This window comes from Streptomyces sp. NPDC052225 (assembly GCF_040679615.1).
In the GTDB taxonomy this organism is placed as follows: Bacteria; Actinomycetota; Actinomycetes; order Streptomycetales; family Streptomycetaceae; genus Streptomyces.
On record NZ_JBFAVD010000003.1, the window covers coordinates 1 to 55,005 of the forward strand.

General features: G+C 70.7%; 58 protein-coding genes and 1 rRNA gene (1 of these 59 only partly in view). 24 read left to right on the forward strand and 35 right to left on the reverse strand.

The window, feature by feature from the left end; genetic code table 11:
- The first annotated feature begins 165 nt into the window (after positions 1 to 165).
- Positions 166 to 282: ribosomal RNA gene (gene rrf / locus AB0L37_RS05550) — 5S ribosomal RNA — on the forward strand.
- Between the two features lie 51 nt (positions 283 to 333).
- Here rrf and AB0L37_RS05555 read toward each other — a convergent pair.
- Genes AB0L37_RS05555 through AB0L37_RS05570 form a run of 4 tightly spaced genes read right to left on the reverse strand, consistent with a single transcriptional unit; the run spans position 334 to position 4,001 of the window.
- On the reverse strand, positions 334 to 1,035 hold the full coding sequence (locus AB0L37_RS05555) for a response regulator transcription factor (protein WP_365500628.1): 702 nt from the start codon (positions 1,033 to 1,035) through the stop codon (positions 334 to 336).
- A 2-nt stretch (positions 1,036 to 1,037) separates the two neighbouring features.
- Positions 1,038 to 2,267, reverse strand: coding sequence for a histidine kinase (locus AB0L37_RS05560; RefSeq protein WP_365500631.1), 1,230 nt, complete (start codon positions 2,265 to 2,267; stop codon positions 1,038 to 1,040).
- A 13-nt stretch (positions 2,268 to 2,280) separates the two neighbouring features.
- Positions 2,281 to 3,066, reverse strand: a complete 786-nt coding sequence (locus AB0L37_RS05565) for an ABC transporter permease (protein WP_365500634.1) — start codon at positions 3,064 to 3,066, stop codon at positions 2,281 to 2,283.
- On the reverse strand, positions 3,063 to 4,001 hold the full coding sequence (locus AB0L37_RS05570) for an ATP-binding cassette domain-containing protein (protein WP_365500637.1): 939 nt from the start codon (positions 3,999 to 4,001) through the stop codon (positions 3,063 to 3,065). Before AB0L37_RS05570 ends, AB0L37_RS05565 begins: the two co-directional genes overlap by 4 nt.
- A 106-nt stretch (positions 4,002 to 4,107) precedes the next feature.
- Here AB0L37_RS05570 and AB0L37_RS05575 point away from each other — a divergent pair, with 106 nt between their 5' ends.
- Positions 4,108 to 4,653, forward strand: a complete 546-nt coding sequence (locus AB0L37_RS05575; protein ID WP_365500640.1) for a GNAT family N-acetyltransferase — start codon at positions 4,108 to 4,110, stop codon at positions 4,651 to 4,653.
- Here the strand turns inward: AB0L37_RS05575 and AB0L37_RS05580 are convergent.
- Together AB0L37_RS05580 and AB0L37_RS05585 are read right to left on the reverse strand one after the other, a co-directional pair.
- Positions 4,650 to 5,234 carry an NAD(P)H-dependent oxidoreductase gene (locus AB0L37_RS05580; RefSeq protein WP_365500643.1) on the reverse strand — a complete coding sequence of 195 codons (585 nt, stop codon included), beginning with the start codon at positions 5,232 to 5,234 and terminating at the stop codon, positions 4,650 to 4,652. The two genes, AB0L37_RS05575 and AB0L37_RS05580, sit on opposite strands and share 4 nt — an antisense overlap.
- A 42-nt stretch (positions 5,235 to 5,276) precedes the next feature.
- The gene (locus AB0L37_RS05585) at positions 5,277 to 6,824 is read right to left on the reverse strand and encodes an MFS transporter (protein ID WP_365500646.1); all 1,548 of its coding nucleotides are present in this window, start codon (positions 6,822 to 6,824) and stop codon (positions 5,277 to 5,279) included.
- Positions 6,825 to 6,917: 93 nt separating this feature from the next.
- On the opposite strand from AB0L37_RS05585, the gene AB0L37_RS05590 reads away from it, so the two are divergent.
- Positions 6,918 to 7,556, forward strand: a complete 639-nt coding sequence (locus AB0L37_RS05590; protein WP_365500648.1) for a TetR/AcrR family transcriptional regulator — start codon at positions 6,918 to 6,920, stop codon at positions 7,554 to 7,556.
- 85 nt (positions 7,557 to 7,641) lie between these two features.
- Here the strand turns inward: AB0L37_RS05590 and AB0L37_RS05595 are convergent, their stop codons facing one another.
- The 7 genes from AB0L37_RS05595 to AB0L37_RS05625 form a co-directional block, all read right to left on the reverse strand.
- On the reverse strand, positions 7,642 to 9,141 hold the full coding sequence (locus tag AB0L37_RS05595; protein WP_365501415.1) for a type VI secretion protein: 1,500 nt from the start codon (positions 9,139 to 9,141) through the stop codon (positions 7,642 to 7,644).
- Between the two features lie 11 nt (positions 9,142 to 9,152).
- Positions 9,153 to 10,568 carry an ATP-binding protein gene (locus tag AB0L37_RS05600; protein WP_365500651.1) on the reverse strand — a complete coding sequence of 472 codons (1,416 nt, stop codon included), beginning with the start codon at positions 10,566 to 10,568 and terminating at the stop codon, positions 9,153 to 9,155.
- 13 nt (positions 10,569 to 10,581) lie between these two features.
- A complete protein-coding gene (locus AB0L37_RS05605; RefSeq protein WP_365500654.1) occupies positions 10,582 to 12,141 on the reverse strand; it encodes an SCO6880 family protein in 1,560 nt (519 codons plus the stop codon).
- Positions 12,138 to 13,487 (reverse strand): hypothetical protein, encoded by a 1,350-nt coding sequence (locus AB0L37_RS05610; RefSeq protein WP_365500657.1) that lies wholly within the window; start codon positions 13,485 to 13,487, stop codon positions 12,138 to 12,140. The genes AB0L37_RS05605 and AB0L37_RS05610 overlap by 4 nt, the downstream gene beginning before the upstream one ends.
- Positions 13,477 to 14,289 carry a hypothetical protein gene (locus tag AB0L37_RS05615; protein WP_365500660.1) on the reverse strand — a complete coding sequence of 271 codons (813 nt, stop codon included), beginning with the start codon at positions 14,287 to 14,289 and terminating at the stop codon, positions 13,477 to 13,479. Before AB0L37_RS05615 ends, AB0L37_RS05610 begins: the two co-directional genes overlap by 11 nt.
- A gap of 198 nt (positions 14,290 to 14,487) precedes the next feature.
- Positions 14,488 to 14,796 (reverse strand): hypothetical protein, encoded by a 309-nt coding sequence (locus AB0L37_RS05620; RefSeq protein WP_188337772.1) that lies wholly within the window; start codon positions 14,794 to 14,796, stop codon positions 14,488 to 14,490.
- A gap of 297 nt (positions 14,797 to 15,093) precedes the next feature.
- Positions 15,094 to 15,789 (reverse strand): DUF4232 domain-containing protein, encoded by a 696-nt coding sequence (locus AB0L37_RS05625; RefSeq protein ID WP_365500664.1) that lies wholly within the window; start codon positions 15,787 to 15,789, stop codon positions 15,094 to 15,096.
- Positions 15,790 to 16,006: 217 nt separating this feature from the next.
- Between AB0L37_RS05625 and AB0L37_RS05630 the strand changes: the two genes are divergently transcribed.
- Together AB0L37_RS05630 and AB0L37_RS05635 are read left to right on the forward strand one after the other, a co-directional pair.
- The gene (locus AB0L37_RS05630; protein WP_365500667.1) at positions 16,007 to 16,996 is read left to right on the forward strand and encodes a bifunctional lytic transglycosylase/C40 family peptidase; all 990 of its coding nucleotides are present in this window, start codon (positions 16,007 to 16,009) and stop codon (positions 16,994 to 16,996) included.
- A 177-nt stretch (positions 16,997 to 17,173) separates the two neighbouring features.
- Complete coding sequence (locus AB0L37_RS05635) at positions 17,174 to 17,908, forward strand: phosphatase PAP2 family protein (protein ID WP_365500670.1); 735 nt, start codon at positions 17,174 to 17,176, stop codon at positions 17,906 to 17,908.
- Between the two features lie 356 nt (positions 17,909 to 18,264).
- Here AB0L37_RS05635 and AB0L37_RS05640 read toward each other — a convergent pair whose 3' ends face one another.
- Entirely contained in the window at positions 18,265 to 19,827 is a 1,563-nt protein-coding gene (locus tag AB0L37_RS05640; RefSeq protein WP_365500673.1) for an FAD-binding oxidoreductase, read from the reverse strand.
- A gap of 60 nt (positions 19,828 to 19,887) precedes the next feature.
- Positions 19,888 to 20,037, reverse strand: coding sequence for a hypothetical protein (locus AB0L37_RS05645; protein ID WP_365500676.1), 150 nt, complete (start codon positions 20,035 to 20,037; stop codon positions 19,888 to 19,890).
- 118 nt (positions 20,038 to 20,155) lie between these two features.
- Here AB0L37_RS05645 and AB0L37_RS05650 point away from each other — a divergent pair, with 118 nt between their 5' ends.
- On the forward strand, positions 20,156 to 21,004 hold the full coding sequence (locus tag AB0L37_RS05650; protein ID WP_365500679.1) for a hypothetical protein: 849 nt from the start codon (positions 20,156 to 20,158) through the stop codon (positions 21,002 to 21,004).
- Positions 21,005 to 21,108: 104 nt separating this feature from the next.
- Positions 21,109 to 21,288, forward strand: coding sequence for a hypothetical protein (locus AB0L37_RS05655; protein WP_365500682.1), 180 nt, complete (start codon positions 21,109 to 21,111; stop codon positions 21,286 to 21,288).
- A gap of 20 nt (positions 21,289 to 21,308) precedes the next feature.
- On the opposite strand, the gene AB0L37_RS05660 is transcribed toward AB0L37_RS05655, so the two are convergent.
- Positions 21,309 to 21,653: a metal-sensitive transcriptional regulator gene (locus AB0L37_RS05660; protein WP_365500685.1), complete on the reverse strand. Its 345-nt coding sequence runs from the start codon at positions 21,651 to 21,653 to the stop codon at positions 21,309 to 21,311.
- A gap of 225 nt (positions 21,654 to 21,878) precedes the next feature.
- On the opposite strand from AB0L37_RS05660, the gene AB0L37_RS05665 reads away from it, so the two are divergent.
- Both AB0L37_RS05665 and AB0L37_RS05670 read left to right on the forward strand, forming a co-directional pair.
- Positions 21,879 to 22,499, forward strand: a complete 621-nt coding sequence (locus AB0L37_RS05665) for a DUF47 family protein (RefSeq protein ID WP_116512248.1) — start codon at positions 21,879 to 21,881, stop codon at positions 22,497 to 22,499.
- Between the two features lie 9 nt (positions 22,500 to 22,508).
- A complete protein-coding gene (locus AB0L37_RS05670) occupies positions 22,509 to 23,507 on the forward strand; it encodes an inorganic phosphate transporter (RefSeq protein WP_365500688.1) in 999 nt (332 codons plus the stop codon).
- Positions 23,508 to 23,728: 221 nt separating this feature from the next.
- Here AB0L37_RS05670 and pstB read toward each other — a convergent pair whose 3' ends face one another.
- The 13 genes from pstB to mshD all read right to left on the reverse strand — a co-directional run bounded on the left by pstB (position 23,729) and on the right by mshD (position 37,264).
- On the reverse strand, positions 23,729 to 24,505 hold the full coding sequence (pstB, locus tag AB0L37_RS05675) for a phosphate ABC transporter ATP-binding protein PstB (RefSeq protein ID WP_365500691.1): 777 nt from the start codon (positions 24,503 to 24,505) through the stop codon (positions 23,729 to 23,731).
- A 49-nt stretch (positions 24,506 to 24,554) separates the two neighbouring features.
- Entirely contained in the window at positions 24,555 to 25,619 is a 1,065-nt protein-coding gene (pstA, locus tag AB0L37_RS05680; protein ID WP_365500692.1) for a phosphate ABC transporter permease PstA, read from the reverse strand.
- Positions 25,616 to 26,623: a phosphate ABC transporter permease subunit PstC gene (gene pstC / locus AB0L37_RS05685; RefSeq protein ID WP_365500694.1), complete on the reverse strand. Its 1,008-nt coding sequence runs from the start codon at positions 26,621 to 26,623 to the stop codon at positions 25,616 to 25,618. Before pstC ends, pstA begins: the two co-directional genes overlap by 4 nt.
- Before the next feature lie 113 nt (positions 26,624 to 26,736).
- Entirely contained in the window at positions 26,737 to 27,867 is a 1,131-nt protein-coding gene (gene pstS / locus AB0L37_RS05690) for a phosphate ABC transporter substrate-binding protein PstS (RefSeq protein WP_365500696.1), read from the reverse strand.
- A gap of 255 nt (positions 27,868 to 28,122) precedes the next feature.
- Complete coding sequence (locus AB0L37_RS05695; protein ID WP_365500698.1) at positions 28,123 to 28,551, reverse strand: NUDIX hydrolase; 429 nt, start codon at positions 28,549 to 28,551, stop codon at positions 28,123 to 28,125.
- Positions 28,548 to 29,504, reverse strand: coding sequence for a CHAD domain-containing protein (locus AB0L37_RS05700; RefSeq protein WP_365500700.1), 957 nt, complete (start codon positions 29,502 to 29,504; stop codon positions 28,548 to 28,550). The genes AB0L37_RS05695 and AB0L37_RS05700 overlap by 4 nt, the downstream gene beginning before the upstream one ends.
- Entirely contained in the window at positions 29,485 to 31,761 is a 2,277-nt protein-coding gene (locus AB0L37_RS05705) for an RNA degradosome polyphosphate kinase (protein ID WP_365501417.1), read from the reverse strand. The genes AB0L37_RS05700 and AB0L37_RS05705 overlap by 20 nt, the downstream gene beginning before the upstream one ends.
- Before the next feature lie 230 nt (positions 31,762 to 31,991).
- Entirely contained in the window at positions 31,992 to 32,957 is a 966-nt protein-coding gene (locus AB0L37_RS05710; RefSeq protein ID WP_365500702.1) for a hypothetical protein, read from the reverse strand.
- Positions 32,954 to 33,898, reverse strand: coding sequence for a hypothetical protein (locus AB0L37_RS05715; protein ID WP_365500704.1), 945 nt, complete (start codon positions 33,896 to 33,898; stop codon positions 32,954 to 32,956). Before AB0L37_RS05715 ends, AB0L37_RS05710 begins: the two co-directional genes overlap by 4 nt.
- On the reverse strand, positions 33,895 to 34,893 hold the full coding sequence (locus AB0L37_RS05720; protein WP_365500706.1) for a hypothetical protein: 999 nt from the start codon (positions 34,891 to 34,893) through the stop codon (positions 33,895 to 33,897). Before AB0L37_RS05720 ends, AB0L37_RS05715 begins: the two co-directional genes overlap by 4 nt.
- The gene (locus AB0L37_RS05725; RefSeq protein WP_365500708.1) at positions 34,890 to 35,786 is read right to left on the reverse strand and encodes an ABC transporter ATP-binding protein; all 897 of its coding nucleotides are present in this window, start codon (positions 35,784 to 35,786) and stop codon (positions 34,890 to 34,892) included. Before AB0L37_RS05725 ends, AB0L37_RS05720 begins: the two co-directional genes overlap by 4 nt.
- On the reverse strand, positions 35,783 to 36,199 hold the full coding sequence (locus AB0L37_RS05730) for a GntR family transcriptional regulator (protein WP_365500710.1): 417 nt from the start codon (positions 36,197 to 36,199) through the stop codon (positions 35,783 to 35,785). The genes AB0L37_RS05725 and AB0L37_RS05730 overlap by 4 nt, the downstream gene beginning before the upstream one ends.
- A 108-nt stretch (positions 36,200 to 36,307) precedes the next feature.
- Entirely contained in the window at positions 36,308 to 37,264 is a 957-nt protein-coding gene (mshD, locus tag AB0L37_RS05735) for a mycothiol synthase (protein WP_365500712.1), read from the reverse strand.
- Between the two features lie 139 nt (positions 37,265 to 37,403).
- On the opposite strand from mshD, the gene AB0L37_RS05740 reads away from it, so the two are divergent.
- Both AB0L37_RS05740 and AB0L37_RS05745 read left to right on the forward strand, forming a co-directional pair.
- Positions 37,404 to 39,212, forward strand: coding sequence for a bifunctional metallophosphatase/5'-nucleotidase (locus AB0L37_RS05740; RefSeq protein ID WP_365500714.1), 1,809 nt, complete (start codon positions 37,404 to 37,406; stop codon positions 39,210 to 39,212).
- 149 nt (positions 39,213 to 39,361) lie between these two features.
- Entirely contained in the window at positions 39,362 to 40,546 is a 1,185-nt protein-coding gene (locus AB0L37_RS05745) for a DUF2993 domain-containing protein (protein ID WP_365500716.1), read from the forward strand.
- Positions 40,547 to 40,549: 3 nt separating this feature from the next.
- Here AB0L37_RS05745 and AB0L37_RS05750 read toward each other — a convergent pair whose 3' ends face one another.
- The 6 genes from AB0L37_RS05750 to AB0L37_RS05775 form a co-directional block, all read right to left on the reverse strand.
- The gene (locus tag AB0L37_RS05750; RefSeq protein WP_365500718.1) at positions 40,550 to 41,974 is read right to left on the reverse strand and encodes a HAMP domain-containing sensor histidine kinase; all 1,425 of its coding nucleotides are present in this window, start codon (positions 41,972 to 41,974) and stop codon (positions 40,550 to 40,552) included.
- The gene (locus AB0L37_RS05755) at positions 41,971 to 42,711 is read right to left on the reverse strand and encodes a response regulator transcription factor (RefSeq protein ID WP_365500720.1); all 741 of its coding nucleotides are present in this window, start codon (positions 42,709 to 42,711) and stop codon (positions 41,971 to 41,973) included. Before AB0L37_RS05755 ends, AB0L37_RS05750 begins: the two co-directional genes overlap by 4 nt.
- A gap of 53 nt (positions 42,712 to 42,764) precedes the next feature.
- Positions 42,765 to 42,932: a hypothetical protein gene (locus AB0L37_RS05760; protein ID WP_365500722.1), complete on the reverse strand. Its 168-nt coding sequence runs from the start codon at positions 42,930 to 42,932 to the stop codon at positions 42,765 to 42,767.
- A 37-nt stretch (positions 42,933 to 42,969) separates the two neighbouring features.
- Positions 42,970 to 44,046, reverse strand: coding sequence for a trypsin-like peptidase domain-containing protein (locus AB0L37_RS05765; RefSeq protein WP_365500724.1), 1,077 nt, complete (start codon positions 44,044 to 44,046; stop codon positions 42,970 to 42,972).
- Positions 44,047 to 44,156: 110 nt separating this feature from the next.
- Positions 44,157 to 45,179 carry a LacI family DNA-binding transcriptional regulator gene (locus AB0L37_RS05770; protein WP_365500726.1) on the reverse strand — a complete coding sequence of 341 codons (1,023 nt, stop codon included), beginning with the start codon at positions 45,177 to 45,179 and terminating at the stop codon, positions 44,157 to 44,159.
- A gap of 52 nt (positions 45,180 to 45,231) precedes the next feature.
- A complete protein-coding gene (locus AB0L37_RS05775) occupies positions 45,232 to 46,035 on the reverse strand; it encodes a response regulator transcription factor (RefSeq protein WP_365500728.1) in 804 nt (267 codons plus the stop codon).
- Between the two features lie 323 nt (positions 46,036 to 46,358).
- On the opposite strand from AB0L37_RS05775, the gene AB0L37_RS05780 reads away from it, so the two are divergent.
- The 13 genes from AB0L37_RS05780 to AB0L37_RS05840 all read left to right on the forward strand — a co-directional run.
- Positions 46,359 to 47,111 carry an alpha/beta fold hydrolase gene (locus AB0L37_RS05780; protein ID WP_365501419.1) on the forward strand — a complete coding sequence of 251 codons (753 nt, stop codon included), beginning with the start codon at positions 46,359 to 46,361 and terminating at the stop codon, positions 47,109 to 47,111.
- 56 nt (positions 47,112 to 47,167) lie between these two features.
- Complete coding sequence (locus tag AB0L37_RS05785; protein WP_365500730.1) at positions 47,168 to 47,422, forward strand: MoaD/ThiS family protein; 255 nt, start codon at positions 47,168 to 47,170, stop codon at positions 47,420 to 47,422.
- A gap of 5 nt (positions 47,423 to 47,427) precedes the next feature.
- Entirely contained in the window at positions 47,428 to 48,531 is a 1,104-nt protein-coding gene (locus tag AB0L37_RS05790) for a hypothetical protein (RefSeq protein WP_365500732.1), read from the forward strand.
- A 142-nt stretch (positions 48,532 to 48,673) separates the two neighbouring features.
- Complete coding sequence (locus tag AB0L37_RS05795) at positions 48,674 to 49,402, forward strand: DUF2993 domain-containing protein (protein WP_365500734.1); 729 nt, start codon at positions 48,674 to 48,676, stop codon at positions 49,400 to 49,402.
- 202 nt (positions 49,403 to 49,604) lie between these two features.
- Positions 49,605 to 49,685 carry a putative leader peptide gene (locus tag AB0L37_RS05800; RefSeq protein ID WP_350203226.1) on the forward strand — a complete coding sequence of 27 codons (81 nt, stop codon included), beginning with the start codon at positions 49,605 to 49,607 and terminating at the stop codon, positions 49,683 to 49,685.
- Positions 49,686 to 49,799: 114 nt separating this feature from the next.
- Positions 49,800 to 50,645 carry a sulfurtransferase gene (locus AB0L37_RS05805; protein ID WP_365500736.1) on the forward strand — a complete coding sequence of 282 codons (846 nt, stop codon included), beginning with the start codon at positions 49,800 to 49,802 and terminating at the stop codon, positions 50,643 to 50,645.
- A gap of 27 nt (positions 50,646 to 50,672) precedes the next feature.
- Positions 50,673 to 50,960, forward strand: coding sequence for a DUF1416 domain-containing protein (locus tag AB0L37_RS05810; protein WP_127832476.1), 288 nt, complete (start codon positions 50,673 to 50,675; stop codon positions 50,958 to 50,960).
- Positions 50,961 to 51,060: 100 nt separating this feature from the next.
- The gene (locus AB0L37_RS05815) at positions 51,061 to 51,321 is read left to right on the forward strand and encodes a DUF3099 domain-containing protein (RefSeq protein ID WP_365500739.1); all 261 of its coding nucleotides are present in this window, start codon (positions 51,061 to 51,063) and stop codon (positions 51,319 to 51,321) included.
- Positions 51,322 to 51,439: 118 nt separating this feature from the next.
- On the forward strand, positions 51,440 to 52,186 hold the full coding sequence (locus AB0L37_RS05820) for a hypothetical protein (protein ID WP_365500741.1): 747 nt from the start codon (positions 51,440 to 51,442) through the stop codon (positions 52,184 to 52,186).
- Entirely contained in the window at positions 52,183 to 52,953 is a 771-nt protein-coding gene (locus tag AB0L37_RS05825; protein WP_365500743.1) for a hypothetical protein, read from the forward strand. Before AB0L37_RS05820 ends, AB0L37_RS05825 begins: the two co-directional genes overlap by 4 nt.
- Complete coding sequence (locus AB0L37_RS05830) at positions 52,950 to 53,810, forward strand: hypothetical protein (protein ID WP_365500745.1); 861 nt, start codon at positions 52,950 to 52,952, stop codon at positions 53,808 to 53,810. The genes AB0L37_RS05825 and AB0L37_RS05830 overlap by 4 nt, the downstream gene beginning before the upstream one ends.
- Positions 53,811 to 54,029: 219 nt before the next feature.
- Entirely contained in the window at positions 54,030 to 54,602 is a 573-nt protein-coding gene (locus tag AB0L37_RS05835; RefSeq protein ID WP_365500747.1) for an FABP family protein, read from the forward strand.
- Between the two features lie 26 nt (positions 54,603 to 54,628).
- On the forward strand, positions 54,629 to 55,005 hold the 5' portion of the coding sequence (locus AB0L37_RS05840; RefSeq protein ID WP_365500749.1) for a transcriptional repressor. Its footprint extends 70 nt past the window's final position; only the first 377 of its 447 coding nucleotides appear in the window; its start codon is at positions 54,629 to 54,631; its stop codon lies beyond the right edge, outside the window.

A 55,005-nucleotide genomic window follows, 5' to 3' on the forward strand; every position in this document is an offset into this window, starting at 1 on the left:
GGTTGATAGGCCAGATCTGGAAGCCCGGTAACGGGTGGAGGTGACTGGTACTAATAGGCCGAGGGCTTGTCCTCAGTTGCTCGCGTCCACTGTGTTGGTTCTGAAACCACGAACAACCCCGTATGTCGGGCCACGACTACGGTGCGGTTGACAGTTTCATAGTGTTTCGGTGGTCATAGCGTGAGGGAAACGCCCGGTTACATTCCGAACCCGGAAGCTAAGCCTTACAGCGCCGATGGTACTGCAGGGGGGACCCTGTGGGAGAGTAGGACGCCGCCGAACAAATTTTAGGGAAAAGCCCGGACCGGGATACGGTCCGGGCTTTTCTGCGTTTTACGCAGGCTCCACCAATTTCGCGTCGTACGCCACGATCACCGCCTGCACCCTGTCCCGTGCTCCCGTCTTCGCCAGGATGCGGGAGACGTGAGTCTTCACTGTCGATTCCGCGAGGTGCAGCCGTTCGGCGATCTCCGTGTTCGTCCAGCCCTGGGCGATGACCGTGAGGATCTCGCGTTCGCGGTCCGTGAGGGACGTGACGCGGGGATCGGGGGGTGTCTCCGTGCCGGGCGGGGCGGGGAGGTGCTGGACGTAGGCGTCGAGGAGGCGGCGGGTCAGGCTCGGGGCCACGATCGCGTCTCCGGCCGCCACCGCGCGGATGCCGGCGAGCAGCTCCTCGGGCAGCGCGTCCTTGATGAGGAAGCCGGAGGCGCCCGCGCGCAGGCCCGCGTACGCGTACTCGTCCATGTCGAACGTCGTGAGGATGAGGACGCGGGGGCCGGTGTCCGCGGCGCCCGCGGAGACGATGCGGCGGGTGGCCTCGATGCCGTCCATGCCGGGCATGCGGATGTCCATCAGGACGACGTCCGGGCGGAGCTCGGCGGCCAGGCGGACCGCATCCGTGCCGGTGCCCGCCTCGCCCGCGACCCGTAGGTCGTCCTGGCTCTCCAGGAGCATGCGGAAGCCGAAGCGCTGCATGGGCTGGTCGTCGACGATGAGGACCGAGGTCGTCGGGGGCGTCGGGGGCGCCGTGTTCACCTTCACGCGTCCTTCGGGGTGGGGAGCTGGGCCGCGACCCGCCAGCCGCCGGTGGGCTGTGGGCCTGCGTCAAGTGTGCCGTCGTACAGGGCAGTTCGCTCGCGCATGCCGGTGAGGCCGCGGCCGCCGGGGGCCGGCGGGCCGCCCGTGCCGGTGTCGGTGACCGTCACGGTGACGGCGTCGGGGGCGTAGGTGAGGGAGACCGTCGCCGTGGCGCCGGGGCCGCCGTGCTTGAGGGTGTTCGTGAGGGCTTCCTGGACGATGCGGTAGACGGCGAGCTGGGTGCCCGGGGGGAGGGTGGACGGGTCGCCGTCGTGGGTGATGTCGACGGGGAGGCCTGCCGTGCGGACGCCCTCGATGAGGGAGGACAGGTCGGCGAGGGCGGGCTGGGGTGTCAAGTCGGCGGTGGGCGGGGGGAGTTCCTCGCCCAGGACGTCGAGGAGGCGGCGGAGTTCGGTGAGGGCCTGGCGGCTCGTCGTGGCGATGGCGGTGAGGGCCTGGCCCGCGCGCTCCGGGTTGCGGGCGGCCGCGTAGGAGCCGCCGTCGGCGAGGCCGGTGATGACGGAGAGGTTGTGGCCGATGATGTCGTGCATCTCGCGGGCGATGCGGGCGCGTTCGGCCGCCGCCGCGAGTCTGGCCTGCTGATCGCGTTCGACTTCCAACTGGCGGGCCCGTTCGACGAGGGAGTTCGTGTAGTCCTGGCGGCTGCGGAGGGCGAGGCCCAAGGCGGCGACCAGGGCCAGCGCCCAGAACTGGGGGACCACCTGTGCGTCCCAACTCCCCTTCGGGAAGCGGACGACGGCGACGACGACCGGGACCATCGTCATCGCGCAGGCCAGGACGAGTGTGCGCATCCGGCAGCGCAGTGCCACGTTGAAGACGACGAAGAGCTGGAGCAGCGCCGCCTGGAGGACGGCGCCGGTCGCGCTGTTCACGACGCCCGCGGCCACCATGACCGTGAGCGCCGCCAGGGGATGCGTGCGGCGCCACAGCATCGGGAGGGACAGGGCGAGGCTCAGGACGAGGACGAGCCCGCCGGGGACGTCCGTGTTGTGCGCGATGTTCTTCCAGCCGTCGCCCGCGTAGTCGATGAGCGCGGCGATGACGCAGAAGCCGGTGAGGAGCAGGTCCCATGTCAGCGGGTGGCGCCGGTCGTAGGCGCGCACCCGCTGCGTGGCGCGGTACAGGAACTGGCTTGTGCGGGGCTGGGGTTCCGTGGACGTGGACGTCACGCGGTCATCCTGGTCATACGTCGCGGCGCTTGAGAAGGAGCGCGGCCGCGGTGAGCACGGCGGCCGTCCACAGGAGCAGGGAGATCAGGCCGGTGCCGGGTGCGTTGTGGCCGGCGACGGGGTTGATCGAACCGAGGGACTCGGCGGACTTGCTGGGGAAGTACCTCACGGCGCTCTGCACGACGTCGTAGCTGATCATCTGGAGCACCTCGGGCAGGATCATCACCACCCCGACGAACGCGCCGATCGCGGCCGGGACCGAGCGGCACAGGGCGCCGAGGCCGAGGGCGATGAGGCTGAGGAGGGTGATGCCGGCCGCGTTGCCCGCGAGGGCGCCGAGGACTCCGGAGTCCGTCAGGGACAGGGCCTTGTCGGTGTCGGAGAGCCAGATCTGGGCGAGCAGGAACGTGACGATGTTCGTGAGGAAGGTGACCGTGAAAGCCGTGGCCGTGAAGACGCCGGCCTTCGACCACAGGACCGGCAGGCGGCGCGGGACCGCTGCCATCGTGGCGCGCACCAGGCCCGTCGAGTACTCGCTCGCCGTGAGCAGGATGCCGAGGACCGCGACGCAGATCTGGGAGAGCTGGGTGCCGAAGAGGGTGAAGACGACGGTGTCGATGTTCGCGTCGTCGCCGTCGTAGGTGGAGCCCATGAGGACGCCGACCGCGACGACGAGCGCCGTCGCGAGGCCGAGCGTCCACCAAGTGCTGCGCAGCGTACGGAGCTTGTGCCATTCGGCGTGCAGGACGCGAGGGGTCGTTACCGCGTACGCCGTCGGGGTGCTGGTCGTGGTCGTCATGCTGCTGCTCCTACAGGGGTCGTGGCCTGGTACTCGACGGCGTCGTGGGTGAGGTCCATGAAGGCCTGCTCCAACGAGGCGGTCTGCGGGGTGAGTTCGGAGAGAGGCAGCCCGTGGTCCGCCGCGATCCGGCCGATGGCGGGGGCGTCGGCGCCGCGGACGTGGAGGGTGTCGGGGGCCTCGACGGTGACCTCGGCGCCGGGCAGCAGCGCGCGCAGGCGGGCCGCTTCGGGCGTCACCACCTTCACGTAGGCCGCTCCTGATTCCCGTACGAGATCGGCGACCGTGGTGTCCGCGAGGAGGCGGCCCCTGCCGATGACCACCAGGTGGTCGGCCGTGAGCGCCATCTCGGACATGAGGTGGGACGAGACCAGGACCGTACGGCCTTGCCGGGCGAGGGACTTGAGGAGGGTGCGGATCCACAGGACGCCCTCGGGGTCGAGGCCGTTGACCGGCTCGTCGAGGATGATCGTGGCCGGGTCGCCGACGAGGGCCGCCGCGATGCCGAGGCGCTGGCCCATGCCGAGCGAGAAGCCCTTGACCCGCTTGCCGGCCACCTCGGTCAGGCCCGCCAGGTCGAGGACGGCCTCGACGCGGGAGCGCGGGATGCCGTGGGTGAGGGCGAGGGCCATGAGGTGGTGGAAGGCGGTGCGGCCCGGGTGGACGGCCTTCGCCTCCAGGAGCGCGCCGACCTCGGTGAGCGGCGCCGGGTGTGCGGCGTAGGAGCGGCCGCCGATGGTGGCGCGGCCCGCGGTCGGGGCGTCCAGGCCGAGCAGCATGCGCATGGTCGTGGACTTGCCGGCGCCGTTCGGGCCGAGGAAGCCGGTGACCGTGCCGGGCTCGACGGTGAAGGTCAGGTCGTCGACGGCGGTCCTGCCGGTCTTGCCGGTCTTGCCGCCGTAGCGTTTCGTGAGGCCGTGCGCTCGGATCGTCATGGGCAATACGGTGCCGCGCGGCGGGTGCCGGGGGCGTCCGTCCGCAGCACCGAGCCGCGCAAAATGCCGTAGTACCCCGGTACTACGGCCCGTAGGGTGCGGATGCATGGACTACGAGATCCGGCCGATCAGGGCCGACGAATGGGCCCTCGCGAAGGAGCTGCGGCTCGCCGCGCTCCAGGACGAGGCCGCGCCGATCGCCTTTCTCGAGACGTACGAGGAGGCGCTCGCGCGGCCGGACTCGTTCTGGCAGGACCGGGCCTCGGGGAACTCGCACGGCACGGACGCCCGGATGTTCGTCGCGGTCGGCCCCGACGGGCGGTTCGTCGGCAGTGTCGTGGCGCTCGTGGAGCGGGCCGGCGCCGAGGACTACTTCGGCTCCGTGGTGGAGCGCACCCAGGGCGCGATCGTCGGCGTGTACGTACGGCCCGAGGCGCGCGGCGGCGCCGTGATCCGGGGGCTGTTCGACGCGGCCGTCGCGTGGGCGTGGACCGTCGACGGCATCGAGCGCGTACGCCTGTACGTCCATGAGGACAACGCGCGGGCCGAGGCGTTCTATCTGCGGTACGGCTTCGTGCGCACCGGAGGGGTCACCCCGATGGCGGGCGACCCCTCGAAGCTGGAGCGCGAGATGGAGATCAGGAAGCCTTAGCCGTACGGGTGCTCGGCGCGGGCCGTGCGCAGGGCGCGGGCCCACCAGTGGAGCTGATCGAGCATGACCTTGGCGGCGCCGGACGCGCCGTCCTCGTCGTGGGCCGCGCCGTCCTCGGCGAAGAGGCCGGCGTGAGCCTTGTGGAAGCTGACGCCGTCGCGGACCGTGGCGCAGTGCAACTCGGCGAAGACCAGGCGCAGTTGCTCCACCGCGCGCAGGCCGCCTGCCACGCCGCCGTACGACACGAAGCCGACCGGCTTGGCCTTCCACTCGCTGCGGTGGAGGTCGATGAAGTGCTTCAGGTGGGCCGGGAAGCTGTGGTTGTACTCGGGGGTGACGATCACGAACGCGTCGGCGGCGTCGACGCGGGCGGCCAACTCGGCCTGGTTGGGAGTGTGTTGGTGGCCCCAGCCCGGGTGTGCGTCGGGGAGTTCCAGGTCGGCGAGGTCGATGACGTCGAAGTGGGTGTCGGGGGCGTGGGTCGCGGCCTGCTGGGTGAACCAGGAGCCGACGGTGGGAGCGAGGCGGCCTTCGCGGGTGGAGCCGATGACGATCGCTACGCGGAGGGGGGCGGTGGTCATTTCTGGGTCTCCCTGGTGGTTGATGGAGTATTCGTTGCTGGATCAGCGGGCTGTTGTGGGGGTTGCTTCAGGGGTGCTCTGCGCCGGGGGCTGCGCCCACCCGCTCCGCCCTGCGGAACGCCTGCCCGCAGCGGTGGGGGACAGGAGCTTGCAGGCGAGGGCCGCCAGCGCTGTCATCAGGGCCGTCACTGACCACAGCGCCACCTTCCAGGCCGCCGTGAACTCGGTCGCGTGGCCGCCCGCGCCCGACGTCACCCGCGCCGCCGCTCCGCTGGAGCCGAGCCGGGACTCGACCGCAGCGAGGAGGAGCGCCCCGAAGACGGTGAGCATGACGGCGCCCGTGCCGCCGCGCACGGTGTTGAGGAAGCCGGAGGCCATGCCGACCTCGGACGGGGCGACCATCGACATGGCCTGCGCGTCGACGATGCCGATGGACAGGCCCTGACCGGCGCCGATGGTGAGCAGCGGGCCCGCGAGGGCGGCGGCGGAGATGCCGGGGTGCAGCGTGGTCAGCCAGGCGTTGCCCGCCGCGATCAGCAGCAAAGACAGGGTCAGGAGGTGCCGGGCGGGGACGCCGCGGTTGACGAGCCGGGCGCCGAGCGGGGGCAGGGCGAGCACCGGCACCGTCATCAGGAGCAGCGTCAGGCCGGCGGCGCGGGCCGTCGTGCCGCTCGCGCCCTGGAGGTAGGTGGGCAGGAAGGCGAGGGCGCCGGTGGTGCCCGCGCCGAGCCCGAAGGCGCCGACGATCCAGCCGAGGAACGCCGGGTTGCGGGTGAGCCGCAGATCGAGGATCGGGCGGCCCCGGCCGCTGCGGACGATGCGGTGTTCGACCCGTACGAAGGTGAGGAGCAGGGCGATGGCGAGCGCCGCGGGCGCCAGGGTGCCGGGGGCGGTCAGGCCCGACTTGGAGCCCTGGGTGATGGCGAACAGGGCGAGGGCCAGGCCCGCGATGAAGGTGGCCGCGCCCGCCTTGTCGACGCGGGGTGCGAGGTCGGCCCGGGACTCGCTCATCAGGCGTGTGCCGATGAGGATGACGGCGCCGACAGCGACGTAGGACAGGAAGGTGGCGCGCCAGCCGAGCGCGTCGACCATCGAGCCGGAGAACGTCGGGCCGAAGGCGAGGCCGAGGCCCGCCGTGGTGCCGAGTGAGGCGAAGACGCGGGTGCGGGCCGGTCCGGTGAAGGTGGCGGCGAGCAGGGAGCCGCCGCTCGCCATGACGCCCGCGGCGCCGACGCCGGACAGGACGCGGGCCGCGTCAAGGAGCAGGATGTTCTGCGCGAGAGCCGAGGCGAGGGTGCCGGCGGTGTAGAGCGCGGCGCCCGTGGTGAGGATCCGGCGGCGGCCGTACAGGTCACCGAGCGACCCCGCGACCAGCATGAACGAGGACGCGGCGAGGAAGTAGCCGACGACGGCCCACTGGAGAGCCGCGCCGGAGGCGTCGAGGTCGGCGCCGATCCGGGGCAGGGCCACGGTGGTGCCGGACATGGCCATCGGCAGCGTGAGCATGCCCAGCAGGACGACGATCAGGGTGAGGGTGGGGCGGCCGCCGCCGACTTCGCGGGCCGCCGACGCCTGGGGTTCGGTTGCCATGCCGGTAAAGTACAACGATGGTTGTAGTGAGTGCAACGGTCGTTGTACCTAGGTCTCTGTGCCTAGGCTGGACGTGAGCGGAGGAGTTCTGGCATGGCGCAGCAGCAGGAACGCAGGGGCACGGTCGAGAAGCGGCAGGCGCTGCTGCGCGGGGCGCGCACGGTCTTCGGCCGCGAGGGCTACGCGCGCGCGGGCATCGACCAGATCGCGGCGGAGGCGGGCGTCTCGACCCGCACGCTCTACAACCACTTCGGCGGCAAGGAGAACCTCTTCCGCGAGGCTCTGCTCGACAGCGCCGCCGTCGTCACCGCGGCCCATGTCGCCATCGCGGAACGGCACTTGACCAAGGTCACGGACGTCGAGAAGGACCTCCTCGCCTTCGCCCGCGAATGGATGGGGCAGCGCGGCGAACATGTCGCCCACATGCTCCTCGTGCGCCAGATCATCGCCGAAGGGCCGCATCTGCCCGCCGGAGTCGTCGAGGCGTGGCAGCGTACGGGGCCGCAGGCGACGGTGGATGCGGTGCGGGAGCGGCTCGCCGCCCTCGGCGCACAGGGCCTCCTCGCGATCGACGAGGCCGGATCGCCGGAAGCGGCACGGTACTTGATGCTCCTTGTACCGGGGGCGGTCACCGTCGACACGTTCTTCGGGGTGGTGCCGATGTCGGAGGCGGAGGTCGACGCGCGGGTGCAGAGCGGCGTGCGGACGTTTCTGCGGCTGTACGGGGCCTGACCGGACGGGGCCGGGCCGCACGGGGGCTGACCGTGCGGGGCCAGGTCGTACGGGGCCTGACCGTACGGGGGCTGAGCAACGCCCTTCAGGCCAGCGGGAGTTCGGCGTCCGGCCAGCGGGAGCGGCCCTGTTCCCGGGACCGGAGCAGGGCCAGGGTCAGCAGCCCCCGGTCCGCTCCGGTGGACAGCAGCTCCGGCAGCTGGGGAAGCGGAGCAACCGCCGCGACGTCGTCCAGGACGAGCGTCATTGGTGGGTCGAGCCGACCGGCGGGTGACCGTTCGGCCATGCGCCGGCCGTGCTCGACCACGCTTGAGGCGAGGGCCGTCAGGAGCGGCATCGCGCCGGGATTTCCCTTCGGGTCCTCGATGGGTTCACCCACCACATAAAGCGTGCCCCCTTCGTCCGCGAAGGAATCCAGGGTGAGCGCATCAGTTCGGTTCGGGGTGCACGCCTCGCGAATGTGCACCGTGAAGAGCGAGGAGAGGGCCCGCGCCGTCAACTCCTGCGCCATGTCCCGGCGTTCGGGGTGCGAGGTGAGGGCGGCTTCGAGTTCACCTGCCGCGCCGGACGCGGCCTTGGGGTTCGTACGGAGGATGCGTACGGCGTCCTGGACCTGGGCGCCCTGGGCCCAGCGGTGGACGTGGCGGAACGGTTTGCCTTCGGCGGCCGCGGCGTGCAGGTAGCTGCGCAGCAGGGTGTCGGCGGTCTCGGCCACGGCGGAGTCGAGGCGGGCGGTCGGCCTTATCGGGGCGAGCAGGGCGGTGGCGCGCTCCGCGGCGACGGCCTTGGTCTCGCAGCCGGATGCGGGGTTCCAGTGCATGCGGGCGGGGGTGTCGCAGCGGTGTGTCGGGTCGTACAGAAGGACCGGGCCCAGTTTGGCCCGGGCGTCCTTCGTCTCCTCCCAGATCCGGGGGGAGGAGGTGATGATCAGGGCCGGGCCCTCGGCGTCCTGGATGGCCTGGACGGCTCGGGGGTGGCGGTCCTGGGGTGGGCCCAGGAGGACGGGGCCCCGCGGCGCGGGGACGGGGAGCTCGGGTTCGACGGGGGGTGCGGCCTCGACGGGCCTGGGGGTGAGCGTCTGCCGGGTCGGGGGCTCGTCGTCCACGGCGGTCGGTGGGGGCTGGTCGCGCAGTTCCCCGCGCCCCTGAGGGGGCGTATCCGCAGTGCGCTCAAAGGCCGGAGTCGCTTGCGATGTTCTCCTCACCGCGCGCCACCTCGCCACCGTGCCCGCCACGAACACGGCCAGGACGACCAGGATCATCAGCTGGCCGATGAACAGGCCCCAGAAGAGGCCGTAGCCCGACAGCTGCGCCTTCGGGGTGTTGGGCCACGCCGCGACGACATCGTGCGGTGCCGTGATCAACGACCGCATGGCCAGCGGCGTATGACCGAACGTCACATTCTGCGGCCACGCGCCCTTCGCGAAGAGGCCCGCCAGGCCCGTCGCCGTCCACACCAGGATCGTCATGCCGAGCAGGAACGCCAGGACGCCGACGAGCAGACCGTCCGGGATGCCGCCGCGGCCGCGCTCGTCGTGCCCGTAGCGGCGCCGGTCGTCACGCCGGTACCCGTACTCGTCCCGCATCATCATCACGCTCAGGCCACCGTGGATTCGGAGGAGTCGCTCAGCCGCTGCTCGACGAAGGACGCCGCCCGCTCCTCCGCCTCCAACTCGGCGGCGTGCAGGGCGTCGTCGGCCAGGTGGTCCTGCGACGACTCCGTCATGGCCCGGTCGGTGAAGACCAGTGGGCGCTCCGTCTCGGTGATCAGGTGCTTGACCACCTGGACGTTGCCGTTGACGTCCCAGACCGCGATGCCGGGCGTGAGCGTCGGGATGATCTCGACCGCCCAGCGCGGCAGGCCGAGGACCCGGCCGGTCGCCCGTGCCTCGTCCGCCTTCTGGGCGTAGATGGTCCTCGTGGAAGCCATCTTGAGGATCGCCGCGGCCTCCTTCGCCGCCGCGCCGTCCACCACGTCGGACAGGTGGTGGACCACGGCCACGAAGGACAGGCCGAGCCGCCGCCCGAACTTCAGCAGACGCTGGAACAGCTGCGCCACGAAAGGGGAGTTGATGATGTGCCAGGCCTCCTCGACCAGGAAGATGCGCTTCTTCCGGTCGGGGCGGATCCAGGTGTGCTCCAGCCATACGCCGACGATCGCCATCAGGATCGGCATCGCGATCGAGTTGCGGTCGATGTGCGAGAGGTCGAAGACGATCAGCGGCGCGTCCAGGTCGATGCCGACCGTCGTCGGGCCGTCGAACATGCCGCGCAGGTCACCGTCGACGAGCCGGTCCAGGACCAGGGCGACGTCGAGTCCCCATGCGCGTACGTCCTCTATGGCCACGTTCATCGCTTCCGCCGACTCAGGTTCGGGGTGGCGGAGCTGCTCGACGATGTCGGTGAGGACCGGCTGACGGTCGACGATCGTCTCGTTCACATACGCATGCGCGACCTTGAGCGCGAAGCCCGAGCGCTCGTCCAGGCCGTGCCCCATCGCCACTTCGATGATGGTGCGCAGCAGGGCCAGCTGGCCGGTCGTCGTGATGGCCGGGTCCAGCGGGTTGAGCCGGATGCCCATGTCGAGGGCGGCCGTCGGGTCGAGCCGGATGGGAGTTATCCCCAGCTCCTGCGCGATGAGGTTCCACTCGCCGACCCCGTCCTCGCCCTGCGCGTCGAGGACGACGACCTGCCGGTCCTTGAACCTCAACTGCCGCAGTACGTACGTCTTTTCCAGGGCCGACTTGCCGTTTCCCGACTCGCCGAGTACGAGCCAGTGCGGGGCCGGGAGCTGCTGCCCGTACAGCTGGAAGGGGTCGTAGATATAGCCCTTGCCGGAGTACACCTCCCGCCCGATGATCACGCCGGAGTCGCCGAGCCCGGGGGCGGCGGTCGGCAGATAGACGGCCTGGGCCTGGCCCGTCGACGTACGGACGGGCAGCCGGGTCGTCTCCACCTTGCCGAACAGGAAGGCGGTGAAGGCGTCCGTGAGAAGCGACATCGGATCCCGCATGCGCGCTCTCCCTCTACCGTCGGATGCCGGTGGCGAACGGCAGCGTGTTCACGAACGCCCGGTGGTGTTCGCGGTCGCACCACTCCAGCTTCAGATACGACTTGCCGGCCGAGGCCCGGATGGTCCGCTTGTCGCGGGCCAGGGCGTCCGGGTTGCGCGAGGAGACCGTGATGTAGCCGACGATGTTCACGCCCGCCGCGCCGCTCGCGAGGTCCTCGCCGCGCTGGTCGAGGCGGCCGTGCGCGGCGATGTCGCGAGGGTCGACGGTCCGGTTCATCTTGGCGGCGCGGGACGCCTCCGCCTCGTCGTTCGTCTTCTCCGTCAGCATGCGCTCGATGGCGACCTCCGTCGGCTCCAGGTCCATCGTGACGGCGACGGTCCTGATCACGTCCGGGGTGTGCACGAGCAGCGGGGCCAGGAAGTTGACGCCGACCGGCGTCATCGGCCACTCCTTGACCCAGGCCGTGGCGTGGCACCAGGGCGCGCGCGTCGACGACTCGCGGGTCTTGGCCTGGAGATACGTCGGCTCCATGGCATCGAGCTCGGCGGGCCAGGCATTACGTTTCGTCATCGCCTGGATGTGGTCGATCGGGTGGTCCGGGTCGTACATCGAGTGCACCAGAGAGGCGAGGCGGCCCTGGCCGAGCGGTTGACGCACGCGGATGTCGGCTTCCTGCAACCGCGAGCAGATGTCGGTCAGTTCCCGCGCCATGACGACGGCGAGGCCGGCGTCCCGGTCGATCTTCTTGCCGGCCTTGGGGCGGCCGGCGCGCGCCATCGCGTTGGCCTCGGCGGCCAGCTCGCGCGTGTAGTGCATGCAGGCCACCAGGTACGCGCGGTGCTGCTCACTGCTGGTCGACACCATGGACTGCAACTGGTCGTACGAGTCCTGCAACCACCCCGGGGCGCGGTCGTCCCCGCGCACGGCGACGTCCTTGGCGTGGGCGTCCGGGTCGGCAGGCAGCGTACGGGCGAGCATCTGGAGCCGCGTGACGAACCCGTCCCCGTTGGCGACGTGCTTGAGCAGCGTGCCGAACCGGTCGACCAGGGCCTCCTGGTCCTCCGAGTCGCGCAGGCCCACACCCGGGCCCTCGATCTCGATCGCGGCGGTCACGGTGCGCCGGTCGGCGTGCAGCAGCACGGCGATCTCGTCCGGCCCGAACGGCGCGGCCAGCCACGTCAGGCGGCCGATCCCGGGCGGCGGCCCGACCTCGACCTCACGCCCGTCGAGCCGGGTGCCCGCCTCCATGGGGCGCGAGCGGTAGACGGCGCCGCGCCGCAGCGAGCGCTTGTAACTCCGGTTGATCTCGAACCACTTGTAGAACGTGCGGTGCTTGTACGGGACGTAGACCGCGGCCAGCGCGAGCAGCGGGAACCCCATGAGCAGCACGATCCGCAACGAGAGCACCGGGACGAGCAGACCGCACATCATGCCGAGGAAGGCACCCGCGATGATCAGGAAGAGTTCTCCCGACTCACGGTTCCTGCCGACGATCGCGTTCGGCCGGGCGCGGCCGATCAGATATGTACGGCGGGGCGTGACCGGAGGGGACACATGGGACTGGGTCGTCAACGCCCTGCACCTCCTTGCGGTTTGCCGTTACTGCTGGGACTGGTCCCGCGGTTGCTGCTCGCGTGCGGGGTGTTCGTGGGACTCGTACGGGGTGGGGGTGCGGCGGAGGGGACAGTTCCGCCGCCGCCCCCTGCCCCGCCCTGCCGCGAACTGTGCGCGGCCACACCACCGGACGCGGGGTTGGACGGACGCGCCTGGGTGGCGCCCCCGCCCGCTGAACCTCCGCTGTCCGCTCGGGTGCTGTGGGTCTTGATGCCCTGGGAGACGAGGGCGGCGGGCGAGGAGATCATCGCGGCGGCCTTGCCCTCGGCGCCCTGCATGATCCGGTTCTTGCGTACGTTGGCCATCTCGTCGCCGAAGCCGGGGACGAAGCGGTAGATCATGCCGCTCGCGAAGATGGCGAGCAGCACGATGGCGAGGCCGGAGACGACGGCCGCGAGCGCGTCGGGTCCGTCGTCGCTGCTGGACAGCGCGCCGGCCAGGCCGAGCACGATGACGATCACCGGTTTCACGAGGATGACGGCGACCATGATCCCGACCCAGCGGCGGACATGGCCCCACAGGTTCTTGTCGACGAGCCCCGAGTACACGACGACGCCGAGCAGGGCACCGACGTACAGGAGCACGGCCCGCAGATACAGCTCCAGATAGAGCACGCCGGCCGCGACGATCGACACCAGCGAGACGACGATCAGCATGATCGGCCCGCCGCCGATGTCGTCGCCCTTCTTGAGCGCCTGCGAGAACGTCCCGAAGAACGTGTCGGTCTGGTTGCCCGTCGCCTTGGCGAGCACGTCCGTCACCCCGTCGGCCGCGGAGACCACGGTGTACAGGATGAGCGGCGTGAACGCCGACGCCAGCACGGTCAGCCACAGGAACCCGACGGCCTCCGAGATCGCCGTGCTCAGCGGCACGCCGCGCACGGCCCGCTTGGCGACGGCGAGCAGCCACAGCAGCAGGGTCAGCACGGTCGACGCGGCGAACACGACGGCGTACTGCTGAAGGAACTTGGGGTTGGTGAAGTCGACGGTGGCGGTCTTCTGCACGGCCTGACTGAGCTGGTCGACGGTCCAGGACGCGGCGTCGGCACAGCCCTTGGCGAGGCTGGAGAGGGGGTCGAGGGGGTTGGTGACGTCGGGCGTGTTCCCGCCTCCGCCGGTGGAGCCGCCGGTGCCGCCCTTGTCGTCGCGCTCGCAGTACTGCTTGGCGCGGCCGACGATCAGGTCGCAAGGGTTACTGGTGGGCTCGGGCGCGGCCACGGCTCGTGTGGCCAGCAGCACGGCTGCGGACTGTACGGCCGCGACGGCAGCGGTGAGCTTGAGCGCGCGACGTGGGCTACCGGGCATAGGAGAACCCTCCGTACTCCTCGATGGCCTTGCTGATGTCGTCGGAGGCGGAGGCTCGCTGGTCCCCGGGGACGGGGGTCGGCCCGTTCTTCTGCGAGTCGGAGGTGATCTTCCAGTCGCCGCCGGTCCAGCGGAGGTGGAAGGTCCAGGTCTGCCAGGACGTGGCGACGGGGTTCGTGGAGTTCGTGCCGGAGACGCCGAGGAGCCCCATGAACCAGACGGAGATCTTCGCGGTGTCGTCGGCGTACTGGAGTGTCTTCGTGCCGACCGGGATCGTGCGGGACACGAACGTGCTGCCCTGGGGCGCCTTGCCGTTGGCGTCGAGCCCCAACTTGCTCAGGAACTCGGTGGAGTACGCCTTGTCCATCGGGGCCTTGAGCTTCGCCGCGGCAGCGCTCGTATAGAGGCCGTCCACGATGGCGTGCCGCCGCTCGGCGTTGAACATGCCGTCCCCGCCGAGCTGCACCGCATAATTCGCCGCAGCCGACTGCGCCCCCTGCTCATCGTGCGCGAACCCCGAACTCACCGGCTTCGTACCGGTCGGGGCCGTAGGGGACGCCCCGGCCTTCGCCTCGGAGCCCGCCCCACCGCCGGAGGCACTGTCGTCGCCGCGGTTCGCGAACGCGATGGCCGCGATCAGCAGCACCACCACGCCGACCACGGTGACCAGGGAGCGGGACGAGGAGCGGCCCGGTCTGCGGGCACCCCCGTAGGCGTCGCTGCCCGAGCCCTCGGGGAGCCGGGTGCGGGTCTGCCCCGTACCGCCGTAGAAGTCGTCGTCGCCACGGTCGTCGAGACTCATTCAGCGCACGCCCCCTCAACCTCTGGTCGAACCGCCGCATACGACGGTAGCCGTGCTGGTTCCCGCGCGGGCGCGGTGTGGTGACTCGACATCAGGGAGACGCAACCTCAGCCGGTGGGCACGACGGGACGTGGGGGACAGGGTGATGAAGAGGTAACCGGGCGGGACCGGCCCGAAACTGACGGTGCGTGGGCCGGGCTAGACGGCCATGCCGTACACGATGGTGAAGAGGGTGCCGAGGGATCCGATGATGAACACCCCGGTCAGGCCCGCGATGATCAGCCCCTTGCCCTGCTCGGCGCTGAAGGTGTCACGCAGCGCCGTCGCCCCGATCCGTTGTTTGGCCGCGCCCCAGATCGCGATGCCGAGGCACAGCAGGATGGCCACCGCCATCACCACCTCGATCATCACGCGTGCCTCGTTGCCCAGGGTCCCGAACGGGCCCCAGTCCGGGGCGATCCCGCCGATGATGGTCGTGATGTCGCCCTTTTCGGCTGCCAGCAGCATGTGTAACTCACCGCCCCATGTGGGTAGTTCTGTCGCCCCCGCCACAGCGCAGAGGTCAGGCCCATTCTTCCGCAGAACGCCGCTGATGCCTGCACACTTGGCGCCATTCCTTGGCTGAGTTCTTACGCCCCTCGTGGCCGGAGGGCCGCTGTGGGAGGCGGGTCCGTATACGAAGGAACGTATGGTCACTCTGTGTATCACGGTGCATTACGTGGAGCAATGAGCGGCGGAAACGCCACGGCCCGCGACCTTGAGGGGCCGCGGGCCGTGGTGTGCTCTTGGGGAGGTGTCGCGGGGCTACATGACTTCCTGGACCGGGGAGACCGTGAGCGAGCCGGAGCCCTCGCTGCCGTCCGTCACCGGGAGCGAGCCCGCGGGCCAGGCGACCGTCTTGGAGTGGGTCTCGTTCGGGGGCGTGACGACGATCTGCGTCGGGCGGACGCCCGAACCGCCGGTGTCGTTCACGCGGAACGTGATGTTGAAGGCGGCCACGGCGCCCTTGATGAGGTCGTAGGACTGCGCCTTGTCCTTGTTGCGGGGGATGGATACCGTGCCCGCGTTCGTCTTCAGGTCGGCGCCGGGGAAGCCGTGGATGTGGCAGGTCGCGCCCCTGTTGATGAACTGGACGGTGACCGTGCCCTCCTGCTTGTAGCTGTTGTCGATGGCGCTGATCTCGAGGTTGGCGGTGGTGCAGGCGGCGGTGGTGCCGGTGCCGGTGCCGGTGCCCTTGCCGCCGGTCGCCGGGCTCGCGGTCGCGCTGCCGCCGGTGCCGCCGGTGCCGCTCCCGTTTCCGCTGTCGTTGCCGCCCGCCTGGGAACCGCCGTCGCCCTGCGCCGGGTTGGAGGCGGAGGCCGACGCCGAGGGCGACGTCGCGGCCGGCTTGTCCGTCGTGGACGACGCCGTGTCGTCCCCGCCGCCGCAGGCCGTGAGCGACAGGGCGGTCGCGAGGCCGAGCGTGGCGAGGACGGCGGTACGGGTGCGGTGGCGCAGCATGGTGTTCCCCCAGAAGACGGTCCGTGGCCCCGCCCGGTGGTGGTCGTGGTGCTCGACCGGGTGGGTGAGAACAGTTGTACAGGGAAGGCAGTCATGGGCAGATCTTCAGTACGTCCGTGTTCTGTCACAGGCGACAACACCTCCTCGGCCCCGGCCCCCGCCCGTAGACTGCGGGCGTCCGGACGTGGGACTCCTTTGTGGCGGAAGGCGGTTGACGGTGCGTAAGGCATGGATCGTCGGGGGATCTGCCGTCGCCGGGGCCACCGGATTCATGACCCTGCTCGTCGTCGGTACGTACATGGCGGCGGGGAGCCTGACCAACGGGGTCGGGCAGGGTGCCGTGGGCCTCGCGAAGGGGTCCGTGCCGGCCGCGTACCAGTCGCTCGTGCAGAAGTGGGGCAATCTGTGCCCCGCCATCAACCCGGCCCTGCTCGCCGCGCAGCTGTACCAGGAGAGCGGCTTCAACCCGAAGGCGTCGAGCCCCGCGAAGGCGTACGGGATCGCGCAGTTCATCGCCGGGACGTGGGCCACGCACGGCCTGGACGGCGACGGGGACGGGGACCGCGACATCTGGGACCCGAACGACGCCATCCCGTCGGCCGCGAGTTACGACTGCAAGCTCGCCTCGTACGTGAAGGACGTGCCCGGCGACGCGACGAAGAACATGCTCGCCTCCTACAACGCGGGCGCGTACGCCGTCATCAAGTACCGAGGTGTGCCGCCGTATCGCGAGACGCAGAACTACGTGAAGACGATCACGACCCTGGAGAAGTCCTTCGCGCGGCCGGTCGGGCGCGTGCAGCCCTCCCAGCAGGCCGCATCGGCCATTTATTACGCGCAGAAGAAGCTGGGGACGCCCTATCTGTGGGGCGGGAACGGGACCGCCGACCAGGGCGGCCGGTTCGACTGCTCCGGGCTGACCAAGGCCGCGTACGCATCCGTCGGCGTCACACTGCCGCGCGTCGCCAACGACCAGTACAACGCGGGGCCGCACCCCAAGCGCGACGAGCTGCTCCCCGGTGACCTGGTGTTCTTCTCGGACGACCTCACCAACAGCCGGGCCATCCGGCACGTCGGGATCTACGTCGGCGGCGGTTACATGATCGACGCCCCGCGTCCCGGGGCCGTCATCCGATTCGACCCGGTCGACACGCCTGACTACTTTGGTGCCACGCGCGTCACCGAGGACGGGGCCAAGGCGCTGTGACGTGGCTTGAACTCTCCGTTAACGCCTGGCCCTGAGCTGCGGGTTTGCATCTCTCTTCGATAACGTCTGCGTGATCATTCGGTGGAGTGTGGAACGTAGGGAGTGGGACCGTGCGTTCCTTTTGCTGAACCGGAAAACAACCACGGGGGTGGCTGAAGACGAAGGGGCCGCTGAACTATGGCTGGACTCGTGGCACTGGAAGCGCTCGAGACATCCGGATCCAACCCCGACGTCACGCTGCTCTATGACATCAACGGACTCGCGAAGGACGCCCCGAGCTGGTTCGACCGGACCATGGAGTTCGTCGGCGAGTACGGGATCCTGATCGGGCTCGTGCTGGTGGTGGTCTGGTGCTGGTGGGGGGCCCGGAAGCGGGGCGCCCTCGATGACGCCGCCACTTCCGTCGCCGCCGTCGTCTGGGCACCGCTCGCCGCCGGCGTCGCCGTCCTCGTGAACGTGCCGATCCGGTCGTTCGTCGAGCGGCCCCGGCCCTTCAAGGACCACGACGGGCTGACCGTCCTGGTCGACGGAAAGAACGACTTCTCGTTCGTCAGCGACCACGCCACCCTGGCGATGGCCATCGCCGCCGCCCTCTTCGTCGCGAACCGCAAGCTCGGCTTCGTCGCGATCGGACTCGCCGCCCTCGAAGGGTTCTGCCGGGTCTTCATGGGCGTGCACTACCCGACCGACGTCATCGGCGGGTTCGCGCTCGGCACCGCTGTCGCCCTGCTGCTCTCGCCGCTCGCGTCGGCGCTGCTCACGCCGGTGGCGCGGGCCGTCGGACGGGCGGGCGGCGTGGTGTCGCGGCTGGTGTGGGCGCCTATGGCTGTGGCGTCGGCGTCCGGAGCGGTGGAGCTTCCTGAGGCGCGGGGGTCGTCGGGTTCCTCGGAGGAGCGGGACTTGGCCGCGTAGTCGCTCCGCTCCGGGTCAGGGCTGTTCCCGCGGCGCCGGCTGCCAGGGCGATGGTGGCGCAGGCCGTTGCCAGGAGGCCGGCTTCCGGGTGGGCCGAGCCGTCGTCCAGGGCTGAGGCGGTGGCCGCGCCGAGGGTGAGGACGGCTGCGGTGGCCGCCGTGGCGGCGGCTATTCGGGGGGTCTTCATGGGTTCAGGGCAACCCCTGGCTGGGGTTTGGGCCACCTGAGGGCGTGTCGGGTGCGCCGTGTGGGGGAGCTTGTAGCGCCGTTGGGGTTGCCGATCTTTTCGGGTGCCGCGCTGTCGTGGCTGGTCGCGCAGTTCCCCGCGCCCCTGGCTGGGCTGACCTTTCGCCCGCTCAGAAGGCCTGCGGGAAGGTGAAGAAACCCGATGGGTCGTACGTGCGCTTCACCTTCGTCAGGCGCGTCGCCGCGTCCCCGTAGTACGCCTGCTTCCAGTTCTTCAGCGTCGCGTCCGTGTAGTTCTGGTACGCGGCGCCGGACGCGTACGGGGCCATCGCGTCGTGTGCCTTTTTCAGCCAGGTGCGGGCCGTCGTGCCGGACGTGCCCGGCTGCCACGACACGATGTACTGCGCGAGCATCCGCGAGCGGCGGTGGACGAACGCCGTGGCCGTCGGGTCGACGCGGTTGATCGCGCCGCCGAGCGCCGTGAAGGCGATGGAGCCCGCGCCCGCCGTCACCGTCTCGATCTGCTTCAGGAGCGCGCGCACCCCCGCGTCGGAGAGCGAGCGGTCGAAGAAGTCCGAGTGCGCCGCGTACGTCTCGCGTTGCAGCGCGCCCTGCGGGGAGCGGCCCGGGGTCGTGCCGGGCAGGTGGCACTGGGCGTCCGAGGAGAAGGCGGAGCAGCCCGCGTACACCTCCATCGACTCCTCGTACGAGCGGCGCTTGAGGGAGACCGACGTCGCGGGGCCCGGGCCGCCGGGGCCGTCGGCGAGGCGGTCGACCGCGTTCTGGAGCTCGGTGTAGGTGCCGAGGGAGAAGGCGGCGACGGAGATCGTGGGGCGGCCGCCCGCCGCGTTCGCCACGTGCAGCGACGACCAGATCTCGTCCGGCTGGTCGGGGCCCCACTTCTGCCAGGCCTTCAGGACCGTCGCCGCCTTCGACCAGGGCCACGTCATGTACGCGGACACCCCCTGCGGCGCCGGGTGCGTCTTGAAGCGGAGTTCCGTGACGACCCCGAACTGGCCGTTGCCCGCGCCCCGCAGCGCCCAGAACAGGTCCTTGTTCGTGGTCGCGTCGGCGGTGAGCTGCTTGCCGTCCGCCGTGATCAGCGTGGCCCCGGTGAGGCTGTCGCAGGTCAGGCCGTACGCGCGCGAGACGACGCCGTGGCCGCCGCCGAGGGTGAGGCCCGAGACGCCGACCGTGGGGCAGGAGCCCGCCGGGATCGTGACGCCCTTGGCCGCCAACGCCCGGTAGACGTCGATGAGTTTGGCGCCCGCCCCGACGACCGCCCCCGAGCCGGAGGCGCGGACCGTCTTCATGCGCGACACGTCGAGGATCAGCCGGCCGTCGCCGGAGGACCAACCCGCGTACGAATGGCCGCCGTTGCGGATCGCGACCGGGACCTTGCGGGCACGGGCGTAGGCGAGCGCCGTACGGATGTCGTCGGGGCCCGCGACGTACGCGACGCCCGTCGGCTTCAGGGAGTCGAAGCGGGTGTTGTACAGCTGGTGGGCCGCGGCCCACGAGGACTGGCCCGGGCGGACCAGGGAGCCGTCGAGGTCCTTGGCGAGGGCGTCCAGGTTCGCCGCGGCGCGCACGGAGGCCGACGCGCTGGTGGAGCGGACCGGGGCCGACGACGAGGCCGCGCGGGAAGGATCGCCGCCGCCCCCCGACGTGCAGGCCGAGACCGCGCCCGCCGTGACCGCCGCCGAAGCCGCTATGAACGTACGCCGCTGCATGCCGTCTCCCTCGTGTGTCTCCCTGGATACGAGACGAGAAAGAGGAGCGCCCGGTTCACCTCAGGGCGAGGCGGTGTGGTCCTCCGCGTCCGTGCGGGCCTTGCTGCGCGCTCGGCGGGCGGGCCCGCGCCAGCCGCAGGTACAGCGGGCCAGACAGAACCGGCCCTGCTCGACGACGGTCGTCGTGTGCTCGTGCTGCTGTTGTGCCACCCCGCCACGGTAGCGGGCCGATGTAAACCCCCCGTTCGCGTGACGGGCGTCCCTACCCGTCGTTAACCGGACGACAGGGGGCCGCACACCCACGGACCGGCTTGGGGGTAGACAAGCGATGGTGGTGCAGCAGCACGGGCACCCGGGAGATTCGGCGAAGATCTCGGCGAGGAGAGCGGCGGCGGCCGTCGCCGTGGCGTCCCTCGTGGCCGGCGTCAGCGGATGCGGCGGCGGAGCCGAGGCGGGCGACCGGAACGCGGACCCGACGCAGGCCGTGCGCGAGGCCCCCGACCGGCTGGTCCGCGAGGGCAGTTCGCAGGCCCGTACGTCGATGGAGATGGCCAGCGGCGGCACGCGCGTGACCGTCAAGGGCGAGGGCGCCTACGACTACCGCGAGGGCATCGGCGAGCTGAAGGTGCAGCTGCCCAAGGACGCGGCCGGCGCCCAGGAGCACCGCCCGATCACCGAACTCCTCGCACCCGGCGCCCTGTTCATGAAGAACCGCGGCTCGGGCGTCCCGGCCGACAAGTGGGTCCGCGTCGACACCGCGTCCCTGACCGACGGCAACCTGGTCACCGGCGGCGCCACCGACCCCCTCGCCGCGGCCGAACTGCTGCGCGGCGCGCGGCAGGTGACGTACGTGGGGCAGAGCGAGGTCGAGGGGGTGCGGACCCGGCACTACCGCGGGAGCGTCGACCTCACCGCCGCCGCGAAGGCCGCGTCCGCGGGGAACAAGGGGGCGCTCGCCGCGGCGGCGAAAGGGTTCGGCAAGGAGCCGGTGGCGTTCGACGTCTACCTCGACGACGACGGGCTCATCCGCAAGCTGCGCCACCGCTTCGCGTTCGCCAACGGGCAGCAGAAGAAGGAAGTCGCCTCGACGACCCTGTTGTACGGGTTCGGGAAGCCCGTCCGGGTCCGCCTTCCGGACAAGAAGGACATCTTCGCCGGGAAGGTGGCGGAGGAGTAGGGCCCCTCGGCCACCCGAAATGGTTCTTCCGTGCCATGCGCGCTGCGTAGCCCGCTCCCTACGCTAGGAAGTCGCACGCATGAGGCTGGAAGAGGTGATGCACCGTGGCTCCGGTGGGTGGTACGGCAGTGCAGGACCGCGTCGCCCTCGCCGAGATCGAGTTGTGCGGTGAATTGATCATCGCGGCGTCCGCGGTCACCGAGGACCGGCTCAGCGCGGACCGGATCGACGAGGTGTTGCGGCTCGCCGAGGCGCTGCCCGAGGGCCCCGACGACGAGGGGTGACGCGGTGCCCGGGCCGGCGGTCAGGTGCGCAGCATCCGGGCGATGGCCTTCGTGGCCTCCTCGACCTTGGCGTCGATCTCGTCGCCGCCCTTCACCGCCGCGTCGGCGACGCAGTGCCGCAGATGCTCCTCCAGAAGCTGGAGGGCGAAGGACTGCAAGGCCTTGGTGGAGGCGGACACCTGCGTGAGTATGTCGATGCAGTAGACGTCCTCGTCGACCATCCGCTGGAGGCCGCGGATCTGCCCCTCGATGCGGCGCAGGCGCTTGAGGTGCTCTTCCTTCTGGTGGTGGTAGCCGTGGATGCCGCGGTCGTGGTCGGTCACGATCTCGGCCGTGGGCTCTGCTTGTGTCGCGTCCGTGGTCATCGTGTCCCGACCTCCCGTTGTCGAACCTGCGGCGGCTTCATATACCCCCGGTGGGTATATGGTACCGGATTTCCCCCGGCCGCGGCCGGTTCGTCACGGCTTGGACCGGACCCAGTGCTGATCACTGTGCCTGATGGGCGACACTGGGGGAACGCCGGTTAGCCGTGGCCGGATGATGCGCCTAGCATCAGCCTGACCGAATCCAAAGCACCCCGAGGACCCCACGTGCGCTTTCGTCTGACCCCCAGGGAGACGAGCTTCTACGACATGTTCGCCGCATCCGCGGACAACATCGTCACGGGCTCGAAGCTCCTGATGGAACTGCTCGGCGCGGATTCCTCCGCCCGGGCCGAGATCGCGGAGCGGATGCGGGCAGCCGAACACGCCGGTGACGACGCCACCCACGCGATCTTCCACCAACTGAACTCCTCGTTCATCACGCCGTTCGACCGCGAGGACATCTACAACCTCGCGTCGTCCCTCGACGACATCATGGACTTCATGGAGGAGGCCGTCGACCTGGTCGTCCTCTACCAGGTCGAGGAGCTTCCCAAGGGTGTGGAGCAGCAGATCGAGGTGCTGGCCCGGGCGGCCGAGCTGACCGCCGAGGCCATGCCGAACCTGCGCACCATGGACAACCTCACCGAGTATTGGATCGAGGTCAACCGCCTGGAGAACCAGGCCGACCAGATCCACCGCAAGCTGCTCGCCCAGCTCTTCAACGGCAAGTACGACGCCATGGAAGTCCTGAAGCTGAAGCAGATCGTCGATGTGCTGGAAGAGGCGGCCGACGCCTTCGAGCACGTGGCCAACACGGTGGAGACCATCGCCGTGAAGGAGTCCTGAGGCCGGCTCATGGACACCTTCTCCCTGATCGTGACGATCGGCGTCGCGCTCGGATTTACGTATACGAACGGCTTTCACGACTCTGCGAACGCCATCGCCACTTCGGTGTCGACCCGTGCGCTGACGCCCCGTGCGGCGCTCGCCATGGCCGCCGTCATGAACCTCGCCGGTGCCTTCCTCGGCAGCGGCGTCGCGAAGACGGTGAGTGAGGGGATCATCGCCACGCCCGAGGGCGACAAGGGGATGGGCATCCTCTTCGCGGCTCTCGCGGGCGCGATCGTCTGGAACCTCATCACCTGGTACTTCGGGCTTCCCTCGTCCTCCTCGCACGCGCTGTTCGGCGGGATGGTGGGTGCCGCCCTCGCCGGCGGGACCACCGTCTACTGGTCGGGCGTGTGGGAGAAGATCGTCATCCCGATGTTCACGTCGCCGGTGATCGGTCTCGTCGTCGGTTACCTCGTGATGTGCCTCATCATGTGGCTCTTCCGGCGCTCCAACCCGCACAAGGCCAAGCGCGGATTCCGTATCGCGCAGACCGTCTCGGCGGCCGGCATGGCGCTCGGGCACGGTCTCCAGGACGCGCAGAAGACCATGGGCATCGTCGTGATGGCGCTGGTCATCGGCGGTCACGAGTCGTACGACGACCCGATCCCGGTCTGGGTCAAGATCGTGTGTGCGGTGATGCTGTCGCTCGGCACGTATGCCGGTGGCTGGCGGATCATGCGGACGCTCGGGCGCAAGATCATCGAGCTGGACCCGCCGCAGGGGTTCGCCGCGGAGACGACGGGGGCCTCGATCATGTTCGGGTCCGCGTTCCTGTTCCACGCGCCGATCTCCACGACGCATGTGATCACCTCGGCGATCATGGGTGTGGGGGCCACGAAGCGGGTCAACGCGGTGCGCTGGGGTGTTGCCAAGAACATCATCCTGGGGTGGTTCATCACGATGCCGGCGGCGGCGCTGGTCGCTGCCGCGAGTTACGGGATCGTGTGGCTGGCCTTCGGGTAGGCCCCGCCCGTTCTACTGAAAGCCGCAGTCGCGTCTGCCGAGTTCTGAGCAGATGCGACTGCGGCTTTTTCGTGGTTGCTCGCGCCCACGCGGCGGAGCCGCATATCGATACGGCCCCGCGCCCCTGAAAGGCCAAGGCCCGCCCCCTTGCGGGGGCGGGCCTTGCCTTTTCCTCGTGATGGCACCGCCATGCAGCACCACGAGGGGTCGGGGGTGTCGGATCAGCCGAAGCGGCCCGAGATGTAGTCCTCCGTGGCCTGGACCGACGGGTTGGAGAAGATCCGTTCCGTCTCGTCTATCTCGACGAGCTTGCCGGGCTGGCCGACCGCCGAGAGGTTGAAGAACGCGGTGCGGTCCGAGACGCGGGCCGCCTGCTGCATGTTGTGCGTCACGATGACGATCGTGAACCGCTCCTTGAGCTCGCCGATGAGGTCCTCGATGGCGAGCGTGGAGATCGGGTCCAGGGCCGAGCAGGGCTCGTCCATGAGCAGGACCTGGGGCTCGACCGCGATGGCCCGGGCGATGCACAGACGCTGCTGCTGGCCGCCGGAGAGGCCGGAACCGGGCTTGTTCAGGCGGTCCTTGACCTCGTTCCAGAGGTTGGCGCCCTTGAGGGACTTCTCGACGACGTCGGAGAGCTCCGACTTCTTGTAGTTGCCGTTCAGGCGCAGGCCCGCCGCCACGTTGTCGAAGATCGACATCGTGGGGAAGGGGTTGGGGCGCTGGAAGACCATGCCGACGGTGCGGCGCACGGCGACCGGGTCGACGTGGGAGCCGTAGAGGTCCTCGTCGTCCAGGAGGACCTTGCCCTCGACGCGGCCGCCGGGGGTGACCTCGTGCATGCGGTTGAGGGTGCGCAGGAAGGTCGACTTGCCGCAGCCGGAGGGGCCGATGAAGGCCGTCACCGAGCGGGGCTCGACGGTCATCGAGATGTCTTCGATCGCCTTGTGGGCGCTGTAGTAGGCGGTCAGGCCGCTTACGTCGATTCGCTTGGCCATGGGTTCAGTTCACTTCCGGGTTGCGTGATGTCGCTGAGGATGGCCGCGCTCAGCGACCGGCGCTCGGGGCCTTCCAGCGGGCGATGCCGCGGGCCACGAGGTTGAGGATCATGATGAAGGCGATGAGCACGAGGGCCGCGGCCCAGGCGCGGTCGTACGCCGCTTCGCTGCCGCCGCTGCCCGCGTACTGCTGGTAGATGTACAGCGGCAGCGAGGCCTGCGGGCCGTCGAACGGGTTGCTGTTGATCAGCGGGTTGCCGAAGACCAGGAGCAGCACCGGGGCCGTCTCACCGGCGATGCGGGCGACCGCCAGCATGATGCCGGTGGTGATGCCGCCGATCGACGTGGGCAGGACGACCTTGAGGATCGTGCGCCACTTCGGGACGCCGAGCGCCAGGGAGGCCTCGCGCAGCTCGTTCGGGACGAGCTTGAGCATCTCCTCGGTGGAGCGGACCACGACCGGGATCATCAGGATGGACAGGGCCATCGAGCCGGCGAAGCCGGAGAAGCCGAAGCCGAGGATCAGGATCCAGAAGGACAGGACGAAGAGGCCGGCGACGATGGACGGGATGCCCGTCATGACGTCGACGAAGAACGTGACGGCCTTCGCGAGCTTGCCGCGCCCGTACTCGACCAGGTAGATCGCCGTGAGCAGGCCGATCGGGACCGAGATCAGGGTGGCGAGGCCGACCTGCTCCAGGGTGCCGAGGATGGCGTGGTAGATGCCGCCGCCCGGCTGGTAGCTGGTGACGAAGCCCATCGAGTGGCTCAGGAAGTACGGGTCCAGGACCTTGATGCCGCGCTTGACCGTCTCGTAGATCAGCGAGGCGAGCGGGATCACGGCGAGGATGAACGCGACCCAGACGACGCTGGTGGCGACGCGGTCCTTGGCCTGGCGCCTGCCCTCGACCTTCGCGGCGAGCACGTACGTGACGAGGACGAAGAGCAGCGCGGCGATCAGGCCCCACTGGATGCGGCTGTCGAGGCCGCCGCCGAGGCCGATGGCACAGCCCGCGGCGACCGAGCCGACCGCGATGGCCCAGGGGGACCAGCGGGGCAGGCGCGCGGCGCTCAGGGAGTTCGGGCGCTTCACGGGTACGGATGCGTGGCTCATGCGTTGGCCCCCGAGTACTCCTTGCGGCGGGCGATGATCAGGCGGGCCGCGCCGTTCACCAGGAGGGTGATGACGAACAGGACCAGGCCCGAGGCGATGAGGGCGTCGCGGCCCTGGTCGTTGGCCTCGGAGAACTTCGCGGCGATGTTCTGCGCGAACGTGCCGCCGCCCGGGTCGAGCAGGCTGGTGTGGATCAGGAAGTCGGGGGAGAGGACCGTGGCGACGGCCATCGTCTCGCCGAGCGCGCGGCCGAGGCCGAGCATCGACGCGGAGATCACTCCGGAGCGGCCGAAGGGGATCACCGACATGCGGATGACCTCCCAGCGGGTGGCGCCGAGGGCGAGGGCCGCCTCCTGGTGCATCAGGGGGGCCTGCCGGAAGACCTCGCGGGAGACGTTGGTGATGATCGGCAGGATCATGATCGCCAGCAGGATGCCGACGGTGAGCAGGGTGCGCGGGGCGCCGCCCTGGTAGTCGAGGATGCCGGTCCAGCCGAAGTAGTCGTCGAGCCAGGCGAAGACGCCCTCCATGTGCGGCACCAGGAAGAGGGCGCCCCACAGGCCGTACACGATGGACGGCACGGCGGCCAGCAGGTCGATGACGTAGGCGATGGTGCCGCTCAGCTTCTTCGGCGCGTAGTGCGTCAGGAAGAGCGCGATGCCGACGGCCACGGGGACCGCGATCAGCATGGCGATGACCGACGTGACGATCGTGCCGAAGGCGAGGACGGCGATGCCGAAGACGGGGGGCGTCGCGGTCGCGTTCCACTCGAAGGTGGTGAGGAAGTTGCCCTCGTTCTTCGAGAGGACCAGCGAGGCGCGGTAGGTCAGGAAGACCGCGATCGCGGCCATGATCACCAGGAGCAGAATGCCCGAGCCGCGCGAGAGACCGAGGAAGATCCGGTCACCGGGGCGGGTGGCGCCGCGGGCGGCGCGCTTCTGCTGGGCTGGGGAGGGGCGATCGGCGGGCGCCGGTGGCGCGGGTGCTTGCGTGGTGATGTCCATGAGGGTTCTCCGGTCTGCGAAGTCCCGTGTCACGCGGGGGAGTTACGGGACTTCTGGCGGCGGTGCACCGGACGGTGCGGGCCACCCGTGGATCGGGCGGCCCGCACGCTGGGTCAGCTGATGCCGGCGACGGTCTCGCGGACCTTCGCGTTGATCTCGGTCGGGATCGGGGCGTAGCCCAGGTCGGCGAGCACGGCCTGGCCCTCGTCCGAGGCCGTGTAGGTCAGGAAGGACTTGGTGGCGGCCAGGGTGTCGGCCTTGTTGCCCTTGTCGCAGACGATCTCGTACGTGACCAGGGTGATCGGGTACGCGCCGTCGGCCTTGGTGGCGTAGTTCAGCTCGAGGGCGAGGTCCTTGCCGGTGCCCACGACCTTGGCGTCGGCGATCGCCTTGGTGGCGTTCTCCGTGGTCGCCTTGACCGGGGCCGAGGCGCCCGTGTCGATGTCGACGGTCTTGATGCCCTTGGCGTAGGAGAGCTCGAAGTAGGAGATCGCGCCGTCGACCTGCTTGACCTGCTGCGCGAGGCCGGAGGAGCCCTGCGCGGACTGGCCGCCCTTGGCCTGCCAGGCCTTGCCGCCCTCGTACTTCCAGTCGTTCGGGGACGCGGCCTTCAGGTACTTGGTGAAGTTGTCCGTGGTGCCGGACTCGTCCGAGCGGTGGAACGCCTGGATCTTGGTCGACGGGAGCTTCGCCTCGGGGTTCAGCTTCTTGATCGCCGGGTCGTTCCACTTGGTGATCTTCGAGTCGAAGATCTTCGCGAGGGTCGACGCGTCCAGGGTCAGGCTGTCGACGCCCGAGACGTTGAACGCGACGGCGATCGGGCCGCCGACCATCGGCAGGTCGATGCCCTGGCCGCCCTTGCAGACCTTCTTCGAGGCGGTGATCTCCTCGGGCTTCAGCGCCGAGTCGGAGCCCGCGAAGGCGACCTGGCCCTGGTTGAACGCGGTGACACCGGCGCCGGAACCGTCGGGCTTGTAGTTGATCTGCACGCCCGAGCACGCCTGGGCGTAGGCCTGGCGCCAGGCGTCGACCGCGTTGGCCTGCGCCGAGGAGCCGATGCCCAGGAGCTGGCCCTTGGCGTCGTCGCACTTGATGTTGCCGGCCTTGGCGGAGGAGCTGGCGCCGCTGCCGCCGGTGGTGTCGCTGGTGTCGTCGGAGCCGCACGCCGTGAGGGCCAGGGCGCCGGAGACGGCGAGGGCGCCGAGGGAGAGGGCGCGGAGCCGGTTCTTGCGCTGAAGCTTCACCTTCGGATGTTCCTTCCAGGAGCCGCCGGCCTCGTGTCGTCAGTGGCGGCGTGCGGAGTCTGCGGAGATTTCGGCGCGGTGAGTCCTGCCCCCGGAATCCCCGTAGTCCCCCGTGGTCGATCCGGGGGCGGTGACTCACCGCGTAAGGCCGAAATTAGGCAGATCAGGTGAAGCGGTCGATGGGCATGAGTGAACGGAGGGTGAACCTAAGCGGGCGGTGCGGTGAGAGGCGCGGAGCCGTGTGCCCGGTGACGGTCAGGCGACATGGAGAGCGTCGAGCAGGGCGTCGACGAGGCCCCGGTCACGGGCCTGCGTGAGGCGGTTTCTGGCCGCGCGCGGCGGGAGCCAGACGATGCGGTCGACCTCGTGGTTCGGGGTGAAGACGCCACCGGAGGCCTCCGCGGCCCAGTAGTCGACGCGCTTGGGGCGGCCGTTCGCGACGTAGCGGACCGTGGGCAGCGTGGTGCCCGGGGTGCAGGAGTGGCCGGTTTCCTCCGCCACTTCGCGCAGCGCGCCGGTCAGCGCGTCCTCGCCGCGCTTCAGCTTGCCCTTGGGGTGCGACCAGTCGTCGTACTTGGGCCGGTGGACCAGGCAGATCTCCAGGCCGCCGTCGAAGGGGGAGCGGCGCCACAGGACGCAGCCGGCGGCCCGCACGGTGGGGGTGTCGTCCTCGTGCACGGTCATGGGGTGCCCACCCTCTCTCGCTGCCATGCCTGCCGGAACTCGATCCTGGCGGCTTCCACCTCGTGCCGCTGGTCGGCGTGGAGCACGCCGAGGGCGTACGCCGTCGGGGGCGCGATGCGCGGGGTGCGCGCGGCCTGCGCGGCGGCGGCCGCGGCCTCGGCGGCGTCCCGGTGCGTGTTCAGGGCGTGCGCGGCCTCGCACAGGCGCGGGTCGGCCCGCGGATCGTCGAGGACGACCTCCTGGGCGTAACGGTGCAGCCGCAGCAGCAGGCGTACGTGGTGCCAGGGGGTGTCGGCGTCCGCGTTGTACGGGTGGCCGGTGTGGCGCAGCGCGGCGACCGCCTCGGCGAGCCGGGACTCGGCCTCCAGGGCGAGCTTGTTCAGCCCGGTGTCCGCGCCGGACAGCGGCACCTCGCTGGCGAGCACCGCGACGTTGTCGGCGACCGCGTGGAAGCGGGACGAGCCGAGGGCCTGGAGCGCGGTGCTGTGCGCGCGGGTGCGGGCGAGGGTGAGCTGGCGGTCGAGGAGCGCCGCCGCCTTGGCCGCGCCGACCGTCAACGCGTTGGTGGCGGGCGCCTGTTGGGGCAGCCGGGCGGCCGGTGCGGGCCCGGCCGTCGTCAGCCGCTGGAGCGCGTCGCCGAGCCGCTCCAGGCGCTCCCCGTACGCGTGCTCCTGCGCCAACGTGCCGGACAGCCACGCCAGTTCGGGCCGCAGTGCGTCCGACCAGTCCGCGTCGAGCAGCGGCCGGAACGTGTGCAGGGTGCCGCTGATCCGGCGGGCGGCGCGGCGCAGGGCGCGGGCCGCGTCCGCCGTGTCGCCCGCCGCGCCGCTCTCGCGGTGCTGGCGCAGCGAGCGCAGGAACTCGGTGGCCTGGGAGCGCAGATAGCCCCCCAGGGCCGTGGTCCCGTCCTGCACGGGGAACGGCCCGCTGGGATCAAGGTGTTGCTGTGCCACGCCGGCGCCTCCGGGCGTCTATGAGCATCTCCTGTACGTTGCGCAGGGGGCGCCCGTCCGCATCGGCCGCGTGGCGGGTCCAGTTGCCGTCCGGGCCCAGGTGCCAGGAGGCGGTGGTGTCGGACATCCCCGTTTCGAGCAGCCGGTTGAGGGCGGCCCGGTGGGCCGGGTCCTCGACGCGGACCAGGGCCTCGATGCGGCGGTCGAGGTTGCGGTGCATCATGTCGGCGCTGCCGAACCAGACTTCGGGCTCGCCGCCGTTGCCGAAGGCGAAGACGCGCGAGTGCTCCAGGAAGCGGCCGAGCACCGAGCGGACCCGGATGTTCTCCGACAGGCCCGCGACGCCGGGCCGCACCGCGCAGATCCCGCGCACCCACACGTCGACCGGCACGCCCGCCTGCGACGCCCGGTAGAGGGCGTCGATGACGGCCTCGTCGACCATCGAGTTGACCTTGATACGGACGTACGCGGGACGGCCCGCACGGTGGTGCTGGACCTCCTTGTCGATCCGCGTGATCAGCCCCGTACGCAGGGACTTGGGGGCGACGAGGAGGCGGCGGTAGGTCTCGCGGCGCGAGTAGCCGGAGAGCCGGTTGAAGAGGTCGGAGAGGTCGGCCCCGACTTCCTGATTGGCCGTCAGAAGCCCCAGGTCCTCGTACAGACGGGCGGTCTTGGGGTGGTAGTTGCCCGTGCCGACGTGGCTGTAGCGGACGAGGCTGTCGCCCTCCTGGCGGACGACGAGCGAGAGCTTGCAGTGCGTCTTGAGGCCGACGAGGCCGTAGACGACGTGGCAGCCCGCCTCCTCCAGCTTCCTCGCCCACTTGATGTTGGCCTGCTCGTCGAAGCGCGCCTTGATCTCGACGAGGACGAGGACCTGCTTGCCCGCCTCGGCGGCGTCTATCAGCGCGTCCACGATCGGCGAGTCGCCCGACGTGCGGTACAGCGTCTGCTTGATGGCGAGCACGTCCGGGTCGTTGGCCGCCTGCTCCAGGAAGGCCTGTACGGAGGTGGAGAAGCTGTCGTACGGGTGGTGAAGGAGGACGTCGCGCTGGCGCAGGGCGGCGAAGACGTCGGGCGCGGACGCGGACTCCACCTCGGCGAGGTCGCGGTGGGTGCCCGCCACGAACTTGGGGTACTTCAGCTCGGGCCGGTCCAGGCCGGCTATCGAGAACAGACCGGTGAGGTCGAGCGGCCCCGGCAGCGGGTACACCTCGGCCTCGCTGATCTTCAACTCCCGTACGAGCAGGCTCAGTACCTCGGAGTCGATGGTCTCCTCGACCTCCAGGCGCACCGGCGGACCGAAACGGCGCCGCATGAGCTCCTTCTCCAGGGCCTGGAGCAGGTTCTCGGTGTCGTCCTCCTCGACTTCGAGGTCCTCGTTGCGGGTGAGGCGGAACATGTGGTGTTCCTCGACCGTCATCCCGGGGAACAGCTCGGCGAGGTGGCGGGGCGCGGCGATGACGTCCTCGATCGGGACGTAGCGCTGCGGGGACGCCTCCAGGAAGCGGGAGAGCAGCGGCGGGACCTTGACGCGGGCGAAGTGGCGGTGGCCGCTCACCGGGTTGCTGACGACGACGGCGAGGTTCAGGGACAGGCCCGAGATGTACGGGAACGGGTGCGCGGGGTCGACGGCCAGCGGCGTCAGGACCGGGAAGATCTGGTTCATGAACAGGGTGTAGAGCCGGGCCTGTTCCTTCTCGGTCAGCTCGTTCCAGCGCACGACGTGGATGCCCTCGTCGGCCAGGGACGGGGCGACGTCGTCCTGGTAGCAGGCCGCGTGCCGGGCCATGAGCTCGCGCGAGCGGTTCCAGATCAGCTCAAGGACCTCGCGGGGCTGGAGCCCGGAGGCCGATCGGGTGGCGACGCCGGTGGCGATGCGGCGCTTGAGGCCCGCGACGCGGACCATGAAGAACTCGTCCAGGTTCGAGGCGAAGATCGCCAGGAAGTTCGCGCGCTCCAGGAGCGGGGTGTTCGGGTCCTCGGCCAGTTCGAGAACCCGCTCGTTGAAGGCCAGCCAGCTGCGCTCGCGGTCCAGGAAGCGGCCCTGCGGCAGCTCGGCGCCCTCCTGGCCCGCGTACTCGTCCTCGTAGTCGTCCGGGTCCGCGTCGATGTCGGCGACGATCCCGGCGAGCTTCGCGTCGAAGTCGCCGGCCGCCACGGGATGGGGGCGGTGCGCGGCAAGAGAGCCCACGGAAGGCTGGGGCTGCGGGGCCGACGGGGCTGCGGACTGGTCCTGGGCGGCATTCGGCTGGCTCATGGACCCATTCTTCCGCGTGGAGACGCTCTCGGGCGCGCCGACGACGTCGGAGAGCGCGGGCGCGAGCCGGAGCCGGGCCTGGGGGGCCGGTTCCTGCGGGGCCTTCGAGGGGTCGGGCGCGGGGGGCTGCATTCCGTGAGCGTCGCAAGTCCGTCTGAATCGCTGGTTACGGAGACATGACGTGCGGGCTATGGGCGGGCGGCTCCGCGCTGTCCACGAGGCCTCCCGCGTCAGGCGGTGCGGCGCCTGAGCAGCCGGAAGGCGACGGCCGTGAGGAGCGCGGCCATGGTAATCACCGTGGCGGATTCCGCCAGCTGGAGGGGCCAGTAGTGGGACTTCGGGTGGTACGTGACCCAGAAGTCCTGGAACTTCTCCGTGCAGCGGTGGAGGTCCACGGGGCTGTCGGCGCCCACGCAGGCGTTGTTGTTGGCGATGCGCTCGCCGGTGCTTCTCGGGACGGCGCCGTGGATCAGGACCTGGGCGCCGGCGGGCGGGCGCAGGGCCGAGAGGCCGGTGTCGGTGACGGTGGGCCAGAGGCTGGGGCGGTAGCGCCTGCCGAGCATGTCGGCCACCAGCGGTGCGAGGGCGCCGAGGAGCGCTCCGGGGAGCGCCTTGCGGCACAGCAGCCCGCCGAGTGCTCCGGCCGCGAGACCCAGCAGTACACGGGCGAACGGGACCGCGCCCCCGCCGGCGAAGATGTCCGGGTCGTACCAGGGGTAGGCGTGCGGCAGCGGGCCCGACGCCCACACGAGGTGGTGGAGGGCGACCAGCGGGACCAGGCCGATCAGGAACCAGGCCGCAGGGACGGCGAGCGTGGTCGCCAACCAACGGGTCGGGGTGCGGGACTGCGTCCACGCCAACTGGGCCGTACCGCGCTCCAGTTCACGCCCGACGCAGGAACCGCCCATGAAGACGGCCGCGATGTACGGAGCGCAGAGGATCACCGCGCCGGTCAGCTGGGTGAGCAGCTCGTAGCGGCCGTAGGCACCGCCGACGGGTTCGCAGCCGGCGGTCCGGCACGCCCCCAGATGGCTCGTCGCAGCGTCCGCCCCGGGTCCGTACAGCCACAGCAGGAGGGCGACGGAGACCAGGACCGCCGCGGTCCACACCCACAGGGCGAGGCGGTGCAGCCGCAGCGCCGCCCATATCGATCCGGAGGGCCGCAGGCGCTGGAGCACCGGGAGCGCGTACGTCATGAACTCACTCTCCTTCTGAGCACACGGAAGGCGATCAGCGTCACGACACCGGTGAGGCCCAACAGGATGCCGGTCTCGATGAGTTGGAGCGGCCAGAAATGGGAGGGCGGGTGGCCCTCGCGGTAGTAGCCGGTGATGTGGTGCTCGGCGAGGCAGGCGCGGTCGTCGACGCACATGGGGTCGGCGACGTGGGCACCGGAGGCGGTGACCGCGTCCTCCTTCCACTGCTCACCGACGAACGCCGGGTAGCCCTCGTCGAGCGAGCCGACGACGGTCTTCATGGGCCACAGGTACGGGCGCAGATAGCCGACCGCCAGCGTCAGCAGGAGCGTGAGGACGAAGCCGAACCCGGCCCCGGCCAGCACGCGCCGCTGGAGCAGGGCGCCGAGGGCGCCGCACGCCAGGCCGAGCAGGGGCAGAACCACGGCGGCCGGCCCGAACAGCTCGAAGCTGCCGGTGAACCAACGGTTCCCGGGGAGGCCGGGGGCCTGCGCCGCGACCGCCCTGCGCAGCACCACCAGGAGGCCCGTGCCGGCGGTCAGGGCCAGCGCGGGGACGGCCAGCTTGACGGCGAGCCAGCGCAGCGGAGGGACCGACTGGGTCCATGCCAGGTGGGCGGTGCCGCTCTCCAGCTCGCGGCCGATGAGCGCGCCGCCCGCGAAGACGGCGACGGCCAGCGGCAGGAAGGACAGGGAGAGGCCCACCGCATTCAGGACGTAGTGGTAGGCCTCCGCGGTCGAGCCCTTCGCGGTGCACGCGTTCGCCACCGCCAGGCTGCACCGCCCGGTGATGCCGAGCCCGGCCGTGCCGGGGCCCCAGGCCCACAGCAGCAGGCCCGCGGCGACGGCCACGTACGCGCCCCACAGGGTCAGGGCGCCGCGGTGCAGGCGCAGCACCGTCCAGTTGAGCCCCGTCGGGCGGGTGAGGGTCAGGCTGCTCATGCGGAGGCCTCCTTGCCGAGCGGGGCGACGCGCTTGGGCTGGTAGCGGCGCAGGACCAGGAACGCCGCCACCACGGCGAGCGCGGTGAGGCCGAGGAGGATGCCCGTCTCGGTGAGCTGGCGGGGCCAGTAGTCGGGGGAGGGCAGGTAGTGCCGGGTGAAGCCCACGACGTCGTGCTTGTCGAGGCAGCTCCGGCTCAGGTAGCAGCCCGGGTCGCTGATCTGCGCGCCGCCGGACGTGATCGCCTTGCTGTGGACCGGCAGCTCGGGCTGCTGGTAAGCGCCCTGGAACGGCCAGGAGTTGCCCCGCAGAGCGCCGACCAGGTACTGCCCGATCCCGGCGACGGCCATCGCGGGCAGGGTGCGGCGCAGGACCAGCGCGGCGAGCACGCCGAGGGCCAGGCCGAACAGGGCGTTCGCCACGGTCGCCGGGCCGACGGAGAAGGCGAAGTCGCGCGGGCCGATGCCGGCGATCAGCAGGTGGTTGTCGCTGTCCCAGACCCCGCGGTACAGGACCACGACCAGGCCGGTGCCCGCCGTGATCAGCAGCGCGGGGACGGCCAGCTTGGCGGCGAGCCAGCGGGCCGGTGACACGGACTGCGTCCACGCCAACCGGGCGGTGCCCGACTCCAGTTCGCGCGCGATCAGCGGACCCGCCGCGAACACGGCGATCGCGATCGTGGCGATCCGGGTCAGCGTCAGCGGATCGTAGAAGAGGGCGTCGAAGGAGGTGCCGATCAGCGGGAAGTAGACGGAACGCCCCTCCCACCCGTTCTCCTGCGCCCCGCCGTAGCCGAACGTGTCGAACGCCTTCTGCGCGGCGGACGAGCCGGGCCCCCACAGCCACAGCAGCAGGCCCGCGCTGACGGCGACGTATCCCGCCCACACCCACAGGGCGGTGCGGTGCAGCCGGCGCACGGTCCACACGAGGCCGTCGGTGCCGGGCAGGGTGCGGCGGACCGACGCGGCCGGTCGCTCCAGGGTCGGGGCGCTCATGCGGACACCGCCGAACGGTGCGTGCCCGCGGTGGTGCTCGGGGTCAGCAGGGCCGGGGCTTCGGGGGAGCGCAGGTGCGCGAGGAGCAGCTCCTCCAGGGAGGGCTCCTGCACCTGCCAGCCTTCACCGAGCGGCCCGTCGCGGCGGATCAGGGCGGTCTGGCCGCGGCCCGAGGGGCGGGACTCGACGACCGTGTGGCCGGCGAGGTCGCCGCGGCCTGTGACCAGGCTGTGCGCGCCGATCAGGTCGTCGATGCCGCCGCCGAGCCGGATCCGGCCGCCGCCGAGGAGCAGCAGGTGGTCGCAGGCGTCGGCCAGCTCGGAGACGATGTGCGACGACATCAGGACGGTCGTGCCGTGCTCGGCCGCGTCCGCCATCAGCGTGCCCATCAGCTCGTGCCGGGCGAGCGGGTCGAGGTCGGCGACCGGCTCGTCCAGGAGCATCAGCTCGGGCCGCTTGCCGAGGGCGAGGGCGAGCGCGACGCGGGTGCGCTGGCCGCCGGAGAGGGTGCGGACCTTGGCCTTCGGGTCGAGGTCGCCCTGCTCGACGATGCCCGCCGCGTAGGCCGCGTCCCACCGTCCGGGGTTCAGCTCGGCGCCCATGCGCAGCGTGTCCGCGATGGACAGCTGGGGGTGCAGGGGCTTGTCCTGCGAGAGGTAGGCGACCTTGGCGCGGTGCTCGCCGGGGGCGCCGCCGAGGACGCTGATCCGGCCCGAGCTCTGCCGCAGCAGCCCGGCGGCGATGGCCAGCAGCGTGGACTTTCCGGCGCCGTTGGGCCCGACGAGGGCGCTGATCCGGCCGGCGGGCAGCCGGAAGGAGCAGTCGTCGAGGGCCGCGGCGGCGCGCCGCCCGTACCGCTTGGCGAGACCGGTGGCCTCGATGGCCGTGCTCATGCGTTCCCCTTGGTGGTGATGGTGCCGAAGTGCGCTTCCAGCGCGCTGTTGAAGAGGGCCGCCACGTCGTCGCGGTCGAGCCCCGCTTCCTTGGCCCGCTGCGCCCAGTCGTCGAGCTCGCCCTTGAGGGGGGAGTCGGCGGGGGCGGAGCCGAGCGTGCGGCGGACGAAGGTGCCCAGGCCGCGGCGGGCCTCGACGAGGCCCGAGCGCTCCAGCTCGCGGTAGGCCTTGAGCACCGTGTTCGGATTGATGGCGGTCGCCTCGACGACCTCGCGGGCCGTGGGCAGCTTGTCGCCGGGCTCGAGCATGCCGAGCCGCAGGGCCTGCTCCGTCTGATGGACGATCTGCAGGTAGGTGGAGACGCCGCTGTGCCGGTCGATCCGGAACTCGATGACCCGCTCTGGCTCAGTCACTGGCGCACCCCCCTTTCACTAATCAAGTAGTGAAAGGGTGATGCAAGAGAGGGGGCGGCGTCAAGCGACGCCGCCCCCTCTTCCGGGCCTCTCCGAAAAAACAGCAGGTCAGGACTCTGTGCGATACATCAGGTCCGTCTCGTACGTGGTGAAACCCAGCCGCTCGTACACGCTCACGGCCGCCTTGTTGTCCGCGTCGACGTAGAGCATCGCGGTCGGCAGACCGGCCGCCGCCAGGTGCCGCAGGCCCGTCGTGGTGAGCGCCTTGCCGAGCCCGCCGCCCTGCTGTCCGGGCGCGACCCCGACCACGTACACCTCGCCGAGGCGCTCCTCGGCGTGCACCTTCGTCCAGTGGAAGCCGACCAGCTCGTCGCCCCGATCCGTCTTCTTGAACGCGAGGAAGAAGCCGGCCGGGTCGAACCACGGCTCCGCCTTGCGGTCGTCCAGGTCGCGCTGGGTGAGGGAGCCCTGCTCGGGGTGGTGGGAGAACGCCGCCGCGTTCACCGCGAGCCAGGCCGCGTCGTCCTGACCGGGCACGAACGTACGGATCCGCACCCCGGCCGGAAGGGCCGGTTCCGGCAGCTCGGGGCCCTCGGCCCCGGCCAACGGCCGCCGCATCTGGCGCAGTTCACGGAACAGGGTGAGGCCGAGCACCTGCGCGAGATGCCGCGCCGCGCTGTGCCCGCCGTGCGCCCACACCCGCAGCCGCTTGCCGGACGCCGCGAGCAGCGCCGCGCCGAGCGCCCGCCCGTGCCCGTGCCCGCGGTGCGCCGGGTGCACGACCAGCTCGGCGGCCGGAGCCTCGATCGGATCGGTGTCCTCCAGCTGCGCGTACCCGATCAGCTGCCCGTCAGCGGAGAGCAGCAGATGCCGTACCCCTTCGCGCTCCCCGCCCCGCAGTTGCAGCCGCCCCTGCTCCGATACGGCCTGCTGTCCGTCGGCCCGCGCGGCCTCCGTGAGGAGCGCGAGCACGGCGGCGGACTGCTCGTCGGTCAGGGCGGACAGGGTCTCGATCGCGCGGCCGGGGGAGGCCGGATCGGTGCTGGGTGCGGGGTCCGTGGTCATGGATACGAGGGTACGGCGCGGGTCCGACGGTGCGATGGCAACGAGCTCGTAACCTGCAATCCCCTGTTGCGCTACGCGCGTTGACTCTAGGCTGCACCCGCAGTCACAGACGCAGCACAGCCCACCCAGGGGGACACCCATGCCCGCACAGACCCATCGGCCCGGGCGCCGTGTGAGAGCCGCGCTCGCCGGTGCCGCCACGCTCGCCACGGCAGGCGCGCTGATCGCCGCGCTGCCCGCGGGCGCCTCGCCCGACACGCGCCACGCGCAGGGCCGCTACCAGGACGTACAGCTGCTGTCCTTCAACGACCTGCACGGCAACCTGGAGCCGCCGACGGGTTCGTCGGGGCAGGTGACCGAGAGGCAGGCGGACGGCACCACCAAGAAGATCGACGCCGGCGGTGTGGAGTATCTGGCCACCTCCTTGCGCACCGCCCGCAAGGGACACCCGTACAGCGTGACCGCCGCGGCCGGCGACCTGATCGGCGGCAGCCCGCTGGTGTCCGGGCTCTTCCACGACGAGCCCACCGTCGAGGCCCTGAACAAGCTCGACCTGGACGTCACCGGCGTCGGCAACCACGAGTTCGACGAGGGTTCCGCCGAGCTGGCGCGCATCCAGAACGGCGGCTGCCACCCCAAGGACGGCTGTTACGAGGACGGCCGCACCTTCGAGGGCGCCGACTACCCGTACCTCGCCGCCAACGTGACGGACGAGAAGACCGGCAAGCCGATCCTCGCCCCCTACTGGGTGTGGAAGCAGCACGGCGTGAAGGTCGGCTTCATCGGCGTCACCCTGGAGGGCACGCCGAACATCGTGTCCGCCGACGGCGTCAAGGGCCTGAAGTTCCACGACGAGATCGAAACGGTCAACAAGTACGCGAAGATTCTCGACAAGCAGGGCGTCAAGTCGATCGTCGCCCTGATCCACGAGGGCGGTGCGCCGGCCTCCGACGCGTACAACTACGACTGCGACTCGCCCGGCGCCGGCGACGGCATCTCCGGACCGATCGTCGACATCGCCAAGGGCATCACGCCGAAGGTCGACGCCCTCGTCACCGGCCACACGCACCAGGCGTACGTGTGCACCGTCCCCGACCCGGCCGGCAACCCGCGCATGGTCACGTCCGCGTCCTCGTACGGGAAGCTCTACACGGACACGACGCTGACCTACGACCGCCGCACCAAGGACATCGTCCGTACGTCGGTGAAGTCGCCGACGTCGGCCAACCACGTGGTGTCGCGTACGCAGGAGAAGGCGCTCGACATGACGGCGCTGCTCGGCAAGTGGAGCAAGCTGGCCGCGCCGGTCTCCGGCCGCAGCATCGGCCACATCTCCGGCGACATCCCCGGACGCGGCGCCACCACGCCCGAGGAGCCGCTCGGCGACCTCATCGCGGACGCCCAGCTCTCCTACGCCAAGTCCCTCGACCCGAAGACCTCGCTGGCCCTGATGAACCCGGGCGGCGTGCGCTCCGACCTCGTCTTCAAGGCGAGCGGGAGCGAGGGCGACGGGGTCGTGACGTACGGCGAGGCGTTCGCCGTCCAGCCGTTCGGCAACACCGTCAACCTGGTCGACCTCACCGGGGCGCAGGTCATCGAGGCGCTTCAGCAGCAGGTCAGCGGCGGCAACCAGGCATCGCCGAAGATCCTCCAGCCGTCGGCCGGACTCACGTACACGCTCGACATGAAGAAGACGGGCGCCGCGCGCGTGCTCGTCGACACCGTCAAGCTGAACGGCGCCGCGATCGACCCGGCCGCCACCTACCGCGTCGCGATGAACTCCTTCCTCGCGGGCGGCGGCGACGGCTTCGCGGCGCTCGGCGCCGGCAAGAACCCGCTGGTCGGCGGCGACGACCTGAAGGCGTTCAGCGAGTACCTGACCGCCAACTCCTCGGCGGCGAACCCGATCGCGCCGCCGGCCGCCAACCGGATCACGATCCTCAAGTAGCGGCAGCGCACGGCCGCAACGCGGTCTTGACGGCGAGTGGCCTACGGTCGAACCGTGGGCCACTTCGCGTGTGCGGAGGCGCTGCGAAGATTGTTTGCGCAGAGGGTGGGGGTCTGTGGTGGAATCACCCGATGCGTACCCCCCACCGCATGTCCGACGTCCCCATATCCAACGACCGCGCTCTGTCTGATGGTTGGCCGGAGGATTTGGTTCCCCTCCGTGAGCTGTACGCCGACGAGGACGACGAGGAAGACGCCTGGTCGCCCCCCAACCACCGGCGCGGCAGCCGTCGCCGCCGCCCGCGCCTCGCCGGGCTCCCGCTCGTCGCGAAGGGCCTCGTCGCGGTCGTCGTGCTCACCGCGTTCCTCGCCCTCGCCGACCGCTGGGCCGTCCTGTACGCCGAACACCGCGCCGCGCAACAGCTCAAGAAGGAGCTGAAGCTGACGGCCGCGCCCGAGGTCGAGATCGAGGGCTTCCCGTTCCTCACCCAGCTCGCGGACCGCCGCGTCGACGAGCTGAAGGTCACCGTCCCCGACGTCGCCGCCGACCGCGTCACCCTCGCCAAGGTCTCCGCGACCGCGAAGGACGTACGGATCACGGGCTCGGGACTCACCGGCATCAGCGGAGCCACCGTCGACGCGATGCACGGCGAGGTGCTGCTCAGCTTCGCCGACATGAACCGTGAACTGGGCGCCTCCCAGGTCACGTTCACCGGCCACGGCCGCGACCGGGTCCACGCGCGCGGCACCCTGCCCGTCGCCGGGCACGACGTGAAGGTCCGCGCCGACGCCACGATCCGGCGGCTCGGCGGGCGCGGCATCGCCACCGAGATCGACGGGATGCGCCTGGACCTCGGCGACCTCGCCACCTACCGCCCCGGCACCGGCCAGAGCGAGGGCCTGCACCTGACCGCCAAGTCGGTCGCCCGGATCACCGAGGAGACCGACAAGGCCAGGCGGCTGCTCTCCATCCCCGCCCTCGCGCACCGCGCGGGCGTGCCGGACACGGCCCTCCAGCAGGCGCTGAGCAGCGACCAGAAGGTGAGCGAGCTGACCGGCTCGCCGCGCTTCGTGAAGAACCTGATGAAGATGAACCTGATCGACATCGCGATCGACCACCCCTGGCTCCTGAAGAAGATCGGCCTCGACCCGGCCCTCCTCGACGGCCTGACCCGCCTCACCCGCCCGCAGCTCGCCGACCGGCTCTCCCTCGCCTTCAACCTGCCGAAGGTGCCGGGCGACCACGGGTACGTACGGCTGCGCGACGTGACCGTGGAGAAGGACGGCATCCGCGTGGACCTCTCGGGCGCCGGCCTGTCGGTCGGCCACGGATAGCGCTCAGACCGCGCTGGGCGGCGGGGTCGGGGTGCCCGGCAGGCTCAGAGTGGCGACCGTGCCGCCGCCGTCCGCCGCGGAGAGCACGATCTCGCCGCCGTAGCTCTCCACGGTGCGGGCCACGATCGACAGGCCGAGCCCCGAGCCCGGCAGTGCGCGGGCCGTCGGGGAGCGCCAGAACCGGTCGAAGACGTGCGGGAGTTCATCGGCCGGGATGCCCGGGCCGTGGTCCCGTACGGTCAGCGTGCCGCGCATCAGGTGGACCTCGACGGTGCCGCCGGGCGGGCTGAACTTCACGGCGTTGTCGAGCAGGTTGACGATCGCGCGCTCCAGGGCGGCGGGCTCCGCCATCACGTACCAGGGCGCCAGCTCGGAGACGATCTTCAGCTCCGGGCCGCGCAGCCGGGCCCGGTCCAGGGCGGCGCGGGTCGTCTCGTGCAGCGACACGACCTTGAGCGGACCGTCGCTCGCGCCCAGCCCCGAACGCGACAGCTCCTGCAAGTCGCCGATCAGCGCCGCCAGTTCGGTCATCTGCGCCTTCAGCGACGCCATCAGGGCCTTGCGGTCGTCCGGCGGGATGGCGCGACCCGTCTCCTCGCTGCGGGTCAGCAGCTCGATGTTGGTCCGCATGGAGGTGAGCGGCGTGCGCAGCTCGTGCCCGGCGTCGGCGATGAGCTGCTGCTGAAGCTCCCGCGAGGAGGCCAGCGAGGCGGTCATGGAGTTGAACGACTCCGACAACCGCGCGATCTCGTCGTCCCCCTCGACAGGGATCCGCACGGTGAGGTCCTCGGTTCTGGCTACGTGTTCGACGGTCTCGGTGAGTTGGTCGACGGGACGCAGTCCGGTACGGGCGATCCACAGCCCGGCGGCCGTGGCTCCCAGGACACCGATGCCGCCCACGAGGAGGAGAACCCAGGCGAGGGTGGTCAGGGGCTTCGTCACTTCGGAGAGGGGGGTGGCAATGGACACGGCCACGCCTTGGAGCGTGCTGCCCGGGCTGTTGCTCACCGGGACGGTCAGCACGCGCATGGCGGCGCCGTCCTCGTTGTCGGTCGTGTGGTAGTCGGGTCCGACCGTACCGTTCGCCACCGCGAGGTCGGAGGGCTGGACGGGAATCGCCGACTCCCCCTGCCACAGGCACACGTCTCCGTCGGACCAGACGACCTGGACCGTCGGGCCGGGGCCCTGGCGCTGGGGCGTCGAGGTGTCGGCGGTGCACGTGAGCAGGGCCGGCGACTGGCGGCTCTGACTCAGCGACTGCACCTGGTTCTTCAGGTCCTGGTCCAGCTGACCGTACAACTGACCCCGTGTGATGAACCAGCACGTCACCGCCACCGCGGCCACCGCCGCGGCCACCGCGACCGCCACCAGCAACGCCAACCGCGACCTCAGCGGCAACGACCGCAGCCGTCGTACGACTCTGTTCACTCCGAAGCCCCGCCCGACCGCAACACGTACCCCACACCCCGCACCGTATGAACGAGCCGCGGCTCACCCCCGCCCTCCGTCTTCCTGCGGAGGTACATCACATACACGTCAAGGGAGTTGGACGACGGCTCGAAGTCGAAGCCCCAGACCGCCTTCAGGATCTGCTCGCGCGTGAGCACCTGGCGCGGGTGGGCCAGGAACATCTCCAGGAGCGTGAACTCGGTGCGGGTCAGCTCGACCGTCCGGTCACCCCGCCGCACCTCCCGCGTCGCCAGATCCATCCGCAGATCGGCGAAGGACAGTACGTCGGAGTCGTCGACGGCCCCGCCCGAAGCGGCAGCGTAGGAGCTGCGCCGCAGCAGCGCCCGCACCCGCGCGAACAGCTCGTCCAGTTCGAACGGCTTGACCAGGTAGTCGTCGGCGCCCGCGTCGAGCCCGGTGACCCGGTCGCCGACGGTGTCGCGCGCGGTGAGCATCAGGATCGGCGTCGTCGACCCGGTGGCCCGCAGCCGGCGGGCCGCCGTCAGCCCGTCCATGCGCGGCATCTGGATGTCGAGGACCACCAGATCCGGCTGGTACGCGGCGGCCTTCTCCAGCGCGTCCGCACCGTCGACGGCGACTTCGGTCCCGTACCCCTCGAACGCGAGGGAACGCTGGAGTGCCTCCCGTACCGCGGGCTCGTCGTCGACGATGAGAATGCGGTGCTGGGCGTCGCGGTCGCCTTCGGCGGGGCTCATGGGCGGGGCTTCCCTCACATGCGGATACGGATACGGATACGGGTACGGCGTTCTCAGCCTCGCACGGCCGCGCGGCGCGTGCGTGCCGCCCGGCGCGGCGCCGCGGGCGCCACTTCGGGGGCGCGGGTGACGGGCTCGTGGAGGGCGGCGGCGACGTCGACGGCGAGGGCGATGTCGGCCGGCCCGGTGGCGGCGACGGTGTGACGCACGGTGCGGATCATGGTGGTACCTCCCGGTGAGGGATCGGCGCGGGAACGGTCAGCTGTCGGAGCCTCCGGCCCGCAGCGTGTCGAGGTCGGCCTTGACGGTGTTGATCGGGATGGCGAAGCCGAGGCCGACGCTGCCCGCGCTCGACGAGTCCCCCGACGAACCGGACGAACTGGACGAGTACATCGCGGAGTTGATGCCGATGATGTTGCCGTTCATGTCGATCAGGGCGCCGCCGGAGTTGCCCGGGTTGAGCGAGGCGTCGGTCTGGATCGCCTTGTACGTGGTGGTGGACGAGCCGGTGTCGCCGTTGAACTCCTGGCCGCCGTACTCGAAGGGCCACTGGCCGCTGCCGCCCTGCTGCTCCTGCGTGTCCTCGCCCGTGGAGACGGTGACATCGCGGTCGAGCGCGGAGACGATGCCGCTGGTGACGGTGCCGGTCAGGCCCTCGGGGGAGCCGATGGCGACGACGTCGTCGCCGACCTTCACGCCGTCGGAGTCGCCGAGGGTGGCGGCCTTGAGGCCGGAGGCGTTCTTCAGCTTGAGGAGCGCCAGGTCCTTCTTCGCGTCGGTGCCGACGACCTCGGCGGTGTACGACTTGCCGTCGCTCGTCCGCACCTTCACCGAGGAGGCGCCGGAGACGACGTGGTTGTTGGTGAGGATCTCGCCGTCGCTGGTGAGGATCACGCCGGAACCGGTCGAGGAGCCGGACGAGAGCGTCGCATTGACCTCGACGATCGACGGGCTGACCGCTTCGGCGACACCGGCGACGGTGCCCTTCTTCGCGCTGGGCACCACGGTGGTGCTGGTGGAGCTGGACGCCGTCGCGGAGTCGGAGCCGGTCAGCTCCTGGAAGGCGTACGCGGTGCCGCCGCCGACGGCCGCTGCCGCGATGGCCACGGCCGCGATCAGCCCGAACGGGCCGCGCATCCGCTTCTTCCTCGCCGGCGCGACGACCGGCTCGGCGAACGGCTCGGCCGACTGGTAGGCGGGCTGGTGGGCGGGCGGGGGCGGCCACGCGCTGTCGACGGGTATCGGGCTCGTCGGGTTCTGCTGCGGGCTCTCGGAGTACGGGGACTGCTGCGGGCCCTGCGGGTACTCGCCGTCGCGGCGGAAGCTCTCGGTCATGCACACCAGCCTGTGGCGCGTACATGAGAGCCACCTGAGCGTGTCCTGAGAGTCCCGGCAGAACCCTGTTTGCCCGAAATAAAGACGGGCCGTCGCGCAGGGAGAAGGGGCTACGCGCAGCCGCAGGACTGCCGTACGACGAGCCGCGACGGGAACAGCTTCAGGCGCTCGCGCCGCGACCCCGCGACCCGCAGCGAGTCGTCGAGGACGAGGTCGACGGCGGCCCGCGCCATCGCCGAGCGGTCCGAGGCGACCGTGGTCAGCGGCGGATCGGTGAGCCCCGCCTCCTTCACGTCGTCGAACCCGGCCACGGCCAGCTCGCCCGGCACGTCGATCCGCAGCTCGCGTGCCGCGCGCAGCACACCGATGGCCTGGTCGTCCGTGGAGCAGAAGATCGCCGGCGGCCGGTCGGGCCCGGCGAGCAGACCGAGCGCCACCTGGTACGCGTCGTAGCGGTTGTACGGCGCCTCGAAGAGCCGGCCCTCGGTGGAGCGGCCCGCCTCGGCCATCGCCCGCCGCCAGCCCTCGACGTGGTCGGAGACCGGGTCGCCGACGGTCGGGGTCTGAGCGGTGCCGCCGAGACAGGCGACGTACTCGTGGCCGTGCTCGAGGAGGTGGCGGGTGGCGAGTTGGGCGCCGCCCACGTCGTCGGTCACGACGGCCACGTCGTCGATGGCCTCGGGCCGCTCGTGCAGCAGCACGACGCGCGCGTCCCACGCCTCGATCTCGGCGGCCGCCAGGTCGTTGAACCCGTGGCTGACGAGGATGAGGCCGGAGACCCGCATGCCGAGGAACGCGCGCAGGTAGTGCACCTCGCGGTCCCCGATGTAGTCGGAGTTGCCGACCAGGACCATCTTTCCGCGCTCGGCCGCCGCCTGTTCCACGGCGTGTGCCATCTCCGCGAAGAACGGCTGGCGCGAGTCGGGCACGATCATGCCTATGAGGTCGGTACGCCGCGACGCCATGGCCTGGGCGACCCGGTCGGGCCGGTACCCCAGCTCCTTGATCGCGGCCTGTACGCGCTCGCGCGTGGCCGGGGCGACCGGCCGGGGTCCGTTGTTGATCACGTAGGACACGACGGCGGTCGAAGTACCCGCCAGTCGCGCAACGTCGTCCCGAGTCACCTTGGCCACGCGCGGAGTCTACGCGGATGGACCACCCTCTGGGCAGGCCGCTTTGGGGTTCCTACGGTTCGGCTGTGACGGCTTCGCCGCGCGCCCCGGCCGGGCTGTCCGCTTCGTCCCTCTTGGGGGCGGGCACGTCCGCCGCCTTCTCGTGCTTGTCCGCCGTCTTCTCCGCCCTCTCCGTCTTCTCCGGCTTCTCCGGGGTGACGAAGCGGTAGCCGACGTTGCGCACCGTGCCGATCAGCGACTCGTGCTCGGGGCCGAGCTTCGCCCGCAGACGCCGTACGTGCACGTCCACCGTCCGGGTGCCGCCGAAGTAGTCGTAGCCCCAGACCTCCTGGAGCAGCTGGGCGCGCGTGAACACGCGGCCGGGGTGCTGCGCCAGGTACTTGAGGAGCTCGAACTCCTTGAAGGTCAGGTCGAGGACCCGGCCCTTGAGCTTCGCGCTGTACGTCGCCTCGTCCACCGACAGGTCGCCGTTGCGGATCTCCATGGGGGAGTCGTCGGCGACGATCTGCTGGCGGCCCATCGCGAGACGCAGGCGCGCCTCGACCTCGGCCGGGCCCGCGGTGTCCAGGAGGACGTCGTCGATGCCCCAGTCGGCGGTGACGGCGGCGAGGCCGCCCTCGGTCACGACGAGGACCAGCGGACAGCCGGGTCCGGTGGAGCGGAGCAGCTGACAGAGGCTGCGCACCTGCGGGAGGTCACGGCGCCCGTCGATGAGAATGACGTCGGCACCTGGGGTGTCGACGAGTGCGGGCCCCTCCGCCGGAGCCACTCGCACGTTGTGCAGGAGCAGGCCGAGAGCGGGGAGCACCTCCGTCGACGGCTGAAGGGCATTGGTCAGGAGCAGCAGAGAACTCATCGCCGCCCACCTGCCTGGGTCGTCCTACGTTCGTGCACGGTTCGCTCGCCCATAACGTCTGGTTCCTCCTCGGTCCCTGCGAGGACGTTTGCGGCACTGCTTCGTGGTGCTGGTGTTGCTCGGTGGTGCGTTGCGGGCCCGCGCCCTGGGCCCTGAGCTGCCAGGAGTGAGGTCGTATACAACGCTCCTGAAAGCACAAAAGGACTCGGGGGCTGCATTGCCCGAGTCCTCTGCCCAGCAGAATAGCCCACATGAGTTGGCGTCCGGCAGGTGACGAACGTGGATCTTCTGTGCGGCCGATCACTGAACGGCGACGCCGCGTGATGCTTCGTACACAGGACGGGGTCCTCGTCGACGCCGCGTACGAGCCCGGCCCGGGAGGCCCGGACGTCCCCGTGATCGTGCTCGCGCACGGCTTCACCGGCGATCTGGAGCGGCCCCATGTGCGGCGCGCGGCAGGGGTGTTCGCGCAGCGTGCGGCCGTGGTCACGTTCTCGTTCCGGGGGCACGGACGGTCGGGCGGACGCTCGACGGTCGGTGACCGGGAGGTGCTCGATCTCGCGGCGGCGGTGGAGTGGGCGCGCTCGCTCGGCCACACGCGCGTGGTGACGGTCGGATTTTCGATGGGTGGTTCGGTGGTGCTGCGGCACGCGGCGTCGCACAGGGGGCGCACGGAAGCGCGCACCGACGCCGTCGTCGCGGTCAGCGCCCCGGCCCGCTGGTTCTACCGCGGGACGGCTCCGATGCGGCGCCTTCACTGGGTGGTGACGCGGCGCTCGGGCCGGGTGGTGGGGCGGCTCGGGCTCCGCACCCGTATCCATCCGTACGACTGGGACCCGATCCCGCTCTCGCCGGTCGAGTCGGTGCCGCTGATCGCGCCGACGCCGCTGCTCGTCGTGCACGGCGACCGCGACCCGTACTTCCCCGTCGACCATCCGCGGATGCTGGCCGCCGCCGCCCGGGGCGGCGCCGAACTGTGGCTGGAGCCGGGGATGGGGCACGCGGAGCACGCGGCGAGCGACGAGCTGCTCGGACGGATCGGGGAGTGGGCCGCGGCGGCGGGTGCCGCACAATAGGACGCCGCACCAGGACGTCGCAGCAGGGCGTCGCACCACTGAGAGGAGCCGGGAGCATGGCGCGAGGCACGATCCGCTACTGGGCGGCCGCCAAGGCCGCCGCCGGCGTCGCGGAGGAACCGTACGACGCCGAGACGCTGGCCGCCGCCCTGGCCGGGGTCCGCACGCGACACCCCGGCGACTTGGTGCGTGTGCTGCAGCGTTCGTCGTTCCTCGTCGACGGCGACCCCGTGGGCACCCGGGAGCATGAGACGGTACGGCTTGCCGAGGGCGGCACGGTCGAGGTGCTCCCGCCGTTCGCAGGAGGGTGACCCCGATGAGCAACAACCAGCAGTACCCGCAGTACGACCAGCCCTACGACCCGTACGGGCAGCAGCAGGCCCAGCAGCAGTACGACTACGAGGCGCCGCAGACCCAGCAGTGGCAGGCGCAGACGTGGGACACGCAGGTGCAGCCCGCGCCGGCTGCGGCGCCGGCGGCTCAGGCGTATCTGCCGCCGCAGGGCCAGGACCAGCAGCATCAGCAGCAGCAGTGGTCCTACGAGGCCCGGCCGCAGCCTGAGCCGCAGCAGCCCCAGCCGGTCGCCGAGCCCGTCGCCCAGGCCGCCGCCGAGCCCGCCGCCGAGCCCGCCTACGGCCCCGCCACCGTCACCGGCAACACCCGGGTCACGGACGCGCAGCGCGCCCGAGCCGAGGGCCGTTCGCCGGTCATCGAGCCGGGCATGCAGCCCGCCGGGCTCACCGCCCTGCTCGGACTGCTGCTCGCGGGCGGCGCCGCGATCGGCTCGTACGCGCTGGTGATCCCGCTCCTGATCCTCCAGGCGGTCACGGCCGCGGGCTGGTTCCGGCTCAACGGGATGTGGCCCGCGCGCCAGGGCATCGCGCTCGCCTTCATGGGCGGCGTGGTCGCCGACGTGGCGCTGCTCGCCGCGGGCCGCGAGCACGGCCCCGCCGCGATCCTCGGCACGCTCGGCGTCTGGGTGCTGCTCACCCTGGTCCTCCAGCTGCGCTCGCACGCCTCGCCGGACGAGCGGATGTACGGCCTGATGGCGACGGTCGCCTCGGCGGCGCTCGCGATCGTGGCGACCGGCCACCTGGCCGCCGAGCCGGACGCGGTGTCGGTCGGCGCGATCGCCGTGGCCGCCGCGATCGTGGCCCGCGCCCTGCCGCTGCCGACGCCCGCCTCCGTCGTCGTCTCCCTGCTGGCCGCGGCCGGTGCGGGGATCGCCGTGGGCGGCATGACCGGCCTCGGCGCGAACGGCGCGCTGCTCGGCCTCGGCGCCGGGGTCTGCGCCCTGGTCGGCCACCGCGCGGCGTCGTACGACTACCCGTCCCGCTTCGTCCACATGACGGCGGGCGTGGCGCTGCCGCTGGCCGCGGCGGCCCCGGCGGTCTACGTCCTGGGCCGCGCGTTCGCATAGGCGCGGCACGTGGGCGACGCATCAGCCGACTCGCACGGCTGATCGACAACTTGGTGACAACTCCCTGTGCGGGGCGCTGTCCCCGGCCTCTCCCACGTACGCTCGCGGAAAGAAGCACCGGACGTGGGGGAGCCGTCAATCCATGCGCGCACTGCGAATACTGCTGATCTTCGCCGTCATCGTCGGCGGCCTCTTCGTGATCGCCGACCGGGTCGCGGTGAACTTCGCCGAGGACAAGGCCGCCGACAAGATCCGCACCAGCGAGGGCCTGGCGAGCACCCCTGACGTGTCCATCAACGGCTTCCCGTTCCTGACCCAGGTCGCGGGCGGCAGCCTGGACGACGTGGAGATCGGGATCAAGGACTACGAGGCCAAGAGCGGCTCGGACTCCATCCGGATCGCCGATCTGCGGGCCGAGATGCACGGTGTCACGTTCGACAGCAGCTACAGCTCCGCGACCGCCGACTCCGCCACCGGCACCGCCGTCATCTCCTACGACGAGCTCCTCAAGGCCGTGAAGAAGCAGGACCCGGCCGAGGTCGCCCCCGGTATCACCGCGTCGATCGAGGGTCTCTCCTACGGCGGCGGCGACAAGGTCAAGGTCACGGTCGCCGTGAAGACGCCGCTCGGCACCCTGCACCCGCACGTCCTCAGCTCGGTCAAGGTCGCCGACGGCAAGGTCTCGGCGCGTGCCGACAGCCTGCCCCGGGCGGGCGCGTTCGACCTGGCCGAGAACCGGGTGCGCGGCGTCATCGACTTCCAGCAGGCCATCGACGACCTGCCCGCCGGCATCAAGCTGGACAAGGTGCAGGCCGCCCAGGACGGCATGGAGATCTCGGTGAAGGGTTCCGACCTCAAGCTGGTCGGGTAGGACCGTCCGGGGCCGCGGATGCGGGGTTGTCCGCGATACGAGACGACGCCGTCCGCCCAGTAGAAGTGAGCGGAGCCACAGCAGGCCGGGAAGCGTGCGGGGCCGACGTCGACGCATGATCCATCCCGCATCGTGGACGATCGCGTCTCATCATCCGACACGCCGGTGACACGGCCGCCGATGCGTCCTTACGATCGGACGCATGAAGCGACAGGCGGATCTCACGAAGCGGCGGGCAGTAGACCTGTGCCGCGTCGCCGCCATGCTCTGTCGCACCGTCTGAGCGGGACGGTCAACTCCCGCCTCCAGCAGGCCCCTTGAGACGACTCGGGGCCCCCGTGCATCCGTGCGCACACCCCTTCCGCATGCCCCCGCAACTGCCCCGGAGGAACACAGCATGAGCCGCAGCGACGTCCTGGTAGACGCCGACTGGGTCGAGGCCAACCTCGACAACGACAACGTGGCGATCGTCGAGGTCGACGAGGACACGTCGGCGTACGAGAAGAACCACATCAAGAACGCGATCCGGATCGACTGGACCAAGGACCTCCAGGACCCGGTCCGCCGCGACTTCATCGACCAGGAGGGCTTCGAGAAGCTCCTCTCGGCGAAGGGCATCGCCAACGACACGACCGTCGTCCTCTACGGCGGCAACAACAACTGGTTCGCGTCCTACGCCTACTGGTACTTCAAGCTCTACGGCCACCAGGACGTCAAGCTCCTCGACGGCGGCCGCAAGAAGTGGGAGCTCGACTCCCGCGACCTGGTCGACGGCGACGTCGTCCCGAACCGCCCGGCCACGCAGTACAAGGCCAAGCCGCAGGACACGTCGATCCGCGCCTTCCGCGACGACGTCGTCAACGCGATCGGCAACCAGAACCTGGTCGACGTGCGCTCGCCCGACGAGTTCTCCGGCAAGCTGCTCGCCCCGGCCCACCTCCCGCAGGAGCAGTCGCAGCGTCCGGGCCACGTCCCGTCCGCGCGCAACATCCCGTGGTCGAAGAACGCCAACGACGACGGCACCTTCAAGTCGGACGACGAGCTCAAGGCGCTGTACGCCGACGAGCAGGTCGACCTGGCCAAGGACTCCATCGCGTACTGCCGCATCGGTGAGCGCTCCGCGCTGACCTGGTTCGTGCTGCACGAGCTGCTCGGCGTCGAGAACGTCAAGAACTACGACGGCTCGTGGACCGAGTACGGCTCGCTGGTCGGCGTGCCGATCGAGCTCGGCGCCAACAAGTAACCGCCCTTTCTTCTCTAGGAGTTCAGCATGTGTGGAGCGAAGGCCGGCGGCCCCGACGCCTCGACGATCAAGCCCGGCGAGACCACCATCCAGGGTCAGGTCACCCGTGACGGCGAGCCGGTGACGGGCTACGTCCGTCTCCTGGACTCGACCGGCGAGTTCACCGCCGAGGTCCCCACCTCGGCCACGGGCCAGTTCCGCTTCTACGCGGCCGAGGGCACGTGGACGCTGCGCGCCCTGGTCCCCGGCGGCACGGCGGACCGTACGGTCGTCGCCCAGACCGGCGGGCTCGCGGAGGTCGCGATCGCCGTCTGAGCGATCACTCGTGACTGCTGAAGGGCCGCACCCCCGGGGGTTGGACGCCACTGGTACGGGGTGCGGTCCTTCGGCTTGCCTCCAGGCTTACGCTGGAGATATGTACGCACGGCGAAAGCATCAGTACTTCGCCATGATGGGCGTCTGCATCGCCCTCTTCGTCCTGGCGTGGGGCGTCGTACGCCTCTGGTCCGTCCCCGCCGCCGTCGCCATGTGCGTCGTCGCCATGGTCATCCCGCCCGTCGCCGCGATCGTCGCCAACCGGCGCGGCCCCGACGACCGCTGGTGGGACGACCCGTCCGGGGACGCGAAGTCCGACGAGTGGTGGGACGAGATCGACGGCAAGAAGCGCCCGCGTTGATTCTTCCGCCCGCGTTGATCATTTCGTGACCAACTTCCGTGCAACCTGAGGCCGTTGTTGTGGGTCTCCTGTGCGCGCGGATACGGAATCCGTGCTTCGAGTTCCGTGGGGGGACCCGTTGGATCACGTACACATACCGTCGGAGACACCTCCGGACAGACCCCGCCGCCGCGGCCGCACCACCGCTCTGATCGCCTGCGCCGCCGTCCTCGGCGTCGTCGCGGGCGTGTGCACGGGGTATGTGGTGCAGGCCGGGCGGGAGCCCGACGCGCTGCCGCCGCTGGCGCAGAAGAGCGTGGCGCGGGCCAAGGGTGGCAAGGCCCCCGAGCCGCTCTCCGCCGCCCGGGACCATCGCGTGCGCACCGACGGCGACCTGCGCAAGCTGCTCGTCCAGCGGCCCGCGGGCACGCAGAAGGCGGACTCCGCGCAGGGCTGGATCGACCAGTACGGCTACGCGAACGACTACGAGGATCCGGGCGAGATGTTCTCCGACCTCTCCGCCTCCCGCTTCCGGCGGGCCGCGATGGTCGCCTGGGACAAGGGGCAGTCGTCGACCGAGATCCACCTCATCCAGTTCCGGGACGCCCAGGGCATGGGCTCCCGCGACTTCCTCAGCGGGCAGCAGGGCTACACGCCGCTGACCGATTGGGCGGGCAACCTGGGCAAGCCGATCCCCGGCAGCTCCGACGGCCGCGTCTACGTCTTCGACAAGCCGCGCACCAAAGCCGGCTATCTGCCGATGTACCAGGCCAGGGCGCTCGCCGCACGCGGCGACATCGTCATGGACATCTGGCTCTACGACACCAAGCCGATCCCGATGAAGACCGCGATGGATCTCGCCAAGCGGCAGTTGGAGCGCCTGTGAGCGACCAGTTCCCGCCCCCGCCCCCGGTTGTGCCCGACGCGGCCGTCCGGCGGCCCCGGCGCTGGCCCGCGATCGTCGTGGCCTGCGCGGTCGTGCTCGCCGTCGCGGGCGCTGCCGCCGTCACCGTCACGAAGGTGAACGACGCCGACCGCACCGTCTCCACCTCGGTGTGGGGCAAGCCGAAGGAGCAGAAGCAGCACGCGGGCGGCGCATCGCGCCAGTCCGACCTGCGCTCGCGGCTGCTGCCGATGCCCGACGGCTATGTGCCGGGCCCCGACATCGACGAGTTCGGCAACGACAAGGCGATCGGCGGCAAGGAGGCCGTGGCCCGCTTCAAGAAGGGCGCCGACGACCTCCCAGCCCGCCAGCGCGACGCCCAGCACCGCTCCATCGACAAGCTCAAGCTCAAGGGCCTGGCGATGCGCAGTTACTCCGCCGAGGACATCGACCTCGTCGTCGAAATCCAGCTCGCCCAGATGCAGAACCGGCAGGCGGGCCGCGACCTCAAGGCGTTCCAGACGGAGTTCCTGCGCTCGCTCGGCCTCTTCACCAAGGGGCCGAAGATCAAGGGGCACCGCAACGCGGACTGCTTCCTCGCGCCCCGCGACAAGGACACCAAGCTCGACCTCCTTGTCTGCAGCGCGTACGAGGACGACCTCCTGGTTTCCGTCACCGCCAGCGGCCCCAAGTCGATCGACAGCAAGGCCGTCGCGGACCTCCTGGCCCAGCAGCTCAACCACATCTCGTCGCGGGGGGAAGCGGTATGACCCAGCAGCAGCCCGAGTCGGCACCCGAGTCGACGATGCAGCTCACGGCCGTCTCCGCGCAGGCCCCGCCCCCGTTCCCTCCCGAGTTTCCGGCGCCGGTGAAGAAGGACCGCCGCGTGCTGCGCGCCGTCCTGCGCTGGACCGCGGCCGTCGTCGTGTTCGGCGTGGTCGGCGCCGGTGTCGCGTACGGCGTCACCGAGCAGAAGCGCGGCGACCTGCCGGGCCTCGCCACCGAGAGCGACGGCCGCTGGGACTACCCGGTGATCGAGAAGCCGCCGCTGCCCTCCGGCGCCCCGGATCCTTTCGCCGAGGAGAACACCCGCGAGGAGCACTTCGCCGACCTGCGCGCGCTCGTGCTGCCCGCCCCCAAGGGGGCCACGGCCGACAAGAAGCTCGTGGGCGACGACGGCTGGCTGCCCAGCGCCACCTACGTGGACACGTACGACAAGGGCTCCCGCGGAGATCTGCGTACGTCCATGAAGGAAGGCGGCCTGCGCCAGATCGCCGCCCGCGGCTGGACCATGCCCGACGGCACGCACACCCGTATCTACCTGCTGCGTTTCAACACAGCGGCGTTCGCCCGCGTGCACCTGGACGCCGTCACGGACAGCGGTGCCACCCTGCTGGGCGCACCGGACGTGGCGGAGAGCTACGGATGGGCGGCCGACGGCAGCAGGGTCCGGTACACCACGCTGCACGCCTACGACGAGAACAAGCCGTACGGCAAGGAGCAGGTCCGCCAGGCCTACATCCAGTCCGGTGACGTGGTCGCCCTCGTCGTCCAGTCCTGCAAGGGCACCACCCCCAAGATCCCCTTCCAGCAGACCGTCGTCCTCCAGAACCAGCTCCTGGGCTGAGCGGGAGGCGACCTCGCCGAGAGGTCCGGGCCCCACCCGACTAGAGTGGGGCCCGGCTCTGTTGTCCGCATCGTTCCGCTCACCGAGGAGCATCCGCCGTGACCGTCTTCTTCGAAGCCCTCCTTGTCCTGGTCTGCGTCGGCGTTCTCGCCTTCGCCGGTCTGACCGTGAAGAAGCTGTACCAGGGCCAGCGCTGACTCCCCACTGATTGAGCACCCCATGATCCAGATCCCGTCCGACCTGCACCCCGACCTCGTCCCGCTGGTGTTCCTGCTGGGCACCTGGGAGGGCGCGGGCGTCACCGACTTCCCCGGCGCCGAGAAGGCCAACTTCGGCCAGGAGGTCTCCTTCACCCACGACGGGCGGAACTTCCTCGAGTACCACTCGCACACGTGGATCCTCGACGCCGAGGGCAACAAGGTGCGGCCGCTCGAGTCGGAGTCCGGCTACTGGCGCGTCGACAAGGACCGCAAGGTCGAGGTCGTCATGGTCCGCGACGACGGTGTCGTCGAGGTCTGGTACGGCGAGCTGGCCGACAAGAAGCCGCAGATCGACCTGGCGACGGACGCCGTGGCCCGCACCGCGGCCTCCGGTCCGTACACCGGCGGCAAGCGTCTGTACGGCTACGTCAACAGCGACCTCATGTGGGTCGGCGAGAAGCAGACCCCCGAGGTCCCGCTGCGCCCCTACATGTCGGCCCAGCTGAAGAAGGTCGTCACCCCGGAGGAGGTCGCCGAGATGGCGCGCAACCTCCCGGACATGCCCGATGACGGAATCGCCTTCTTCAAGTAGGCCCTTCTGGTCCTAGACTCGGTGGCGTGGTGAGCACCGAAGGACTCGACTGGAAGAGCGATCTGCGGCAGCGCGGCTACCGGCTGACGCCGCAGCGCCAGCTCGTTCTCGAAGCCGTGGACACCCTGGAGCACGCGACCCCCGACGACATCCTGTGCGAAGTGCGCAAGACGGCGTCGGGGATCAACATCTCCACGGTCTACCGGACCCTGGAGCTCCTGGAGGAGCTCGGGCTCGTCTCCCACGCGCACCTGGGTCACGGCGCTCCCACGTACCACCTCGCCGACCGGCACCACCACATCCACCTCGTCTGCCGCGACTGCACGAACGTGATCGAGGCCGACGTGGACGTGGCCGCGGAGTTCACCAGCAAGCTGCGCTCCGAGTTCGGCTTCGACACCGA

Coding starts and splice junctions, on each gene's coding strand:
- AB0L37_RS05565 (WP_365500634.1), bottom strand. CDS start 3,066: ATGACGACCACGACCAGCACCCCGACGGCGTACGCGGTAACGACCCCT.
- AB0L37_RS05570 (WP_365500637.1), bottom strand. CDS start 4,001: ATGACGATCCGAGCGCACGGCCTCACGAAACGCTACGGCGGCAAGACC.
- AB0L37_RS05575 (WP_365500640.1), top strand. CDS start 4,108: ATGGACTACGAGATCCGGCCGATCAGGGCCGACGAATGGGCCCTCGCG.
- AB0L37_RS05580 (WP_365500643.1), bottom strand. CDS start 5,234: ATGACCACCGCCCCCCTCCGCGTAGCGATCGTCATCGGCTCCACCCGC.
- AB0L37_RS05585 (WP_365500646.1), bottom strand. CDS start 6,824: ATGGCAACCGAACCCCAGGCGTCGGCGGCCCGCGAAGTCGGCGGCGGC.
- AB0L37_RS05590 (WP_365500648.1), top strand. CDS start 6,918: ATGGCGCAGCAGCAGGAACGCAGGGGCACGGTCGAGAAGCGGCAGGCG.
- AB0L37_RS05595 (WP_365501415.1), bottom strand. CDS start 9,141: ATGCGGGACGAGTACGGGTACCGGCGTGACGACCGGCGCCGCTACGGG.
- AB0L37_RS05600 (WP_365500651.1), bottom strand. CDS start 10,568: ATGCGGGATCCGATGTCGCTTCTCACGGACGCCTTCACCGCCTTCCTG.
- AB0L37_RS05610 (WP_365500657.1), bottom strand. CDS start 13,487: ATGCCCGGTAGCCCACGTCGCGCGCTCAAGCTCACCGCTGCCGTCGCG.
- AB0L37_RS05615 (WP_365500660.1), bottom strand. CDS start 14,289: ATGAGTCTCGACGACCGTGGCGACGACGACTTCTACGGCGGTACGGGG.
- AB0L37_RS05620 (WP_188337772.1), bottom strand. CDS start 14,796: ATGCTGCTGGCAGCCGAAAAGGGCGACATCACGACCATCATCGGCGGG.
- AB0L37_RS05625 (WP_365500664.1), bottom strand. CDS start 15,789: ATGCTGCGCCACCGCACCCGTACCGCCGTCCTCGCCACGCTCGGCCTC.
- AB0L37_RS05635 (WP_365500670.1), top strand. CDS start 17,174: ATGGCTGGACTCGTGGCACTGGAAGCGCTCGAGACATCCGGATCCAAC.
- AB0L37_RS05640 (WP_365500673.1), bottom strand. CDS start 19,827: ATGCAGCGGCGTACGTTCATAGCGGCTTCGGCGGCGGTCACGGCGGGC.
- AB0L37_RS05650 (WP_365500679.1), top strand. CDS start 20,156: ATGGTGGTGCAGCAGCACGGGCACCCGGGAGATTCGGCGAAGATCTCG.
- AB0L37_RS05660 (WP_365500685.1), bottom strand. CDS start 21,653: ATGACCACGGACGCGACACAAGCAGAGCCCACGGCCGAGATCGTGACC.
- AB0L37_RS05670 (WP_365500688.1), top strand. CDS start 22,509: ATGGACACCTTCTCCCTGATCGTGACGATCGGCGTCGCGCTCGGATTT.
- pstB (WP_365500691.1), bottom strand. CDS start 24,505: ATGGCCAAGCGAATCGACGTAAGCGGCCTGACCGCCTACTACAGCGCC.
- pstA (WP_365500692.1), bottom strand. CDS start 25,619: ATGAGCCACGCATCCGTACCCGTGAAGCGCCCGAACTCCCTGAGCGCC.
- pstC (WP_365500694.1), bottom strand. CDS start 26,623: ATGGACATCACCACGCAAGCACCCGCGCCACCGGCGCCCGCCGATCGC.
- AB0L37_RS05695 (WP_365500698.1), bottom strand. CDS start 28,551: ATGACCGTGCACGAGGACGACACCCCCACCGTGCGGGCCGCCGGCTGC.
- AB0L37_RS05705 (WP_365501417.1), bottom strand. CDS start 31,761: ATGAGCCAGCCGAATGCCGCCCAGGACCAGTCCGCAGCCCCGTCGGCC.
- AB0L37_RS05710 (WP_365500702.1), bottom strand. CDS start 32,957: ATGACGTACGCGCTCCCGGTGCTCCAGCGCCTGCGGCCCTCCGGATCG.
- AB0L37_RS05715 (WP_365500704.1), bottom strand. CDS start 33,898: ATGAGCAGCCTGACCCTCACCCGCCCGACGGGGCTCAACTGGACGGTG.
- AB0L37_RS05720 (WP_365500706.1), bottom strand. CDS start 34,893: ATGAGCGCCCCGACCCTGGAGCGACCGGCCGCGTCGGTCCGCCGCACC.
- AB0L37_RS05725 (WP_365500708.1), bottom strand. CDS start 35,786: ATGAGCACGGCCATCGAGGCCACCGGTCTCGCCAAGCGGTACGGGCGG.
- mshD (WP_365500712.1), bottom strand. CDS start 37,264: ATGACCACGGACCCCGCACCCAGCACCGATCCGGCCTCCCCCGGCCGC.
- AB0L37_RS05740 (WP_365500714.1), top strand. CDS start 37,404: ATGCCCGCACAGACCCATCGGCCCGGGCGCCGTGTGAGAGCCGCGCTC.
- AB0L37_RS05745 (WP_365500716.1), top strand. CDS start 39,362: ATGTCCGACGTCCCCATATCCAACGACCGCGCTCTGTCTGATGGTTGG.
- AB0L37_RS05755 (WP_365500720.1), bottom strand. CDS start 42,711: ATGAGCCCCGCCGAAGGCGACCGCGACGCCCAGCACCGCATTCTCATC.
- AB0L37_RS05760 (WP_365500722.1), bottom strand. CDS start 42,932: ATGATCCGCACCGTGCGTCACACCGTCGCCGCCACCGGGCCGGCCGAC.
- AB0L37_RS05765 (WP_365500724.1), bottom strand. CDS start 44,046: ATGACCGAGAGCTTCCGCCGCGACGGCGAGTACCCGCAGGGCCCGCAG.
- AB0L37_RS05775 (WP_365500728.1), bottom strand. CDS start 46,035: ATGAGTTCTCTGCTGCTCCTGACCAATGCCCTTCAGCCGTCGACGGAG.
- AB0L37_RS05780 (WP_365501419.1), top strand. CDS start 46,359: ATGCTTCGTACACAGGACGGGGTCCTCGTCGACGCCGCGTACGAGCCC.
- AB0L37_RS05785 (WP_365500730.1), top strand. CDS start 47,168: ATGGCGCGAGGCACGATCCGCTACTGGGCGGCCGCCAAGGCCGCCGCC.
- AB0L37_RS05790 (WP_365500732.1), top strand. CDS start 47,428: ATGAGCAACAACCAGCAGTACCCGCAGTACGACCAGCCCTACGACCCG.
- AB0L37_RS05795 (WP_365500734.1), top strand. CDS start 48,674: ATGCGCGCACTGCGAATACTGCTGATCTTCGCCGTCATCGTCGGCGGC.
- AB0L37_RS05800 (WP_350203226.1), top strand. CDS start 49,605: ATGAAGCGACAGGCGGATCTCACGAAGCGGCGGGCAGTAGACCTGTGC.
- AB0L37_RS05805 (WP_365500736.1), top strand. CDS start 49,800: ATGAGCCGCAGCGACGTCCTGGTAGACGCCGACTGGGTCGAGGCCAAC.
- AB0L37_RS05810 (WP_127832476.1), top strand. CDS start 50,673: ATGTGTGGAGCGAAGGCCGGCGGCCCCGACGCCTCGACGATCAAGCCC.
- AB0L37_RS05815 (WP_365500739.1), top strand. CDS start 51,061: ATGTACGCACGGCGAAAGCATCAGTACTTCGCCATGATGGGCGTCTGC.
- AB0L37_RS05830 (WP_365500745.1), top strand. CDS start 52,950: ATGACCCAGCAGCAGCCCGAGTCGGCACCCGAGTCGACGATGCAGCTC.
- AB0L37_RS05835 (WP_365500747.1), top strand. CDS start 54,030: ATGATCCAGATCCCGTCCGACCTGCACCCCGACCTCGTCCCGCTGGTG.